At 64.1% G+C, this 56,462-nt stretch carries 52 protein-coding genes (2 of these 52 running past the window's edge); 41 read left to right on the top strand and 11 right to left on the bottom strand.

The window, feature by feature from the left end; genetic code table 11:
* From B7G53_RS10920 to hppD, 3 genes are all read right to left on the bottom strand, one after another.
* Positions 1–1,682, bottom strand: partial view of an adenylate/guanylate cyclase domain-containing protein gene (locus B7G53_RS10920; RefSeq protein ID WP_176491336.1) — the 5' portion only. Its footprint begins 94 nt before the window's first position; 1,682 of the gene's 1,776 nt are visible here — the first part of the coding sequence; the start codon lies at positions 1,680–1,682; its stop codon lies beyond the left edge, outside the window.
* A 117-nt stretch (positions 1,683–1,799) separates the two neighbouring features.
* Positions 1,800–2,654, bottom strand: a complete 855-nt coding sequence (phhA, locus tag B7G53_RS10915) for a phenylalanine 4-monooxygenase (RefSeq protein ID WP_096667483.1) — start codon at positions 2,652–2,654, stop codon at positions 1,800–1,802.
* A gap of 113 nt (positions 2,655–2,767) precedes the next feature.
* Positions 2,768–3,904: a 4-hydroxyphenylpyruvate dioxygenase gene (gene hppD, locus B7G53_RS10910; protein ID WP_096667481.1), complete on the bottom strand. Its 1,137-nt coding sequence runs from the start codon at positions 3,902–3,904 to the stop codon at positions 2,768–2,770.
* A gap of 126 nt (positions 3,905–4,030) precedes the next feature.
* Between hppD and B7G53_RS10905 the strand changes: the two genes are divergently transcribed.
* The 4 genes from B7G53_RS10905 to lnt all read left to right on the top strand — a co-directional run bounded on the left by B7G53_RS10905 (position 4,031) and on the right by lnt (position 8,067).
* Entirely contained in the window at positions 4,031–4,504 is a 474-nt protein-coding gene (locus tag B7G53_RS10905) for an Lrp/AsnC family transcriptional regulator (RefSeq protein ID WP_096667479.1), read from the top strand.
* Between the two features lie 244 nt (positions 4,505–4,748).
* Positions 4,749–5,474, top strand: coding sequence for a GNAT family N-acetyltransferase (locus B7G53_RS10900; RefSeq protein WP_096667476.1), 726 nt, complete (start codon positions 4,749–4,751; stop codon positions 5,472–5,474).
* Positions 5,475–5,559: 85 nt separating this feature from the next.
* The gene (locus B7G53_RS10895) at positions 5,560–6,414 is read left to right on the top strand and encodes an HlyC/CorC family transporter (RefSeq protein WP_096667474.1); all 855 of its coding nucleotides are present in this window, start codon (positions 5,560–5,562) and stop codon (positions 6,412–6,414) included.
* A gap of 24 nt (positions 6,415–6,438) precedes the next feature.
* Positions 6,439–8,067 (top strand): apolipoprotein N-acyltransferase, encoded by a 1,629-nt coding sequence (gene lnt / locus B7G53_RS10890; RefSeq protein WP_096667472.1) that lies wholly within the window; start codon positions 6,439–6,441, stop codon positions 8,065–8,067.
* Here lnt and B7G53_RS10885 read toward each other — a convergent pair.
* On the bottom strand, positions 8,047–9,807 hold the full coding sequence (locus B7G53_RS10885; protein ID WP_096667470.1) for an N-acyl-D-amino-acid deacylase family protein: 1,761 nt from the start codon (positions 9,805–9,807) through the stop codon (positions 8,047–8,049). The genes lnt and B7G53_RS10885 overlap by 21 nt on opposite strands.
* Complete coding sequence (locus B7G53_RS10880; RefSeq protein WP_096667468.1) at positions 9,788–10,663, bottom strand: bile acid:sodium symporter family protein; 876 nt, start codon at positions 10,661–10,663, stop codon at positions 9,788–9,790. The genes B7G53_RS10885 and B7G53_RS10880 overlap by 20 nt, the downstream gene beginning before the upstream one ends.
* 118 nt (positions 10,664–10,781) lie before the next feature.
* On the opposite strand from B7G53_RS10880, the gene glyQ reads away from it, so the two are divergent.
* From glyQ to B7G53_RS10835, 9 genes are all read left to right on the top strand, one after another.
* The gene (gene glyQ / locus B7G53_RS10875) at positions 10,782–11,687 is read left to right on the top strand and encodes a glycine--tRNA ligase subunit alpha (RefSeq protein ID WP_096667466.1); all 906 of its coding nucleotides are present in this window, start codon (positions 10,782–10,784) and stop codon (positions 11,685–11,687) included.
* Between the two features lie 2 nt (positions 11,688–11,689).
* Positions 11,690–13,819, top strand: coding sequence for a glycine--tRNA ligase subunit beta (gene glyS / locus B7G53_RS10870; protein ID WP_096667525.1), 2,130 nt, complete (start codon positions 11,690–11,692; stop codon positions 13,817–13,819).
* A 24-nt stretch (positions 13,820–13,843) separates the two neighbouring features.
* The gene (gmhB, locus tag B7G53_RS10865; protein WP_096667464.1) at positions 13,844–14,401 is read left to right on the top strand and encodes a D-glycero-beta-D-manno-heptose 1,7-bisphosphate 7-phosphatase; all 558 of its coding nucleotides are present in this window, start codon (positions 13,844–13,846) and stop codon (positions 14,399–14,401) included.
* Between the two features lie 83 nt (positions 14,402–14,484).
* Positions 14,485–15,240, top strand: a complete 756-nt coding sequence (locus B7G53_RS10860) for a lysophospholipid acyltransferase family protein (protein ID WP_096667462.1) — start codon at positions 14,485–14,487, stop codon at positions 15,238–15,240.
* A gap of 41 nt (positions 15,241–15,281) precedes the next feature.
* Positions 15,282–16,295 (top strand): M48 family metallopeptidase, encoded by a 1,014-nt coding sequence (locus B7G53_RS10855; RefSeq protein ID WP_096667460.1) that lies wholly within the window; start codon positions 15,282–15,284, stop codon positions 16,293–16,295.
* Positions 16,296–16,452: 157 nt separating this feature from the next.
* The gene (locus tag B7G53_RS10850) at positions 16,453–16,893 is read left to right on the top strand and encodes a response regulator (protein WP_096667458.1); all 441 of its coding nucleotides are present in this window, start codon (positions 16,453–16,455) and stop codon (positions 16,891–16,893) included.
* 218 nt (positions 16,894–17,111) lie between these two features.
* The gene (locus B7G53_RS10845) at positions 17,112–21,803 is read left to right on the top strand and encodes a PAS domain S-box protein (RefSeq protein WP_096667456.1); all 4,692 of its coding nucleotides are present in this window, start codon (positions 17,112–17,114) and stop codon (positions 21,801–21,803) included.
* A 117-nt stretch (positions 21,804–21,920) separates the two neighbouring features.
* Positions 21,921–22,562, top strand: a complete 642-nt coding sequence (locus tag B7G53_RS10840; protein ID WP_096667454.1) for a response regulator — start codon at positions 21,921–21,923, stop codon at positions 22,560–22,562.
* 201 nt (positions 22,563–22,763) lie between these two features.
* A complete protein-coding gene (locus B7G53_RS10835) occupies positions 22,764–24,347 on the top strand; it encodes a sensor histidine kinase (RefSeq protein ID WP_255249972.1) in 1,584 nt (527 codons plus the stop codon).
* A gap of 78 nt (positions 24,348–24,425) precedes the next feature.
* Here the strand turns inward: B7G53_RS10835 and B7G53_RS10830 are convergent, their stop codons facing one another.
* Positions 24,426–25,493, bottom strand: coding sequence for an MBL fold metallo-hydrolase (locus B7G53_RS10830; RefSeq protein ID WP_096667452.1), 1,068 nt, complete (start codon positions 25,491–25,493; stop codon positions 24,426–24,428).
* 112 nt (positions 25,494–25,605) lie between these two features.
* On the opposite strand from B7G53_RS10830, the gene B7G53_RS10825 reads away from it, so the two are divergent.
* The 14 genes from B7G53_RS10825 (at position 25,606) to B7G53_RS10760 (ending at position 37,982) form a co-directional block, all read left to right on the top strand.
* On the top strand, positions 25,606–26,010 hold the full coding sequence (locus B7G53_RS10825) for a MerR family transcriptional regulator (RefSeq protein ID WP_096667450.1): 405 nt from the start codon (positions 25,606–25,608) through the stop codon (positions 26,008–26,010).
* Positions 26,011–26,052: 42 nt separating this feature from the next.
* Complete coding sequence (locus B7G53_RS10820) at positions 26,053–26,514, top strand: PaaI family thioesterase (RefSeq protein ID WP_096667448.1); 462 nt, start codon at positions 26,053–26,055, stop codon at positions 26,512–26,514.
* Between the two features lie 20 nt (positions 26,515–26,534).
* Complete coding sequence (locus B7G53_RS10815) at positions 26,535–27,716, top strand: isovaleryl-CoA dehydrogenase (protein WP_096667446.1); 1,182 nt, start codon at positions 26,535–26,537, stop codon at positions 27,714–27,716.
* 46 nt (positions 27,717–27,762) lie between these two features.
* A complete protein-coding gene (gene can, locus B7G53_RS10810; protein ID WP_096667444.1) occupies positions 27,763–28,425 on the top strand; it encodes a carbonate dehydratase in 663 nt (220 codons plus the stop codon).
* 5 nt (positions 28,426–28,430) lie between these two features.
* Entirely contained in the window at positions 28,431–30,242 is a 1,812-nt protein-coding gene (gene aceK, locus B7G53_RS10805) for a bifunctional isocitrate dehydrogenase kinase/phosphatase (RefSeq protein ID WP_096667442.1), read from the top strand.
* 8 nt (positions 30,243–30,250) lie between these two features.
* On the top strand, positions 30,251–30,733 hold the full coding sequence (locus tag B7G53_RS10800) for a hypothetical protein (protein ID WP_096667440.1): 483 nt from the start codon (positions 30,251–30,253) through the stop codon (positions 30,731–30,733).
* A 32-nt stretch (positions 30,734–30,765) separates the two neighbouring features.
* Positions 30,766–31,959, top strand: a complete 1,194-nt coding sequence (locus tag B7G53_RS10795; protein WP_096667438.1) for an acetyl-CoA C-acyltransferase — start codon at positions 30,766–30,768, stop codon at positions 31,957–31,959.
* A gap of 65 nt (positions 31,960–32,024) precedes the next feature.
* Positions 32,025–32,711, top strand: a complete 687-nt coding sequence (locus B7G53_RS10790; protein ID WP_096667436.1) for an SDR family oxidoreductase — start codon at positions 32,025–32,027, stop codon at positions 32,709–32,711.
* Between the two features lie 6 nt (positions 32,712–32,717).
* The gene (locus tag B7G53_RS10785; RefSeq protein ID WP_096667434.1) at positions 32,718–33,848 is read left to right on the top strand and encodes an acyl-CoA dehydrogenase family protein; all 1,131 of its coding nucleotides are present in this window, start codon (positions 32,718–32,720) and stop codon (positions 33,846–33,848) included.
* A 16-nt stretch (positions 33,849–33,864) separates the two neighbouring features.
* Positions 33,865–34,302, top strand: coding sequence for a rhodanese-like domain-containing protein (locus tag B7G53_RS10780; RefSeq protein WP_096667432.1), 438 nt, complete (start codon positions 33,865–33,867; stop codon positions 34,300–34,302).
* Positions 34,299–34,697: a YchJ family metal-binding protein gene (locus tag B7G53_RS10775; RefSeq protein WP_096667521.1), complete on the top strand. Its 399-nt coding sequence runs from the start codon at positions 34,299–34,301 to the stop codon at positions 34,695–34,697. Before B7G53_RS10780 ends, B7G53_RS10775 begins: the two co-directional genes overlap by 4 nt.
* Before the next feature lie 96 nt (positions 34,698–34,793).
* The gene (locus tag B7G53_RS10770) at positions 34,794–35,462 is read left to right on the top strand and encodes an HAD family hydrolase (RefSeq protein ID WP_096667430.1); all 669 of its coding nucleotides are present in this window, start codon (positions 34,794–34,796) and stop codon (positions 35,460–35,462) included.
* Between the two features lie 81 nt (positions 35,463–35,543).
* Positions 35,544–36,704: an aminotransferase class V-fold PLP-dependent enzyme gene (locus B7G53_RS10765; protein WP_096667429.1), complete on the top strand. Its 1,161-nt coding sequence runs from the start codon at positions 35,544–35,546 to the stop codon at positions 36,702–36,704.
* Between the two features lie 78 nt (positions 36,705–36,782).
* Positions 36,783–37,982: a formyltransferase family protein gene (locus B7G53_RS10760; RefSeq protein ID WP_096667427.1), complete on the top strand. Its 1,200-nt coding sequence runs from the start codon at positions 36,783–36,785 to the stop codon at positions 37,980–37,982.
* A gap of 193 nt (positions 37,983–38,175) precedes the next feature.
* Here B7G53_RS10760 and B7G53_RS10755 read toward each other — a convergent pair whose 3' ends face one another.
* On the bottom strand, positions 38,176–39,069 hold the full coding sequence (locus B7G53_RS10755; protein ID WP_176491333.1) for a LysR family transcriptional regulator: 894 nt from the start codon (positions 39,067–39,069) through the stop codon (positions 38,176–38,178).
* Positions 39,070–39,176: 107 nt separating this feature from the next.
* On the opposite strand from B7G53_RS10755, the gene B7G53_RS10750 reads away from it, so the two are divergent.
* Positions 39,177–39,614, top strand: coding sequence for a cupin domain-containing protein (locus B7G53_RS10750; protein ID WP_096667423.1), 438 nt, complete (start codon positions 39,177–39,179; stop codon positions 39,612–39,614).
* A gap of 314 nt (positions 39,615–39,928) precedes the next feature.
* Complete coding sequence (locus tag B7G53_RS10745; protein WP_096667421.1) at positions 39,929–40,303, top strand: YciI family protein; 375 nt, start codon at positions 39,929–39,931, stop codon at positions 40,301–40,303.
* Positions 40,304–40,391: 88 nt separating this feature from the next.
* On the opposite strand, the gene B7G53_RS10740 is transcribed toward B7G53_RS10745, so the two are convergent.
* On the bottom strand, positions 40,392–40,709 hold the full coding sequence (locus tag B7G53_RS10740; protein WP_141396321.1) for a hypothetical protein: 318 nt from the start codon (positions 40,707–40,709) through the stop codon (positions 40,392–40,394).
* A gap of 32 nt (positions 40,710–40,741) precedes the next feature.
* Between B7G53_RS10740 and B7G53_RS10735 the strand changes: the two genes are divergently transcribed.
* Entirely contained in the window at positions 40,742–40,921 is a 180-nt protein-coding gene (locus B7G53_RS10735) for a YciI family protein (RefSeq protein ID WP_096667418.1), read from the top strand.
* 28 nt (positions 40,922–40,949) lie between these two features.
* On the top strand, positions 40,950–41,720 hold the full coding sequence (locus tag B7G53_RS10730; protein WP_096667416.1) for a DUF4344 domain-containing metallopeptidase: 771 nt from the start codon (positions 40,950–40,952) through the stop codon (positions 41,718–41,720).
* Between the two features lie 106 nt (positions 41,721–41,826).
* Here the strand turns inward: B7G53_RS10730 and B7G53_RS10725 are convergent, their stop codons facing one another.
* On the bottom strand, positions 41,827–42,645 hold the full coding sequence (locus tag B7G53_RS10725; RefSeq protein ID WP_096667414.1) for a hypothetical protein: 819 nt from the start codon (positions 42,643–42,645) through the stop codon (positions 41,827–41,829).
* Between the two features lie 145 nt (positions 42,646–42,790).
* Between B7G53_RS10725 and B7G53_RS10720 the strand changes: the two genes are divergently transcribed.
* Positions 42,791–44,356 (top strand): acyl-CoA synthetase, encoded by a 1,566-nt coding sequence (locus tag B7G53_RS10720; RefSeq protein WP_096667412.1) that lies wholly within the window; start codon positions 42,791–42,793, stop codon positions 44,354–44,356.
* A 61-nt stretch (positions 44,357–44,417) separates the two neighbouring features.
* The gene (locus B7G53_RS10715) at positions 44,418–45,599 is read left to right on the top strand and encodes a zinc-binding dehydrogenase (protein WP_096667410.1); all 1,182 of its coding nucleotides are present in this window, start codon (positions 44,418–44,420) and stop codon (positions 45,597–45,599) included.
* 209 nt (positions 45,600–45,808) lie between these two features.
* Here B7G53_RS10715 and B7G53_RS10710 read toward each other — a convergent pair whose 3' ends face one another.
* Positions 45,809–46,183: an RNA recognition motif domain-containing protein gene (locus tag B7G53_RS10710; protein WP_096667408.1), complete on the bottom strand. Its 375-nt coding sequence runs from the start codon at positions 46,181–46,183 to the stop codon at positions 45,809–45,811.
* 422 nt (positions 46,184–46,605) lie between these two features.
* Positions 46,606–47,655 carry an AraC family transcriptional regulator gene (locus B7G53_RS10705; RefSeq protein ID WP_096667406.1) on the bottom strand — a complete coding sequence of 350 codons (1,050 nt, stop codon included), beginning with the start codon at positions 47,653–47,655 and terminating at the stop codon, positions 46,606–46,608.
* A 133-nt stretch (positions 47,656–47,788) separates the two neighbouring features.
* On the opposite strand from B7G53_RS10705, the gene B7G53_RS10700 reads away from it, so the two are divergent.
* The 8 genes in view from B7G53_RS10700 to B7G53_RS10665 are tightly spaced (at most 58 nt apart) and all read left to right on the top strand, a layout consistent with a single transcriptional unit that may run on beyond the window.
* A complete protein-coding gene (locus B7G53_RS10700) occupies positions 47,789–49,423 on the top strand; it encodes a carboxyl transferase domain-containing protein (RefSeq protein WP_096667404.1) in 1,635 nt (544 codons plus the stop codon).
* Between the two features lie 18 nt (positions 49,424–49,441).
* Positions 49,442–50,581: an acyl-CoA dehydrogenase family protein gene (locus tag B7G53_RS10695; RefSeq protein WP_096667402.1), complete on the top strand. Its 1,140-nt coding sequence runs from the start codon at positions 49,442–49,444 to the stop codon at positions 50,579–50,581.
* A 34-nt stretch (positions 50,582–50,615) separates the two neighbouring features.
* The gene (locus B7G53_RS10690) at positions 50,616–51,401 is read left to right on the top strand and encodes an enoyl-CoA hydratase/isomerase family protein (RefSeq protein WP_096667400.1); all 786 of its coding nucleotides are present in this window, start codon (positions 50,616–50,618) and stop codon (positions 51,399–51,401) included.
* Positions 51,402–51,419: 18 nt separating this feature from the next.
* The gene (locus tag B7G53_RS10685; RefSeq protein ID WP_096667398.1) at positions 51,420–52,556 is read left to right on the top strand and encodes a dienelactone hydrolase family protein; all 1,137 of its coding nucleotides are present in this window, start codon (positions 51,420–51,422) and stop codon (positions 52,554–52,556) included.
* Between the two features lie 12 nt (positions 52,557–52,568).
* Entirely contained in the window at positions 52,569–53,240 is a 672-nt protein-coding gene (locus B7G53_RS10680) for a DUF4126 domain-containing protein (RefSeq protein WP_096667396.1), read from the top strand.
* A complete protein-coding gene (locus tag B7G53_RS10675; RefSeq protein ID WP_096667393.1) occupies positions 53,233–55,224 on the top strand; it encodes an acetyl/propionyl/methylcrotonyl-CoA carboxylase subunit alpha in 1,992 nt (663 codons plus the stop codon). The genes B7G53_RS10680 and B7G53_RS10675 overlap by 8 nt, the downstream gene beginning before the upstream one ends.
* 58 nt (positions 55,225–55,282) lie before the next feature.
* Positions 55,283–56,212 (top strand): 2-hydroxyacid dehydrogenase, encoded by a 930-nt coding sequence (locus B7G53_RS10670; protein WP_096667391.1) that lies wholly within the window; start codon positions 55,283–55,285, stop codon positions 56,210–56,212.
* 4 nt (positions 56,213–56,216) lie between these two features.
* Positions 56,217–56,462, top strand: the start of a protein-coding gene (locus B7G53_RS10665) for a hydroxymethylglutaryl-CoA lyase (protein ID WP_096667388.1). It continues 663 nt past the right edge of the window; 246 of the gene's 909 nt are visible here — the first part of the coding sequence; its start codon is at positions 56,217–56,219; its stop codon lies beyond the right edge, outside the window.

Here is a 56,462-nt window from a genome sequence, read left to right as displayed (position 1 = left end):
ATGGTGAATCCCGGATCCAGTGCCAATAACTTGGTTGTTTGCGTTTTGGCCTGTTCAATTTGCCCAGACATGGCCTGCGCAATAATCAGTGCTCTATGTGTGGACACATGTGTAGTGTTGCTTCGTAGCGAAGTCTGGGCTAGTTCAATTGCGCGAAGGTAGTTGCCTGCAGACAGATTGACAGATGCTGCCAGCGATTGGTAAAAATATTTAGCTGGATCCAACGGGGAAAGGGCAATTGCCTTCTCGATGGCTTCCAGCGCCAAATGGTCTTTGCCGGTAAACCCGTACAACATGCCCATGAATAACCATGCCAAGGACTCGCTCGGGTTTGCGTCAATAGCAGCACGATACTTTTGAAGCGCCCCGTCGAAATCCTTAAGAAGGTTGCAACGAACAAACCCGTCAATTGATAGTGCCATGGACGATGTAGAGTCCATATCAAGAGCCCGGCTCGACTGACTCAGCGCCAGTTTCGCCGTGTCTTCAGGATTGGCTGACCATCCTTGTTCCACTTGAAGAACATGCCATTTTGACATCCAGGCCCACAATACAGGATGCCGTTGGTGACGTTCTATAAGAAGCTCAAGCAATTTATGTGCTTTAAAAAAATCATCACGAGTGGTTCTATGCATGAGCGTCACCGCGCCCAGCATCGCTGAATGGCTCTCCAGAGTAGGCAGTGGTTTTGTCAATGCCTTTTTTACTTCGGTTTTCAAGATGGCCGAATACACCGCAGCGGCAATTGAGTGCGAAATTTCGCTTTCTACCCGCAAAAGGTCGCTCACATCGCCATTTATACGATCTGCCCAGATGACCTGTGCAGCCCGTGCATCTGCCAATTCGGCGGAGATAAGCAGCTTGTTACCCTGCGCGACATAACTCCCACTGAGAACAAATGTGGCACCAAGATGCGTCTCAATGTCAGACAGCGAGGCGTTGCGACCGCAGAACACGCTGGAGGATAAACGAGAAATTACCCGAAGATCCGCTGTACGGCAGAGTTGACCGATAACACTGTCAGCAAGCAGTGCACCCACCGAAAACTGGCTCAACTCGCTGTTGTGAGCCTCAAACGGAATAACAGCAACCGTGGGCTGGATTGGTGCTGTGTACTCTCTTATGGGTATTACAACTGACGCATGCCCTGCGGGGCCGGCCCGATATGCTCGTACTGTATTTTGTACATGCTTCAGATGACATTCGCCTAAGTCTTCAATATCGACGTCAACGTCGACAATGAGATGGTCTCGCAATTCTGCCGTTACCACAATCTCGCCCGGCCCGGCCAGAGTGCTGACGCGCGAAGTCAAGTTAACGTCAGTGCCATAGATGTCGTGCTGGTCAGTCACAAAGCTGGCGAGGTGCCCGCCCATGCGCAGGTGCATCTGGTGGTCGGGTGGCACGCCGGCATTGGCTTGCCGGGCGAACTGGTGCAGGGCAAAGGCGGCCTTGACGCAACTTTGGGCGTTGGCAAACTCCAGCATCAAGCCGTCACCCAGACTTTTTACGATGCGGCCGCCATGCAGCGGTAGCACGTTCTGCTCCGCTTCTTCCACGAGTTGTTGCCACCGCCGTACAAAGCCATCCTGGTCCTGCTCCATGATCCTGACCGACTCCACCACGTCCATGACCAGCAACACTTTCGTGCTTCTTGTCATGTTGGCAGGTAGTTCAATCAACGGGAGCCTCATCGTAGACGGTGTAACAAAATTTTACCTCCTCATTTTGTAGGAGGAAACCGTCCCGGACCACCATTCAATGGTTGCGGCGCCCCTGCTGCGCCGCGTGATGTTGTTTCAGTGTTGAACGACCTCTTCTTCAGGCGGCCTTGCACCGGCGGCGATGTCGGGCAGGCCCTGGAGGCGCTGGTAGATTGGTGTGAAGTCGGGGGCAGTCTTGTCGAACAGCTCCTGGAAGCTGTTGATGACGAAGTAGGTCTGCTGGTAGCTGTCGATCTTGTAGCGGGTGCGCATCACGCGTTCAATGTCCAGCGGCAGACGCTGGGGCTCGAGGCTTTGGACCGCATGCTGCAGCTCGCCCGATGAGCTCAGGATGCCGGCACCGTAGGCGCGCAGCCCGTCCTTTTGCTGGATCAGGCCGAACTCGACGGTGTACCAGTAGAGCCGGCTCAGTTGTTCGCAGGCGCCCAGGCCGTGCGCCTTGAGCCCGCCCTTGCCGTATTCCTGCATGTGGTCGGCAAAAATGGGGTTGAACAGCAGCGGCACATGGCCGAACAGGTCGTGAAAGACGTCGGGCTCGACGATGTAGTCGAACTCTTCCGGCTTGCGTATCCAGTCGGTTACCGGAAACTTGCGATTCGCCAGCAGCGTAAAGAAGGGCACCTCGGGAATCAGCCCGGGCACGGTGACAATCTCCCAACCCGTGGCCTGGCGCAGGCGCTGGTTGATGCCTTCAAAGCGCGGAATGTGGTCGCTGGCGCCCAGCGAGGGCAGGGCGGCAATGAATTCGTCGCAGGCCAGGCCGGGCAGCAGCGCGGCCTGGCGCGCGTACAGCCTCCGGTAAGTGTCGTGGTCGGCGGCGGTGTAGCTGTCGTAGTCCTGCGGGCAGGTGTAGTCGGCGCCGGCGCGCGTGTAGTCGCCGCGCGGTGGGCGCTCGCTGGCGCCGTAAACAACCGGTGGCGCAGCGCCCACGCTCCCTCCTGCGTGTGGTTCGCTGCCCCCCGAGGGGGCCGTCGCTTGCCCGGGGCGGCCCTTCGCGGCGCGGGCTGCGTCACCGCTGATCGCTGCGTGTGACAGGGTGGTTGTCATGCTGTTTGCAGCACGCCGCGGCGCATCTGGTCCAGCTCCATGGTTTCAAACAGCGCCTTGAAGTTGCCTTCGCCAAAACCCTGGTTGCCCTTGCGCTGGATGAACTCGAAGAAGATCGGGCCGAGCTGGTTCTCGCTGAAGATCTGCAGCAGCAATTCACCGGGCTTGCCATCCACCAGGATGTTGCGCGCCTTCAGCTCGGCTACGTTTTCGCCGTGGCCCGGAATGCGTTTGTCGAGCAGCTCGTAGTAGGTCTCGCTGGTGTTGAGCAGCTTGATGCCGCTCAGCTGCAGCGCGTCCACCGTGGCGTACAGGTCGTCCGAGCCCATCGCAATGTGCTGGATGCCTTCGCCCTGGTAGCGGTCGAGGTACTCCTGGATCTGACCGGCTTTTTCATTGCCTTCCTCGTTGATCGGGATGCGGATCTTGCCGCAGGGGCTGGTCATGGCCTTGCTCTTGACGCCGGTGGCCTGGCCTTCGATGTCGAAGTAACGCACCTCGCGGAAGTTGAACAGGCGCTCATAAAAGCCCGACCACTCGGCCATGCGGCCGCGGTGCACGTTGTGCGTGAGGTGATCGATGTAGGTCAGCCCATGGCCGACCGGGTTGAGTTCCGCACCCGGCAGGGGCTCGAAGTCCACATCAAAGAAACCGATGTTGCCGATGTCGCCTTCCTTGGCGCCGTTTTTGCCGCGCCAGCGGTCGATGAAATAAATGATGGAGTCGCCAATGCCCTTGATCGCCGGGATGTTCAGCTCGCCGGGGCCGGCGGTGTGGGCATAACCCCAGGCGCCCAGGGAAATGGCGCGTTCGTAGGCGGCCTTGGCGTCCTGCACGCGAAAGGCAATAGCGCAGACGCTGGGGCCGTGCTGGCGTGCAAAACGCTGGGCAAAGGAGTCGGGCTCGGCGTTGATGATGAAGTTGATGCCGCCCTGGCGGTACAGCGTCACGTTCTTGTGGCGGTGTTTGGCAATCGGCTTGAAACCCATGCGCTCGAACAGGGCGCCCATCGCGGCCGGGTCCGGCGCGGCGTATTCAATGAACTCGAAGCCGTCCGTGCCCATGGGGTTGTCCCAGGCAACTGCGGCGGGCGGCGCTGAAGCGGGGGCGGGTTTGGTAATGGCGGCGTTCATGCGTGTCTCCATGCGGTTCAGAAGTAAATAGCGGCACATCCACTCTAAACGTGCGGCGCAGCAATTTTTATGCAAAACACGGCGCCAAACTTGATAGGTGCGCATAAAACCTGCAAAATATGACAAATGGAAGCACTCGACAAGCTGGACAAGCTCATACTGCGCAGCCTTCAAGCCGACGGCCGGGCGACTTACGAACAGATCGCCGAGCAGGTCAGCCTGTCGCCCAGCGCCGTGCTGCGGCGGGTCAAGCGGCTGGAGGAAAGCGGGGTGATCGACCGCTATGTAGCCCTGGTCAGGCCCGAGTCGGTCGGGCTGGGGCTGACCGCCTACATCAACGTGCGGCTGGAAAAACACACGGAATCGCACAAGCGCAACCCCATGGACCTGTTTCGGGCGAGTGTGCAGACCTGGCCCGAGGTGGTGGAATGTGCGGCGTTGACCGGCGAGATGGACTACCTGCTGCGCGTGGTGGTGGCCGACATGGGCCACTACAGCCGCTTCATCATGGACACGCTGCTCAAACACCCCAGCGTGCAGGACTGCAAGACCAGTTTTGTGCTGGACCGCGTGAAGTCGACGACGGCGGTGCCGGTTTGATGCGGGGTCGCCAAAGCGGGCCAGGCCAGGGGTTGATTTAGGGGGCGGCCCCCTTTTAATGTCGATTAATGCCGGTTCGAGAGGCGCCTGGCGGGGGAAATTGCTATTGTATTCATAGCTACTGGCGCCCATTTTTAAAGGAAAAAAGGCCTTTTTGACGATAAACTTGAGCGCCTCCCCCGGTCTGTCGGATTAAATAGCCTGCAGGGCTGGACATTCTAGGGAAAACCCTTATATTGAACCCATGGTTACCCCCGGCACATTGATCAAGGCGTCCCTTTCTGCGGGCAAGGAGTTTTTCCGCCCGCCCGTGGACGATGCCACGCGCGCGCCGCACAGGCCGCCTGTGCTGGTGCCCATCCGCTCCATCGGTCCCACCCACGGCGAACGCATCGAAAAACACCTGCTGGCGCTGGATCCGCATGACCGTTACCTGCGCTTTGGTTACGCCGCCCGCGACGAGCAGATCCGCCGTTACGTGGCGGGCCTGAACTTCGAGCGCGACGAGATCTTCGGCATCTACAACCGCAAGCTCGAGCTGATCGCCATGGCGCACCTGGCGCTGTCGATCGACCCCGAGCTGAAAAGCTGCGCCGAATTTGGTGTGTCGGTGCTCAAGCACGCACGCGGGCGCGGTTACGGCGCGCGCCTGTTCGACCGCGCCGTCATGCATTCACGCAATGAGGGGGTGAGCATGATGTTCATCCACGCGCTCAGTGAAAACACCGCCATGCTCAACATCGCCCGCAAGGCCGGCGCCGTGATCGAGCGCGACGGCTCGGAAAGCGAGGCCTACCTCAAGCTGCCCCCGGCCGACCTGGACTCGCGCGTGACCGAGATGGTCGAGGAGCAGATTGCCCAGACCGACTACCGCCTGAAAGTCCAGGCCAAACAGTTCTGGAACATCCTGGCCATGGTTCAGGAAGTGCGGCAGGGCGTGCGTGACAGCCGCGACCGCATGCCGATGTAATGCTTTGGTAGGTGCCTCCCCGGGGAGGCCGGGCAAGCTGTGAATTACGTTATCCTTGGCAGCTTGCCAACTACCGAACACCTCCGTGTCCGACACCCCCCCCAGTAGACCGCCCAAGCCCGAAGACAAACGCGGCTTCCTCCAGAAGCTGGCTGAAATGCTTCACCCCGGGCCCGATTCCAAAGACGAGCTGATTGAAACCCTGGTCGAGGCGCAGGACAACGATGTCATCGGCGCGCAAAGCCGGGAAATGCTCGAAGGCGTGATCCGCATGGCCGACATGACGGCCGGCGACGTGATGGTGGCAACGCCCCGCATGGACGTCATCAACATCGACGCGCCGTTCGACGAGTTGCTGCACCTGGTGATCGACACCGCCCACTCGCGTTTTCCCGTTTACGAAAACGAAAAAGAAAACATCATTGGCATCCTGATGGCCAAGGATCTGCTCAAGCTGCAGCGTGCACCCGAGCTCAACATCCGCGCGCTGCTGCGGCCGGCGGTGTTTGTGCCCGAGAGCAAGGGCCTGAACGACCTGCTGCGCGAATTCCGCGGCAACCGCAACCACCTGGCCATCGTCATCGACGAGTTTGGCCGCGTCGCCGGCCTCATCACGATTGAAGACGTGCTCGAGCAGATCGTCGGCGAGATCGAGGACGAGTTCGACATCGCCGAGGACGAGGGCGACATCTTCGGCCTGACCGACCACACCTACCGCGTCAGCGGCGACACCTCGATCGAGCGTGTCAACGAGGCCTTCAGTGTGCTGCTGCCCGAAACCGACTTCGAAACCATAGGCGGTCTGGTGGCTCACGAGATGGGCCACGTGCCCAAACGCGGCGAACACTACGCACTGGCCGGCCTGCAGTTCACCGTGCTGCACACCAAAGGGGGCGCCGTGCGCTGGTTCAAGGTTTCGCCCGTCGCCACGAGCACCTGAGGCGCGGCGGACCCAAAGCAGCGGATGGCACGGAACTCGATCCACAGCATGATCTCGGTGCTGCCGACGCTGCCAGCCCTGCTGGAGCATGTCCGGCACCCGCAAGCGCGCCGGGGCCTTTCCTTTCTCGACATTGCTATTGTTTTAATAGCTGGTTGCACCCACGCCTTGAGCGTTGCATGGCCTTTTTCCTCTGGATTGGCACAGGGCCAGCCGGTCTGGTGGCTGCAGCTGCTGGCCCTGGCCGCGCTGGTCCGCTCTCTGGACCGCTGCGCCCGCTTCAAGCAGGGACTGCTGCTGGGCTGGCTGTTTGGCAGCGCCTGGCTGTGCGGCATTTTCTGGTGGCTGTTCATCTCGCTGCATGTATACGGCGGCCTGGCGGCGCCGCTGACGGTGCTGGCCGTGGGCGGTCTGGCGATTTTTCTGGCCACTTACTACGCGGTGGCCTGCGCGGCCTATGTCCAGCTGGCGCCCGCCGGCCGGACGCGCCGGGCGCTTGTTTTTGCGGCCCTCTGGCTGCTGGCCGAACTGGCCCGGGTCGAGTTTTTCACCGGCTTTCCCTGGGGCGCGGCCGGTTACGCGCACCTGGACGGCTGGCTGGACGGGTATGCGCGCTGGATCGGGGTGCACGGCATCACCTTCCTGGCCGCTTTACTGGCTGCCAGCTTGGCCGGCCTGGGCCGGTCACGGCGCCAACTGGTGGTGTTCCCGGTGCTGGCGGCGCTGATCGTCGCGGGGGCGCTGGCGGCAGGAAAGCAGACCTCCACCTCGGCCGGCAGCCTGCAGGTGACGCTGCTGCAGGGCAACATACCCCAGGACGAAAAATTCCAGCCCGGCACCGGTCTGCCCACGGCGCTGCGATGGTACGGCGAGCAGCTGCAGGGCGCCAAAACCGCGCTGGTGGTGGCGCCGGAGACCTCGCTTCCGCTGCTGCCGCAGCAACTGCCCGACGGTTACTGGCGCGCCGTGCAGGCACGTTTTGCCTCGGGCCAGCAGGCGGCGCTGATCGGCATGCCGCTGGGCAGCTACAGCGCGGGTTACGCCAATTCGGCCGTGGGGCTCAAGCCGGGGGCGGCCCAGGCCTTCCGTTTCGACAAGCACCACCTGGTGCCCTTTGGCGAGTTTGTCCCGCCGGGCTTTCGCTGGTTCATCAACCTCATGAACATCCCGCTTGGCGACTTCACGCGCGGCCCGCTGGGCCAGCCTTCGTTTGACTGGCAGGGCCAGCGGCTGGCGCCCAACATCTGCTACGAGGACCTGTTTGGCGAAGAACTGGGCGCCAGTTTCACCAATGCAGCCACGGCGCCCACGGTGCTCGTCAACCTCAGCAACATCGGCTGGTTCGGCAACACCATTGCCATCGACCAGCACCTGGCCATCTCGCGCATGCGGGCGCTGGAGTTCGAGCGGCCCATGCTGCGCGCCACCAACACCGGCGCCACGGTGATCATCGACCACCGCGGCAAGGTCACCCACGAACTGCCGCGCCACACGCGCGGCGTGCTGGTCGGCGAGGTGGAAGGCCGCAACGGCATCACGCCTTACGCCTGGTGGGTCTCGCGTTACGGCCTCTGGCCGTGGTGGGCCCTGGGCCTGGGTGTCGCGGGCCTGGCGCTGGCTTTTCGCTTGCGTTCAGGCCGCTTGCTGGCCTGAACGCACGAGCCGGCCCGGCCGCGCGGCCGTGACCTCGCCCTCGCGCGCCACACATTGGCCGGCGACCCAGGTGCCGATGTAACCCTGCGCCTTTTGCAGAAAACGCTTGCCGCCGGCAGGCAGGTCGCGCACGAGTTTCGGCACACCCACGCTCAGGCGGGTCGGGTCGATGACGTTGATGTCGGCCCGCAGGCCGGGCGCCAGCAACCCGCGGTCGCCCAGCCCCAGGTAACGCGCATTGCGCGAGGTCATCATTTCCACCGCCTGCTCCAGCGGCAGGCGGTCCTGCGCGCGGCCCTGCACCCAGTGCGTGAGCATGAAGGTGGAAAAACTTGCGTCGCAGACGGTGCCCACATGCGCGCCGGCATCACCCAGGCCGAACAGCGCGCGCGGGTGGCCCAGCATCTGGCGCACGGTGTCCAGCGAGCCCTGGTTGTAGTTGAAGATCGGGAAGTACACCAGCTGGCTGCCGTCGCCTTCGCTGAAGTAGTCGTACAGCGCCTCCAGCGCCGTGGTGCCGCGCTGTTTGGCGCGCACCAGGAAACTCTGCATCACGTTGGGTTCGTAGTTGAGCGTGGCGTCGAGCGGGAACATGCGTCCGGCAATCATTTCAATGCGTGCCAGCAGCATGTCCACCAGCGGCGGGATCGGTGTGCCGTCGCCCGCCAGGCGTTCGGATTGCTCGCCCAGTATGCGGGCTTTTCGGGCGGGTTCCCGCATGGCTGCTGCGCGGTCAGCTACTGAAAGCGTAGCAATTTCCTTGTAGCCCGGAAAACCCATGAAGGGGTGAAAACTTGCGTCCAGCCCATTGATGACGCCAATGCCGCGCGCCGCGGCCTGCAGGTACAGCGGCAGGCCGCGCGCTACGGCGGCTTCCACGCGGGCCTGCATGGCCAGGTACTGCTCACCGCCCGGGTCACGCTGCAGCCAGCTCATGGACAACGGTCGCCCACTGGCGGTTGCGAGCTGCTCGACCAGGTCGAACTCGGCATCGAAGTTCTGCGGCCCCTGCATCAGGTCGAAGTCGCTGACGACCTGCACCACGCCGTGGTTCAGGCCTTCGAAGGCCCCCGCAATGCCGGTCAGTTCGGCCGCGCTGGCAATCGAGGCCGGCGTGTCATGCCCCTCGGCCGTGCGGTGGTTGTCTGAGCGGCCGGTGGAAAAACCCACCGCCCCGGCCGCCAGCGCGATGCGCAGGTGCTCGCGCATGGCAGCAATGTCCTGCGCGCTGGCGGCTTCGCGTGCCTCGGCGCGTTCGCCCATCACCAGCATGCGCAGCGGGTCGTGCGGCACCATGGCCAGAAAGTCCAGGCTGTGCGGCATGGCGTCGAGCGCGTTCAGGTAGTCGCCAAAACTTGCCCATGAAAATTTCACGCCTTCGGTCAGCGCCACGCCGGGGATGTCTTCCACGCCCTCCATCAGCTTGATCAGGCGGTCCTCGCTGCCGGGCCGCAGCGGCGCGAAGCCGACGCCGCAGTTGCCCATGACCACGGTCGTCACGCCATGGTGGATGCTGGGGCTGAAGGTCTCGTCCCAGGTGGCCTGGCCGTCGTAATGGGTGTGGATGTCCACAAAACCCGGTGTGACCCAGGCGCCGCTGGCGTCCACGGTGTCGCGCGCGACCGTGCTGATGCGGCCGATCTCCACGATGCGGCCTCCCTGCACGCCGATGTCGGCCACAAACGGCGCGCCACCGCTGCCGTCAACCACGGTGCCGCCCTTAATGAGCAAGTCGAGCATCTTTTTTCCTCCAGAAGTAGGCCAGCGACAGGCCGCTGACGATGTGCCACATGCCCCACAGGCTGGCAATGATGACCATGCCGAGGTCCGAGTTGAATTGCACGGCAATGATGCCCAGCGCCAGGCCCGAGTTCTGCATGCCGCCTTCGATCATCACGGCGCGCCGGTCGCGTTCGCTCACGCCCATGGCCTTGCTGGTGGCCCAGCCGAAAAACAGGCCGCTGGCGTTGTGCGCGATCACGATGGCCAGCATGGGCAGCAGGCCCAGCGTCAGCAGCTGGCGCTCCTTGATCAGCCCCAGCACGATGAAGGCCAGCAGGGCCAGCAGCGAAAAGTTGCCCAGCGGCTTCTGGATACGCGCCGTCAGCGCAGGCAACTGGTGCGAGAACACCAGGCCCAAGGCCATGGGCAGGGCCAGCAGCAGAAACAGGCTGATCCAGATGCCCGAGGGGTCGATGTCCAGGGTCTTGAGCCAGCCGGCCGTGGCCGGGTTGGCCGCCACCATCCAGCTGAAGTTGAACGGTGTGGCAACCAGCGCAATGATGCTGGCCACGGCCGACACGCTGACCGACAGCGCTGTGTTGCCGCGGCCCAGGTGGGTGACCACGTTGCTCAGGCTGCCGCCGGGGCAGGCCGCCACCAGGATCATCGCGGCTTCCACGTTGGGCGGCAGGTCCAGCGCCAGGGTGGCCAGCCAGGTGCCCACGGGCAGCAGGATGAACTGCGGGATCAGCCCGCAAACCACCGCCCTGGGCGTTTGCGCGACGCGCCTGAAGTCGCTCACCCTGAGCTCCAGCGCGACCGAAAACACCATGGTGGCCAGCACCAGGCTCAAAATCAGTTGTTGGGTTGTCATGACACTTTCCTTGTGTCTCAGGGTAACCCGGTGAAAGCTCCGTAAAATCAAGGGTTTTCGCGGGTTCAGGCCCGCGCGGTCCCTTACCCGCGGCCCTGCGTCGCCGCACACCCTATTTATGTTGACCTTTCAGCAAATCATCTTGAAGCTCCAGTCCTACTGGGATGCCCAGGGCTGCGCACTGTTGCAGCCTTATGACATGGAAGTGGGCGCCGGGACGTCGCACACTGCTACGTTCTTAAGAGCGCTGGGTCCGGAGCCATGGAAGGCCGCTTACGTGCAGCCGAGCCGCCGGCCGAAAGACGGCCGTTACGGCGAGAACCCGAACCGCCTGCAGCACTACTACCAGTACCAGGTGGTGCTGAAACCCGCGCCCAGCAACATTCTGGAGCTGTACCTGGGCTCACTGGAGTCACTGGGTTTTGACCTGAAGAAAAACGACATCCGCTTTGTCGAAGACGACTGGGAAAATCCGACGCTGGGCGCCTGGGGCCTGGGCTGGGAGGTCTGGCTCAACGGCATGGAAGTCACCCAGTTCACCTACTTCCAGCAGGTCGGCGGCATTGACTGCCGGCCGATCACCGGCGAGATCACCTACGGCCTGGAGCGCCTGGCCATGTACCTGCAGGGCGTGGACAACGTCTACAACCTGCAGTGGACCGACAGCATGAGTTATGGCGACGTCTACCTGCAAAACGAAAAGGAACAGTCGGCCTACAACTTTGAACACAGCGACGCCGATTTCCTGTTCACCGCCTTCACCGCCTACGAGAAGCAGGCCAAACACCTGATTGACGTGCAGCTGGCGTTGCCGGCCTACGAGCAGGTGCTCAAGGCCGCACACAGCTTCAACCTGCTCGATGCGCGTGGCGCCATCAGCGTGACCGAACGCGCCGCCTATATCGGCCGCATCCGCAACCTGGCGCGCGCCGTCGCGCAGAGTTATTACGAATCCAGAGAGCGCCTGGGCTTTCCGATGGCGCCGCGCGCGTGGGTGGAACAGATGACGAAGAAGGCCGCATGACCATGACAACGCAAAACCTTCTGGTCGAACTGTTTGTGGAAGAGCTGCCGCCCAAGGCGCTCAAAAAACTGGGCGATGCCTTTGCCGGTGTCCTGTTCGAGCAGCTCAAGGCCCAGGGCCTGGCCAGCGCCGACGTTTCCGTGGTGACGGCGTATGCCTCGCCGCGCCGCCTGGCTGCGCATGTCACGCATGTCTGGCGCAAGGCCGCCGACAAGGCGGTGCAGCAAAAACTCATGCCGGTCTCGGTGGGGCTGGACGCTTCCGGCAACGCCACGCCGGCGTTGCTGAAAAAGCTACAGGCCCTCGGTGCCGACGTGTCCGACCCGGCTGCGGCCGTGGCCGCCCTCAAGCGCGCGCCCGACGGCAAGGCCGAGGCGCTGTTCTACGACAGCCTGGTGACGGGCGCTGCGCTGGATACCGGCCTGCAGAAAGCGCTCGAAGAAGCCATCGCGAAGCTGCCGATTCCCAAGGTCATGAGTTACCAGCTCGAGACCGACTGCGCGCTGCCCGGCTGGAGCAGCGTGAACTTCGTGCGTCCCGCGCACGGCCTGGTGGCGCTGCACGGCAGCACCGTCGTGCCCGTCACGGCGCTCGGCCTGAAGGCGGGCAACACCACGCAGGGCCACCGCTTTGAAGCCAAGGTGTCGCCCGTGGTGATCCTCGATGCCGACGCTTACGCCCAGACCTTGCTGGGCGACGGCGCGGTGATCGCCAGCTTCAACGACCGCCGCTTTGCCATCGTGCAGCAGCTCGCGCAGGCGGCCGAGCGTCTGGGCCCGGGCTACGAGGTGCTGATGGACGAGGACCTGCTGAGCGAGGTGACCGGCCTGGTCGAGCACCCCAATGTGCTGGTGTGCGAGTTCGAGTCGCAATTCCTCGACGTGCCGCAGGAGTGCCTGATCCTCACGATGAAGGCCAACCAGAAGTATTTCCCGCTGGTCGACGCGAAGGGCAAGCTCACCAACAAGTTTCTGGTGGTCAGCAACATCAGCCCGGATGATGCGAGCGCGGTGATCGGTGGCAACGAACGCGTGGTGCGGCCACGCCTGGCCGACGCCAAGTTCTTTTTTGACCAGGACCGCAAGAAGACGCTGGCTTCGCGTGTGGCGGGACTGGACAAGGTGGTGTATCACAACAAGCTTGGCTCCCAGGGTGAACGCGTCCAACGCGTGCGCGCGATTGCCGAAGCGATCGCCAAGCGCCTGGGCGCCGATGTGGCCGACGTGCAGCGCGCGGCCGAACTGGCCAAGACCGATCTGGTGACCGACATGGTCGGCGAGTTCCCGGAGCTGCAGGGCATCATGGGGCGTTATTACGCGCTCAACGATGGCTTGAGCGCCGAGGTGGCCGATGCGATCGAGGACCACTACAAGCCACGTTTTGCCGGCGACGAATTGCCGCGCAACACCATCGGCGTGATCGTGGCGCTGGCCGACAAACTTGAAACCCTGGTGGGCATGTTCGGCATCGGCAATGTGCCGACCGGCGACAAGGACCCGTTTGCCTTGCGGCGCCACGCACTGGGCGTGATCCGCATGCTGGTCGAGAAAGACCTGCCTCTGAAGCTGGCCGAACTGGTCGCGGACGCGATGCCGGTCTTTGGCGACAAGATCACCAACGCTTCCACCGCATTGGTCGATTTTGTGTACGACCGCCTGGCCGGTTCGCTGCGCGAACAGGGCTTCAGCGCGCAGGAGGTGGATGCCGTGCTGGCGCTTCAACCCCAGCGCCTCGGCGATGTCGCCAAACGCCTGTCGGCCGTACGCGCCTTCGCCGCGCTGCCCGAAGCCCCGGCCCTGGCCGCCGCCAACAAACGCATCGCCAACATCCTCAAGAAGGCGGGCGACGTCGATGCCCATGTCAGCGAGGTGCTGCTCCAGGAGCCCGCTGAAGTCGCCCTGTACGCCGCCATGAAAGAGGTGGCGCCCCAGGCCACCACCCAGTTCGAAGCCGGTGACTACACCGCCTCGCTGCAGACGCTGGCCGCCCTGCGCGCGCCGGTCGATGCCTTTTTCGACGGCGTGATGGTCAACGCCGAAGAGATGGATTTGCGCCTGAACCGGCAGGGCCTGCTCAAGAGTCTGCACGACGCCATGAACCGCGTCGCCGACCTGTCCAGACTCGCGGCATAAGCCAGTCACCACAGACGACATCCCATGAAACTTGTCATTCTTGACCGCGACGGCACCATCAACAGCGACAGCGAGGATTTCGTCAAGACGCCTGACGAGTGGGTGCCGCTGCCCGGTGCGCTGGAGGCCATCGCACGCCTGAACCACGCCGGCTGGCATGTGGTGATTGCGTCCAACCAGTCAGGGCTGGGGCGTGGCCTGTTTGATGTGGCGTCGCTCAACGCCATGCATGCCAAGATGCACAAGATGCTGGCCGCTGTGGGCGGGCGCATCGATGCGGTGTTTTATTGCCCGCACAGCCCGGAAGAAAGCTGCACCTGCCGCAAGCCCCTGCCCGGATTGTTCGAGCAGATAGGCGCGCGTTTTGGCGTGCCGCTCAAGGGCGTGCCGACCGCCGGTGATTCGGTGCGTGATCTGCTGGCGGGTGCTGCCGCGGGTTGCGAGCCGCACCTGGTGCTGACCGGAAAATCGGCAAGGTACCGGGACGGCGGCCAGCCGGAAGGCTTGCCGCCCGGCACGCAGCTGCATGCCGACCTGCCGGCCTTTGTGGCATTCCTCCTGGAGCGCAGTGCCTCCGCCTGATGCTATAAAAAAAGTAGCTCCCTGCGTCCTGTTTAAAAGGGATGTGGCCATGTGTTGCTTGAAAATCGACTGAAAAACACACCATGCCCCTGATTCGCTCCGTCCTGCATCTTCTGTGGATGATTGTTACCGTGATTCCCTGGGGGCTGGCTGTCCTGATTTTTTCGCTGTTTGGCAGCAGTACGCAGATTTACTGGATGTGTGCCGGCTGGCTGCGCCTGGCTGTCAGCGGTGGCACGGTGATCCTCGGCATCCGCAACCGCGTGACCGGTATGGAAAACCTGCCGACCGGCGAGACCAGTGCGGCCGTCCTGCTGCTCAAGCACCAGAGCACCTGGGAGACGTTTTCAATGCCGACATTGATGCCGCACCCGTTGGCCTATGTCTTCAAGAAGGAGCTTTTGTACGTGCCTTTTTTCGGCTGGGCCATGGCGCGCATGGACATGATCCACATCGACCGCAGCCAGCGCACGCAGGCCTTCAACAAGGTGGTCGAGCAGGGCCGCCGGCTGATGAGCCAGGGGGTCTGGGTCATCATGTTTCCCGAGGGCACGCGGATTGCGCGCGGCAAAAAAGGCGTCTACAAGTCCGGCGGCACGCGGCTGGCCATCGAGACGGGTGCGCCGGTGATTCCGGTGGCCGTGACATCGGCCAAGTGCTGGCCGCGCAAGGCCTTCATCAAGAAGCCGGGCATCGTCGACATCTCGATCGGCAAGCCCATCAGCAGCGTGGGCCGCAAGCCCGAGGAACTGATGCGTGAGGTCGAGGCCTGGATCGAAGCCGAAATGCGCCGACTCGACCCCGAGGCCTATCCGGAAACTGCCGGCGCCAGCGCGTAGGGACCGCCCCCGGCAAGCCGTCACAGCGCTAAACTGTTTGCATGCAACGGTTTCTCCAGTTCACGCTTGACCTTTTTGACCTGGAGCCTGCCAGGCCTGCGGCAACGCCTCCTGGAAAGCGTGCCGGGCCAAGGTCAAATCAGCCTCCAGCCCATGTCGGCCCTTCGGATGTCGCTATAAAAAAAGTAGCAGATGACGCGCCGGACGCGCTAGCGCCCCAAACCCTGGCGCAAGTGCTGGCGCCGGCCACCTACCGCCACCCTGCGGCCACACGCGAGGCCCTGCTGGAGGGCGCCGTGGTGGCTTACCAGTTCCGGCGTGGCAAGCGGCGCACCATCGGGTTTTCAGTCGGCGCCGAAGGGCTGGTCGTCAGCGCGCCCAAATGGGTGCCGCTGTATGACATCGACAAGGCCGTACAGGAAAAATCCGGCTGGATCGTGCGCAAGCTGCAGGAAACCCGCGCCCGTCACGACCGACTCGAGTCGGCGCGCATCGAATGGAAAGACGGGGCGACCCTGCCTTTCCTTGGCGAACCCGTGACAGTGGTGATTGACCCGCGGCATGCCTTTGGTGCGGTGGGCGGTGAACTCAAGAGCCTCGCTGGGTCCGGGTCTGTACTGAACACCGGCGCCAGCACGCCTGACAGCGGCCTGCCAGGCGAGGCGAACCTGAGCTTGCACATCGCCCTGGCGCACGATGCGACGCCGGAGCAGATCCGCGACTCCGTGCAGGCCTGGCTGATGCGCCAGGCCAAGCGTCTCTTCACCGAACGCCTCAACCACTTTGCGCCCCACCTCGGTGTGCAGTGGCGCAAGCTGAGCCTGAGCAGCGCCGGAACGCGCTGGGGCAGCGCCAGCGCCGATGGTGCGATCCGGCTGAACTGGCGGCTGATTCACTTCAAGCAGTCCGTGATCGACTATGTGGTGGTGCACGAGCTGAGTCATTTGCGGGTGATGGACCACAGCCCGCGTTTTTGGGACACTGTGCGTACGGTGGTTCCTGACTATGCCGAGCTGCGCAGCCAGTTGAAGGAAGAGGCGGTCCCGAGGTGGTAGCGGCGAGGGCGGACCAAAGAGTCCCTCAGGGGCCCTTGGGGCGCGACGGAAAAGCGGTCATAAGTTGCTGGACAATTGTGTAAACTTCTGTAATATGTCAAATATGATAAATATGACAAAAGCACTAGAGAAGTCGCGATGAACATAAAGGTTTTTTATGCATGACAAACCCATTCTCGTGGTGGAGGACAATCCCGACCACTTGGAGCTCACTGTCCTGACTTTGCAGGAGCAGGGCGCGGACACGGCCATCGTGACCGCGCGCGATGGCGCCGAGGCGCTGGATTACCTGTTTGGCCAGGGCGCCCACGCAGGGCGAGATACACAGAAACAGCCGGCCTTTGTCTTGCTTGACATGAAGCTGCCCAAGCTGTCTGGCCTGGATGTTTTGCGCAGCCTGCGCAGCAACCCGTTGACGGCGCTGGTTCCGGTGGTCATGCTGACCTCGTCGAGCGAGCAGTCCGACATCATTGCCTGCTACCAGAGCGGCGCCAACGGCTTTGTGCGCAAGCCGGTCGATTTCGGCGACTTCACGGAAAAGCTCAGTCGTCTGCAGGACTACTGGCTGCGGGTCAACGAGTCCATCGCCGCCGCTTGACCGCCGCTTGGCCGGCCCTTGCGACCAGGTGGGAGGGCTGTCGCAGATGACTTACAGTCGGGTGAGTCCATCTGAAAGCGGCCGCTGGCGGCCTGCTTCGGCAACACCGTCCGAATGAACACCGACCTGATTCCTTTTCAAGCCCTTCAGCCCCGTCCCATGTGCGCCTGTCCGGGCGCGTCCCGCCCCCGTTGGCCCATGCCGCAGCGGGTTAGCGCATGAAAGTGAATGTCAGCCTGCGCACGCGCATTGTCGTCCTGGTACTGGTGGCGATTGTTCCGCTGTTCGGCCTGTCGATGTTCAAGGCGCTGCATAACGCTGACGCTGAGGTGGAACGCGCCAAGGCCAACCTGCAGTTCGCCGCTTCGCTCGCCGCAGCGAGCCAGGAGCGGGTGGCCGACTCCGCCCGGCAGGTGCTGACCCTGCTTGCTTCGCTGCCGGAGGTGCAGGACAGCGACGCCGCCGGGTGCGACCGCCATTTTTCCAGCCTGACCCGCCATCTTCCCGAATACGCCAATCTCGGCGTCCTGGGGCTGGACGGACAAACCCGTTGCCACGCGCTGGGGAGCGCCAAGAAAGCCTTTCTGGGTGATCGCACCTATTTTCGCAATGCCATCGCCCAGCGCCGCTTTGTGGTGGGCACCTATGCGGTCGGACGGCTTGCCGGCACGCCAGTTCTGACCTTTGCGTTGCCTGTCATGGGCGCGGATGACAAGGTGACCGGGGTGGTGTACGCCTCCTTCGATCTGGCCCGGATGGCCGACACGATTGCGGGCATACAGCTGCCGTCGGGGGCTGCGCTGGGCGTTCAGGACCGCGAGGGTGCCCTGCTGGCGGGCAGACCGGCCCTGCCTATCCGCGTGGGCGACAAGGTTCGCAGCCCTGTCTTGCAGGAAGCAGTCAAGGCCATGAGCACCGGGGTGCGCGAAGGACCGGATGGCGGGGGCCATGAACGTTTGTGGGCGTTCATGCCGAGCAGCCCGAACACGGAAGCGGCGGTTTTCGTGTCGGTCAGCATGGACCGCGACCTGATCGTCGCGCCTGTCCGGCGCCAGCTGTGGCTGGAGCTGGCGGTACTGGCGCTGGTGGCGCTTCTTGGCGGGGGGCTTGCCTGGTTGATTGCCAGCCGTTCGATTGTGGCGCCGGCCCGCCAGCTTCTTCACGCCACGCGAGAGCTGGAAAAGGGCTTTCTGGACGTGCGCGTGCCCATGAGGCCGGGTGAGGTCCAGAGTGAATTCTCCAGAATTGCATCGGGCTTCAACCTGATGGCTGACTCGCTGCAGCATCGCGAAAGGGCTCTGGAAAATGAACTGACGCGAAACCGGCAGGCGTATGCCGCGCTGGAGCTGACCATCAACAGCATGCAGGAAGGCCTGCTGGCGGTGGACGCCGCCGGACGGGTGATCCTGGTCAATCAGACCGCCTCCCAGTTGTTCGGCATTGATGACACCTCCATGGTGCTGGCGCCGCTGTGGCCCCAGCGCCAGGGGCTGTTTGTCCCGGACACGCAGCGTCTGTATGGTTTCGAGGACCTGCCCCTGCACAAGGCCCTGCGCGGCGAGAGCGGCGGCCCCCTGCCCATGCTGGTGCGCAACGAGCGCGAGCCGGTGGGCCGCCTGATCAGCTGCACCTACCGTCCGATGCAGGGCGCGGACGGCATTGTGGGCGCCTTGATGGTGTTTTCAGACATCACCCACATGCAGCAGCTGCAGCTGGAGCAGATGCGCAGTTACGAGCAACTCAGCGAGGTCCAGCGCAAGCTGCTCAATGCCCAGCGGCTGGGGCGGATCGGCAACTGGGAGCTGAACCTGATCACCGGCCAGCTCTGGTGGTCCGACGAGGTGTACGAACTCTTCGGGTTGACCCAGGCGGGCTTTGACGGGCGACCGGACACCGTGATTGCGATGATCCATCCGGAAGACCGTGACGGCTACCTCCGTGTGCGGGAGGCTGCCATACAGGCGGGCCAGCGCATGGACGTGGAGTACCGCATCCGCACCGTGGACGGGCAGATCCGCTGGATACACCAGCTCGGGGAGTCCCAGGCTGACGGCAGCGGCCAGGTTGTGTGGCGCGCCGGCGTGGTCCAGGACATCACGGCCCGCAAGCAGGCGGAACTGGCCAGTGCCCGCCACACGGAGTTGCTGCAGCAGACCGGTGAGATGGCCCGGATCGGGGGCTGGGAGTTCACCGTCGAGACCATGACGCCGTACTGGTCCGCAGAGGTGTACCGGATTCTTGACCTCGATCCGTCCGTGGTACTGGGGACGAAACAGGCGCTCGGCTTCCATCCGCCGGAGATGCAGCCCCTGGCGCGCGCGACGCTGGCCGCGGCGCTGGCCGACGGCACGCCCTGGGACATGGAGGCGCCGCTGGTCACGGCGCAGGGACGCCGCATCTGGGTGCGCACGCGGGGCCATGCCCTGTTGAGGGACGGCAAGGTCGTGCGCCTCATGGGGGTGCTTCAGGACATCACCGACCAGCATGAGTCCCAGGCGCAACTCCGGTTGCTGGAGGCCGCCATTTCCCGGCTGAACGACATCGTGCTGATCACCGATGCCGATTCGCTGGATGAGCCGGGGCCGCGCATCGTGTTTGTCAACAACGCGTTTGAGCGGCGCACCGGCTACAGCCGCGAGGAAGCGCTGGGCCGGTCACCACGTTTTCTGCAGGGCCCGCAAACCCAGCGTGCCGAGCTCGATCGCATCGGTTCGGCGCTGCGCAAGGGGGAATCCGTACGCGCGGAGCTGATCAACTATAAAAAAAGCGGTGAGGAGATCTGGCTGGATCTGGACATGGTGCCCATTGCAGACACGCAGGGGCGGGTGACCCACATCGTCGCCGTCGAGCGCGACATCACCCGGCGCAAACTCGCCGAGCAGGCCATGATCGACAGCGAGCAGCGTTATGCAGCCCTGTTCAAGGCTGCGCCTGTACCGATGTGGATCGTCGACGCCGAGACCTCCCGGTTTCTCGCGGTCAACGAGGCTGCGGTCTCGAACTATGGCCACTCCCGCGAAGAGTTTTTACAGCTGACGCTGTTCGATATCCGGTCCGAGGGGGAGCAGGCCCGGTTGAGGCAGCATCTTGCCCTGGGCATCAACGGCCAGCCGGGCCGGTGGCTGCATCTGCGCAAGGACGGCATGGAATTTCCCGTGGAGACCGTGGCCCGGGCCATCACCTACATGGGCCAGGAGGCGCGTTTCGCGGTCGCTCTGGATATCACCGCACAGGTCAGGGCCGAAAAGGACGTACAGGACTACCTGTTCACGCTGCAGCGTGCCGCCGACGCGACCCACGCGATCACGCGCCACCGCACCGTCGAAGCAACCATGCAGGAAACCGTGGACCAGGTGCGGGCCGTGGTGGGTGCCCACCAGGCCGTGGTGAGCCTGACGGTTTCCGGAGAGCAGGCGCGGACTGTCAACGCTGTGTCGCATTCGGACAAATATGCCCACTGTCGCGATCTGGTGCGACTGACGCATGGCTGTGGCCTGGATGCCGTCGTCTGCGAAACCAACCGGCCGATGCGCTTGACCCAGTCCGGGCTGGAGGCGGATCCGCGCTGGGTCGGTGCAGGCGATGGCGCCGGGGCAGGCGCCTTCATGCGGGGCTGGCTGGCGGTTCCTCTCACCGGCCAGAGTGGCGAGAACATCGGGCTGCTGCAGTTGAGCGATAAATACGATGGCGAGTTCACCCTGCAGGACGAGTATGTGGGTACCGAGCTCGCACAACTGGCGTCCATCGCCATTGAAAACAGCCAGCTTTTTGAGCAGGTCCAGCGGCTCAACCAGGGGCTGGAAGAAAAAGTCGTGGAAAGGACTGCCGCTTTGGCGCGGCAGGAGGCCCTGTTCCGGGCGCTGGCCGAGCAGGCCCCGCAGATCATCTGGAATGTTGACGTCGACGGCAAGGTGACCTACCTGAACCGCAAGTGGTATGAGTTGATGGGTGGGACACCGGCTGACTGGATGGGGCACAAGTGGACCGCCGTGGTGCACCCGGACGACATCGCTGACATGTCTGCCAAATGGGAGATGTCCCGCCGGACCCTGACGGCTTACGTGGGGATGCGGCGACTGCGTGCGGCGGACGGCACTTACCACACCATGTCTTACCGGGCTTCCCCGGTGCTGGACGATCAGGCCAACGTGATGTTCTGGGTCGGCATCGACGCCGACGTGACTGACATCAAGGACATTGAGTCAGCCCTGCGCTTGTCCAACCAGGAACTCGAAGCCTTTTCCTACTCGGTTTCGCATGATCTGCGCTCACCATTGAACACGGTGGACGGTTTCAGCCGCCTGCTGGCCAAGCAGCTCAACGCCGGCAGCCCGAACGAAAAAATCCAGCACTACCTGTCGCGTATCCATGCGGGTGTGGCCCAGATGGGGCGGCTGATCGAGGACTTGCTGTCGCTGGCGCAGGTTTCGCGCATGCAATTGCGCCATGAAGCGGTGGATTTGAGCGTGATGGCGCGGGAAGTTGTCGATGAATGCCAGGGACGCAACCCGGAGCGCGTGGCCAGCATCACCATCGAAGAGGGCTTGCAGGCCCAGGGCGACGGGCGACTGATCCACGTGGTGATGGAAAACCTGCTCGGCAACGCCTGGAAATTTTCTTCCGGGCGGTCCCATACCGATATCCGGGTCGGACGAACGACCGACGCTGCCGGGCTGTCTGTGTTTTTCGTGCAGGACAACGGCGCGGGCTTTGACATGGCCTATGCCGACAAGCTATTCCATACCTTTCAGCGGCTGCATGCGGTGACCGAGTTTCCAGGCACCGGTGTGGGTCTGGCCACCGTCAGCCGGGTGATTGGCCGCCATGGCGGCAAGGTCTGGGCTCAGGCTGAACCCGGCAAGGGGGCCACCTTCTTTTTTACCCTGCCAGGCGGCGGGGCCGTCGCTTGAAGGCGGCACAGGGGGGGCAGTTGTAAAAAATGGCTATGAATTGATGGTTATTAAATCCAATTGCTTAAATTCACTAAATTGTTTAAATTGCAGATGTAGTATTCAATAGGTTTTTTTATGTCCCGCGAATCCCAAACTTTCGAAAAAGCCATCACTGCGAGCGATTTCTCCAGCGATGACTATTGCGGAACCACCTATGCCGCCAAACTGCTGGGCTTGTCGGTAGCTACCGTGCAGTCACTGGTCGAGAAGGGCGAGATTGAGGCCTGGAAAACCCTGGGAGGCCACCGCCGGCTTTCCCTGCGTGCCATCAATGCCTACCTGCAGAAAAACAGTCCACAACGCGCCCAGGTGGACGCAGATCCGCGCAATCGCCTGAGCGTCCTGGTGGTGGAAGACGACGAGGCCACCTGCGAGCTTTACAAGGCCCATTTCGACGAATGGGACATGGCGGTGGACTGCAGTTTCATGCCGTCTGCGCTGGAGGCATTGATGGACATTGCCAGCATGCGCCCGGACCTCTTGATCACCGACCTGAACATGCCCGGCGTGGACGGCATGGAAATGCTGCGGGCCCTCAAGCGCAACCAGCAGTTGCTGGCCATGCAGATCCTCGTCATCAGCGGCTTGCCCCGCGAATCCATCACGGAAAGAGGCGGCCTGCCACCCAACTCCTACTACCTTGAGAAGCCGATCAATTTCGACTGGCTGCATGGGTACGTCACGGCGCTGCTGGTGGCCAACCGCAAGTGGCGCTAGGACTCGGCCCGGACCTGTCGACACATGACGGCGTACCCTCGCTCTTCCGTCCCTGGTAAATCCTGGCCCAGGCTGCGTCTGCGTCTGCGTCTGTGGTTGGTGCCTGATCCCGGGCGCGAATCAATCGGTTTCATCGGGTGCAGGTATTTCTGGAACGACGCACCAGGGCAGCATCCCCTCCGCGTTTGAAGAAGCCTGGTCTTGGCCCCGCTGACCCATTTCAACGCATGGCTGAAGTCGCTGAGGGGAAGCCGGCGGGCACTGCTTCCAGGAGCCCAATCCGGGCAGGCGCGCGCCAACGCGGAGGCCCTGCAGGCCGGTCTTGATCTGTCGTCCGACGGCATTGTCTTGCTGGACAACACCGGCCGGGTGGTGGCCTTCAACAGTTGTGCCCAGGCGCTCATGCACTCCGCGCTCGGCGATCTCCGGGGGAATGATTTCTGGGATGCGGTACCGGAAGAAATTGCAGATGAGTACCGCGGCGCCGCCGAGCAGGCGTTGCTGGAAACCGGCAGCCACGCCTTTGTGGTCTGGCATGCGTTTGAGGAGCAGTGGGTCGAGTACTGCCTGCGCCAGCATGACGACGGCTTGCTGGTAACGCTCAGGGATATCAGCGCCATCCATCAGGCCTCGCGTGCGCTGCGATACAGCGAGTCCTGCAACCAGACCCTGTTCGACGCTCATCCGCAGGCGATGTGGTTGTTCGATGCCGGCTCACGGCACATTTTGGCGGCCAACAACGCTGCGGCCGCGCTGTATGGCATGGCGCCGGCAGCGCTGAAGGCGCTTTTCGTTGAAGCGCTTTTCCCCGAGGGCGAAGGGGCATCCCTGCTGGACTCGCTGCCGCCAGGTGACTTTCAGCAGGAAATGCGGCTGTGCACCCAGAAGAGGGCAGATGGCGAGCGCATGCTTGTTGAGCTGGCCTGCTCCAGCGTGCAATGGACGTTGCGGCCGGCCGTGCTGGTCAGTGTGACTGACGTTGGCGCGCGTCACCTCGCCGATGCCCATCTGTCCAGGCTCAATGAAGAGCTCGAGATGCGCATCGCGCAATGCACCGGCGAACTGCAGCGTAGCCGTGGTGAATTCGACGCTTTCACGAGGGCCGTGCTGCACGACCTGAAGGGGCCGTTGCATGTGATCGACGGTTTTGCCACCACGCTGGCGGAGCGCCATGGCGCAGCGCTTGATGCGCAAGGTCAGCATTACCTCGCGCGCATTCAGGCGAGCAGCCTCCAGCTGGCCAGGCTGATCGATGATTTGCGCACCCTGACCTATTTGCCGAGCATGCCCATGGCGCTGCAACGGGTGGACCTGGCCCCCGTGTGCCAGCGCATTGTGGCCGAGTTGCACAAGCGCGAGCCGGCCCGGCGTCTGGTGCTTGAGATGGAGCCTGCGCTGCTGCTTGTCTGTGACAAAGACCAGCTTTGCATTGCGTTGGCCTGTCTGCTCGACAACGCCTGGAAGTTCACCGCCAGGAAAGAGCAGAGCTGGATCAGGGTGGACCTCATGCCGGGGAAAAACCCGACAGAGCTCGTCCTGTCGGTCTCTGACAATGGTGCCGGTTTCGATACGGCCTACACCGACAAACTGTTCACGGCTTTCGAGCGCCTGCATTCGGCGGTGGACTTTCCCGGCACCGGCTTGGGCCTGGCGATTGTCAAGCGTGTGGCCCAACTGCATGGCGGTGAGGTCTGGGCTGTGGCTGCTGACAAGGGCGGCGCCAGCTTCTTCATGTCCCTGCCGCAGGGCTCGGACTCTGCCAGCGGCTTCCCGCCGGCCGTCTGACCCAGCCTGGCAGCAACGCGCGCCAACTGAAAGCTGGCGCCCGCTGAACCCCGCGCTCCCCCGGGGGAGATCAGCGCTTCAGGCCGGTTCAAACCGGTAGATGCCGTCATCGCCCAGCCGGCGCTGCAACCGGCCTTCAAACCACAAGGTGTGCAGATGCGCCACCGCCTCGCCCATGGCGAAGGTGGTCTGGTGCAGGTCCAGGACACGCTTGAACATCACGGGCAGGATGTCGGCGCCGCTGCAGGGGCTGGCCTGGCAGGCTTGCATGACCTCGGCCAGGCGGTCGCGGTGATGCGCGTGCAGCTGCGCAATCCGTGTGTGCAGGCCCCGGAAGGGTTTGCCGTGCGAGGGCAGGGTCAGCGTATCGGCATGCAGGGGCGCGAACTTGTCGATGGACTGCAAAAACAGGGTCAGCGGGTTGGATTCGGGCTCGGTGTCGTACACGCTGACATTGGTCGAGATGCGCGGCAACACCATGTCACCGCTGATCAGCGTGCGGGTTTCGGCACAGTGCAGCGCAATGTGTTCGGGCGCATGGCCGTAGCCGCTGATGCAGGTCCAGCGGCGCCCGCCGATGCTGATGGCCTGGCCGTCCATCATGCGGTGAAAGCGCGCGGGCACGTCGGGCACCAGGCCGGGGTAGTAGTTGGCGCGCGCCCGGATTTGTGCCAGGGACTCGGTGTCGGTCAGCCCATGCGAGGCAAAAAACCCGGCGGCGCTTTCGCCGCCGAAGCCGGTGCTGTTGCCGGTGGCGATGCGGGCCGTGTGGTAGTCGGTGGCACTGATCCACAGCGGCGCGTTCCAGCGCTGGCACAGCCAGTGCGCCAGGCCGATGTGGTCCGGGTGCATGTGCGTCACGATGACCCGCAGAATCGGCAGGCCTTCCAGTTCACCCGCAAAAATCTGTTCCCACTGCGCTTTCGACTCGTCCCTGCTAACGCAGCAATCCACCACCGTCCAGCCGGACACGCTGCCCGCGGGGCCGGGCAGCTCGTCGCGCAGCAGCCAGAGGTTGATGTGGTCCAGCGCAAAGGGCAGGCGCATGCGCAGCCACTTGACGCCCGGGGCGACCTCCAGGGCGCCGCCGGACGGCGGCAGGGCATCGCCGAAAGGGTAGTGCAGCTGGGCTTCCTGTGGATTCATCTTGTAAGATCGCCGGTTGGATTGACGTTTACGTTAACGTAAGCTTGATGTCTGCATTACACCCGAATTAGCTAGCGGCTTCACGAGGGCCCTGTCACCAGGGTTTCACCACATGGCAACCACGACCACGCACTCCATCAGCGATCTGGCCAAAGAGTTCGACCTGACCACACGCGCCATCCGTTTCTACGAAGATATGGGCCTGTTGCAGCCGCAGCGCGAGGGACCCGGCGGGCGTAACCGCGTGTACAGCGCGCGCGACCGCACCCGGCTCAAGCTCACCTTGCGCGCCAAGCGCCTGGGGCTGAGCCTGTCCGAGGCCAAGGAAATCATTGACACCTACGACAGCCCGCGTGACACCGGCCCGCAGCTGAAGAAATTCCTGGCCGTGCTGGCCCAGCACCGCAAGCAGCTCGAGGAGCAGATGGCCGACCTGCAGGCCAATCTGGAAGAGGTCAGGCTCCATGAAAAGGAAGCCCGCGCCCTGCTGGCCAAGACGGCCAAAACCGCAAAATAGGCCATAATTGACGTTTACGTAAACGTCAACCAGGAACCGGCCATGGAACTACCCCATTTCGAGCCCAAGGACCCGGGCTATGCGGCCCGCGTGCAGGACAGTTTTGCGCGCCAGGGCGCCATGGCCACGCTGGGCGCCGCGCTGGCCGGCATAGAGCCCGGCCGGGTCGTCATCGAGCTCGACTGGGCGGCTGGCCTGAGCCAGCAGCATGGGTTTCTGCATGCCGGCATGGTGGCCACGGCGCTCGACTCGGCCTGCGGCTACGCCGGCTTCACGCTGATGCCGCTGGACGCCGGCGTGCTGACCATCGAATACAAGATCAACCTGCTGGCCCCCGCCAAAGGCCAGCGTTTCCGCATGGTCGGGCAGGTCATCAAGCCCGGGCGCACCGTCACCGTGACCGAGGGGCGCGCCTATGCCATCGACAACGGCCGCGAAAAACTCATTGCCACCATGGGCGCGACGCTGATGACCATCACCGGCCGCGACGACGTGAAAAACTGAACCCAATCAAGGAGACCCTCATGAACAACCTGCCCGGACTCAACTTCCAGCTCGGCGAAGACATTGACGCGCTGCGCGACGCCGTGCGCGAATTTGCCCAGGCCGAAATTGCGCCGCGCGCCGCCGCCATCGACGCCAACGACCAGTTCCCCATGGACCTCTGGCAGAAAATGGGCAGCCTGGGCGTACTCGGCATCACTGTCAGCGAGGAGTACGGCGGCGCCAACATGGGCTACCTGGCCCACATGATCGCGATGGAAGAAATCAGCCGCGCCAGCGCCTCCGTCGGCCTGTCCTACGGCGCGCACAGCAACCTGTGCGTCAACCAGATCAAGCGCAACGGCACCGAAGCGCAGCGCGCCAAATACCTGCCCAAACTGATCAGCGGTGAACATGTCGGTGCGCTGGCCATGAGCGAGCCCGGCGCCGGCAGCGATGTCCTCAGCATGAAGCTGAAAGCCGAAGACAAGGGCGGCTACTACCTGCTTAACGGCAGCAAGATGTGGATCACCAACGGCCCCGACGCCGACACGCTGGTGGTGTATGCCAAGACCGAGCCCGAACTCGGCGCGCGCGGCGTCACCGCCTTCCTGATTGAAAAAGGCATGAAGGGCTTTTCGGTCGCGCAAAAGCTCGACAAGCTGGGCATGCGCGGCTCGCACACCGGCGAGCTGGTGTTCAGCAATGTCGAGGTGCCGGCGCAGAACATCCTGGGCGGCCTCAACAGCGGCGCCAAGGTGCTCATGAGCGGGCTCGACTACGAACGCGCGGTACTGACCGGCGGGCCGCTGGGCATCATGCAGTCGGTCATGGACAGCGTGATTCCCTACATTCACGACCGCAAGCAGTTCGGCACCAGCATCGGCGAATTCCAGCTGATCCAGGGCAAGGTGGCCGACATGTACACCGTGCTGCAGGCCGGCCGCTCCTTTGCCTACACGGTCGCCAAAAACCTCGACCTGCTCGGCACCGAACATGTGCGCCAGGTGCGCAAGGACTGCGCGTCCGTCATTCTCTGGTGCGCCGAAAAAGCCACCTGGATGGCCGGCGAAGGCGTGCAGATTTTCGGTGGCAATGGCTACATCAACGACTACCCGCTGGGCCGGCTCTGGCGCGACGCCAAGCTGTATGAAATTGGTGCCGGCACCAGCGAGATCCGCCGCATGCTGATCGGGCGCGAGCTGTTTGCCGAGACCATGTAAGCCGTCCATGTGAGCCGTGTTATTCCCCGCAGGTGAAAATAGCAGCATGACTTCCTCCATCCAAGACCTTTTTTCCCACAACCGCGCCTGGGCCGAGCAGATGGAGCGGGACCGTCCCGGTTTTTTCACCAAGCTGGTCAAGCAGCAAAAGCCCAAGTACATGTGGATTGGCTGCTCCGACAGCCGCGTGCCGGCCAACCAGATCACCGGCCTGGAGCCGGGCGAGGTGTTTGTGCACCGCAACGTGGCCAACATCGTGGTGCACTCCGACCTCAACGCGCTGTCGGCGATCCAGTTCGCGGTGGATATGCTCAAGGTCGAACACATCATGGTGGTGGGCCACTACGGTTGCGGCGGCGTGCTGGCGGCGCTGGACGGCGCGCGCATCGGCCTGGCCGACAACTGGATACGCCACATCCAGGACGTGCGCCATCGCCACCGCCAGCTGCTCGACAGCCTGCCCGAGGCCTTGCGCGCCGACGCGCTATGTGACCTCAATGTGATCGAGCAGGTGGTCAACGTCTGCGTCAGCACCGTCATGGTCGATGCCTGGGCCAAGGGCCAGAAGGTCAGCATCCACGGCTGGGCCTTTGGCGTGCACGACGGCCTGCTGCAGGACCTGAAGATGACCATCTCCGACCCCGCCGATCTTGATGCGCTGTACCGCCTGGCGGTCGAACGTGTCTGGGACTCCCGGCGCCCCGCCTGACGGCCATGTTTCCGCAGCGCCTCGACTCGCCGCTTGCCTACGACATCGCCAAGGCGATGATGGACGGCTTCAACCGGCATTACCAGCTGTTCCGTACCGAGTCGGCGCGCGCCAAACACCGTTTTGAAACCGCCGACTGGCACGGCCAGCAGCGGGCCCAGCGCGAGCGCATCGAGTTCTACGACCTGCGCGTGCGCGAGGCCTCGACCCGGCTGGAGCGCGAGTTCAAGGCAGGTGAGCAGTCCATGGACGTCTGGCACCAGGTCAAGCTGCATTACATCGGGCTGCTGGTCGACCATCACCAGCCCGAGCTGGCCGAGACCTTTTTCAACTCGGTCACCACCAAGATCCTGCACCGCAGCTATTTCCAGAACGACTTCATTTTTGTCCGGCCGGCCATCAGCACCGAGTACATCGAAAACGACGAGCCCGCCGCGCGGCCCACCTACCGGGCCTACTACCCCCAGCGCGACACCCTGCACAGCCACCTGGTCCGGCTGGTCAACGATTTCGAGTTGCACATCGAGTTTGAAGACCTGGCGCGCGATGCCGGCTACGTGGTCGAGGAACTCGGCGGCCGGCTCGGCGACGTCAAACTGCGCGCCAACTTCCAGATCCAGGTGCTCTCGGGCCTGTTCTTTCGCAACAAGGGCGCCTACATCGTCGGCAAGCTGATCAACGGCTTCAACGAGCTGCCGTTTGCCCTGCCGCTGCTGCACGCCAAATCGGGCAAGCTGGCGATTGATGCGGTGCTGATTGGCGAGGACGACCTGCTGATCCTGTTCAGTTTTGCCCGGGCCTACTTCATGGTGGACATGGGCATCCCCTCGGCCTACGTGCAGTTCCTGCGCAGCATGATGCCGCGCATGCCGCGCGCCGAAATCTACAACGCCTTGGGCCTGGCCAAGCAGGGCAAGACGCTGTTTTACCGCGACTTCCTCTACCACCTGCGCCACTCGACCGACAGCTTCCGCATTGCCCCCGGCATCAAGGGCATGGTCATGCTGGTGTTCGACCTGCCATCCTTCCCCTACGTGTTCAAGGTCATCAAGGACTATTACCCGCCGCAGAAGGAAACCACGCGCGAGCAGATCAAGGCCAAGTACCTGCTGGTCAAGCAGCACGACCGCGTCGGCCGCATGGCCGACACGCAGGAGTACAGCGAGGTGGCCTTCCCGCGCGAGCGTTTCGACGACGCGCTGATTGCCGAAATCGAGAAATTTGCGCCCAGCCAGCTCGAGATCAGCGACCGCGACAGCGACGGCAACATCGAGGTCATCATCAAGCATGTGTACATCGAGCGGCGCATGATCCCGCTCAACATCTACCTGCAGGAAGCCTTCGACACCGGCGTGGACGAGCCGGCGGCGAAGGCGCAGATCGAGCGCGCCGTGGTCGAATACGGCAACGCCATCAAGGACATGGTGGCGGCCAACATCTTCCCGGGCGACATGCTGTTCAAGAATTTCGGCATCACGCGCCACGGCAAGGTGGTGTTCTACGACTACGACGAGATCGAATACCTCACCGACTGCAACTTCCGCAAGGTGCCCACACCGCGCAACGAGGAAGAAGAGATGAGCGGCGAGGTCTGGTACTCGGTCGGGCCCCGGGACGTGTTCCCGGAAACCTTCGAGCCTTTCCTGCTGGGCAACCCCGCCGTGCGCGAGGTCTTCATGAAGCACCACGCCGACCTGCTCGACGCCGCCTTCTGGCAGGGCCACAAGGAGCGCATTGCCGCCGGCCATGTGCACGACGTGTTTCCCTATGAGCGCGAGCGGCGTTTTGTGCACCGGCACGCGCCGCAGAAAGCCTGAGGACGACCATGCGAGACGCCTGGGAATACGCCAGCTTCGTGGTCACCGCGCTGGCCCTGCCGTTTGCGATATTTTTCTTTGCCCTCGAGCAGCGCAAGGAGCGCAACAACGAGGAGGAAGAAGCCTACCAGCTGCTGTCCGACGCCTACAACGACTTCCTCAAGGTCGTGCTGGCCAACCCCGACCTGCACCTGCGCACCAACGAGCCGCTGGAGAGCCCCACGCGCGAGCAAAATGAACGCACCATGATCATCTACGACATGCTGATTTCGCTGTTCGAGCGCGCCTACATCGTCGCCTGGAGCGAGCGCATGAGCGAGGTCGAGGCGCGCCGCTGGAACAGCTGGGACGACTACATGCGCGAGTGGTGCCAGCGCGAGAATTTTTTCAATGCCCTGCCGCTGTTGCTGCGTGGTGAAGACCCCGGCTTTCAGCAATACATCCTGCGTGTCGCTCAGGAAGAGCGCGGCGCAGTCATTCAACTTGCCTAACTTGTTTAACTTGTTCAACTCAGGAGAAAACCATGTCCACATCCACCACTGATTCCGTTGTCATCCTCGGCGCCGCCCGCACCCCCATGGGCGGCTTCCAGGGCGACTTTTCCAGCCTCGCCGCGCACGACCTCGGCGGCGCCGCCATCAAGGCTGCCATCGAGCGCTCGGGCGTCGCGCCCGAAAAAGTCGACGAAGTGCTGTTCGGCAACTGCCTGATGGCCGGCCAGGGCCAGGCGCCGGCGCGCCAGGCCGGTTTCAAGGGCGGCCTGCCCGCCAGCGCGGGCGCGGTCACGCTGTCCAAGATGTGCGGCTCCGGCATGGAGGCCACCATGCTCGCGCACGACCAGCTGCTGGTCGGCAGCCGCGACGTGATGGTGGCCGGCGGCATGGAAAGCATGACCAACGCACCGCACCTGCTGCTCAAGGGCCGCAGCGGCATCCGCATCGGCCATGACCGCATTTACGACCACATGATGCTCGACGGCCTGGAAGACGCCTACGAACCCGGCCGCGCCATGGGCACCTTCGGCGAGCAGTGCGCCGAGAAGTACCAGTTCACGCGCGAGGCGCAGGACGCGTTTGCCACCACCAGCGTGAACCGCGCCAAGGCCGCCACCGAGTCCGGCGCCTTCAAGGCCGAAATCACCCCTGTCACCGTCAAGGGCCGCAGCGGCGACACCGTGATTTCCATCGACGAAGGTCCGGGCAAGGTCAAGCTCGACAAGATCTCCACGCTGCGACCGGCCTTCAAGAAAGACGGCACCATCACCGCCGCCTCCAGCTCGTCGATCAATGACGGTGCCGCCGCCCTGGTGCTCACGCGCGCATCGACGGCCAAGGAACTGGGCGCCAAGCCGCTGGCCCGCATCGTCGGCCACGCCACCTTTGCCCAGGCGCCCGAGTGGTTCACCACCGCGCCGGTCGGCGCCGTGCAGAAGCTGCTCAAGAAAATCGGCTGGAGCGTGAAAGACGTGGACCTGTGGGAAATCAACGAGGCGTTTGCCGTCGTGCCCATGGCCGCCATGAAGGAACTCGGCATCGGCCACGACATCGTCAACGTCAACGGCGGCGCCTGCGCGCTCGGCCACCCGATTGGTTGCAGCGGCGCCCGCATCATCGTCACGCTGATGTATGCGCTCCAGGCCCGCGGCCTGAAAAAAGGCGTTGCCACGCTGTGTATCGGCGGCGGCGAAGGCACGGCGCTGGCCATCGAGTTGCTATAAATTGCATAGCTTCTGGCGCTTGCAAAATAAGGGCTGGAGGCCGATTTGATGCATGAAGACCTGACATGAGCACGGTGCTCGTCATCGGCGCCTCGCGCGGCATCGGGCTGGAGTTTGTGCGCCAGTACGTGGCCGACGGCGCGAAAGTCATTGCCACGGCACGCGACGACGCGGGGCTGCAGCGCCTGAAAGCGCTGGGCGCCAAAGCCCTGCGCGTCGACGTGGCCCAGCCGGCCAGCATCAGCGGCCTGGCCTGGATGCTGGACGGCGAGGAGATCGACCTGGCGCTCTACGTCGCCGGTGTCTTTCCCCCCGGTGATGCGCTGGCGCCGCCCACGCGCGAGGTCTTCGACCAGGCCATGCACACCAATGTGCTGGGCGCGATGCAGGCCATTCCGCAGGTGGCGCCCCTGGTCGAAGCGGCCAGGTCGGGGGGCGGCGGCAAGGGCCGCTTTGTTTTCATCAGCAGCGCGATGGCGAAAATTGACGGCGTTGAAAACAGCCGCGGCTGGGTTTACCGCGCCAGCAAGGCCGCCCTGAACATGGCGGTCGCCTCGGCGCAGCACGACTACCCCGGCGCCATCCTGGTTGCCCTGTCGCCGGGCTGGGTGCAGACCGACATGGGCGGCGCGGGCGCCCCGTTGACGGTGGCGCAAAGCGTCGCCAGCATGCGGCAGACGATCTCGGGCCTGGGCCCCCAACACAAAGGCGCGTTCCTCGACCACGACGGTTCGCGTTTTGCCACCTGGTAAACAGACATGATCTTGACGCAGGACCAGCAGATGATCCGCGACGCAGTGCGCGATTTTGCGCAACGGGAGCTCTGGCCCCACGCCGCGAAGTGGGACAAGGCGCACCACTTCCCGAAAGAAGCGCACCAAGGCCTGGCGGCGCTGGGTGCTTACGGTATCTGCGTGCCCGAAGCGTTGGGCGGCGCCAACCTCGACTACCTGACGCTCGCGCTGGTGATCGAGGAAATCGCCGCCGGCGACGGCGGCACCAGCACGGCCATCAGTGTGACCAACTGCCCGGTCAACGCCATCCTTTTGCGTTACGGCAATGCCGCGCAGAAAAAGCAGTGGCTGACACCGCTGGCGCAGGGCCAGATGCTGGGCGTGTTCTGCCTGACCGAGCCGCATGTGGGCAGCGACGCCTCGTCGCTGCGCACCACCGCGGTGAAAGAGGGTGACGAGTACGTGATCAACGGCGTCAAGCAGTTCATCACCAGCGGCAAGAACGGCCACGCGGCCGTGGTCATTGCGGTCACCGACAAGGGCTCCGGCAAAAAAGGCATGAGCGCCTTCATGGTGCCCACCGACGCGCCCGGTTACATCGTGGCGCGCCTTGAAGACAAGCTGGGCCAGAACTCCAGCGACACGGCGCAGATCAACTTCGACAACTGCCGCATCCCGGCCGACAACCTGATTGGCGCCGAGGGCGAGGGCTACAAGATCGCGCTGGGTGCGCTCGAAGGCGGGCGCATCGGCATTGCCGCGCAGAGCGTGGGCATGGCGCGCAGCGCGTTTGAATTCGCCGTTCAATATGCCAAGGAGCGCCAGAGCTTCGGAACCGCCATCTTCAACCACCAGGCGGTCGGTTTCCGGCTGGCCGACTGCGCCACGAAACTCGAAGCCGCACGCCAGCTGATCTGGCACGCCGCCAGCCTGCGCGACGCCGGCCTGCCCTGCCTGAAGGAAGCGGCGATGGCCAAACTCTTCGCCAGCGAAATGGCCGAGCAGGTTTGCAGCGCCGCCATCCAGACCCTGGGCGGCTACGGCTATGTCAGCGACTTCCCGGTGGAGCGCATCTACCGCGACGTGCGCGTCTGCCAGATCTACGAAGGCACGTCCGACGTGCAGAAAATCATCATCCAGCGCGCGCTGGCCTGAACAGGAGACAAAACCCATGCCCATCACCAAAGGATTCCGCGCCCTCGTCGATGAGGCCATGGCGCAGGTCACCACCTATTCGGTGGCCGAGGCCCAGGCCAAACTCGCCGACCCGCGGGTGCAGATCGTCGACATCCGCGACGTGCGCGAGCTGGAGCGCGAAGGCACGGTGCCGGGCGCCCTGCTGGCGCCGCGCGGCATGCTGGAGTTCTGGGTGGACCCGGCCTCGCCCTATTTCAAGCCGGTGTTTGGCGACGAGGGCAAGCAGTTCATCCTGTTCTGCGGCGCCGGCTGGCGCAGCGCACTGGCCACCAAGACGCTGCAGGACATGGGCATGACCAATGTGGCCCACATCGACGGCGGCTTTGCCGAGTGGAAAAAGCAGGGCGCCCCGCTGGAAACCCTGGAAGCGCACAAGCAGGCCCACGCGGCGCGCCAGCCTGCCAAGGGCTGACGTTGGCTGCCTGCCCCTGCGGCCGGGCCGATGCGCGCGGCCGGCCGCTGGCCTATGCCGCCTGCTGCGGTCGTTACCTGGCGCACGACACGCCGGCGCCCGATGCCGAGGCGCTGATGCGCTCGCGCTACACCGCCTTTGTGCGCGAACGCGCCGACTACCTGCTCGCCACCTGGCACGCCAGCCGCCGCCCGTCCGGCATCGAGTTCGACCCCGGCGTGAAGTGGCTGGGGCTGGACGTGCGCCAGCACCGGCTGCTGGACGACAGCCACGCCGAAGTTGAATTTGTCGCCCGCCAGAAAAGCCCGGGCAGCCCGGCCGTGCGCCTGCACGAGCGCAGCCGCTTCGTGCGCGAAGCCGGCCGTTGGTACTATGTGGACGGCGACCAGCTGTAGCGCCTGAAGTTTTTGCATGAAAAAGGCCTTAGACCCTTGTTCTGTCTGCGCTGGTAGCTACTAAATTCATAGCATTTTGAAGAGAGATCACCCGTGTTGAAATTCGAAGCCGTGTTGTTTGACTGTGACGGCGTGCTGGTCGACAGCGAGCCCATCACCAACGGCGTGTTGCGCGACATGCTGGAAGAAGCCGGCTGGAAGCTCAGCGCCGCCGAGTGCATGCGCCTGTTCATCGGCAAGGCCGTCAAGGACGAGATCGCCGTCATCGAGGCCAACACCGGCCAGCCGCTGACCGAGCAGTGGCTGCACGAGTTTCGCGGCCGGCGCAACGAGGCGCTGGTCGAAGGCCTGCTGCCGATTCGCGGCGCCGTCGAAGCCGTGGCGCAGATCCACACCCTGTACGAAGGTCGCATTGCCTGCGCCTCCGGCGCCGACCGCTTCAAGGTCGAGCTGCAGCTGGAAAAGTGCGGCCTCATGCCCAGCTTCCAGGGCCGCATCTTCAGCGGGCACGAGATGCCGCGCTCCAAACCCGCGCCCGATGTCTACCTGGCCGCCGCCGCGGCGCTGGGCATCGCCCCGCACCGCTGCGCGGTGGTGGAAGACACCGTGGCCGGCGTCACCTCCGGCGTGGCCGCCGGCGCCACCGTGTTTGGCTACAGCCCGCCCGAAGCCGGGCACGACGCCCCCGAGGCCTTGCGGCAGGCCGGCGCCATGGCCATCTTTACCGACATGGCGGTGCTGTCCAACCTGCTCGCGGCCAGATAACAACCGGCCGGCGGCAGGGGAAGGGCGGGCAGTGCTAAGCTGCTGGGCCCAAACTGTTTCAACCACCCCCGAGAAAACCCTATGCCCGGATTGCTGCCCCAAGTTGACCCTGATGGCCTGCTCGAATTTTCGGTGGTCTACACCGACCGCGCGCTCAACCACATGTCCAAAAGCTTCCAGGGCGTGATGACCGACATCTCCAGCATCCTGAAGGAGGTGTACAACGCGCCTTCCGCGGCGCTGGTGCCCGGCAGCGGCACTTACGGCATGGAAGCCGTGGCACGCCAGTTTGCCGCCGGCAAACACGTCATGGTCATCCGCAACGGCTGGTTCAGCTACCGCTGGACGCAGATCTTCGACATGGGAAGCCTCCCCGCCTCGTCCACCGTGCTCAAGGCGCGCCAGACCAGCCAGGGCGCGCAAGCCCCCTGGGCGCCCGCGCCCATTGCCGAGGTGCAGGCCGCCATCGCCAGGGAAAAACCGGCCGTGGTGTTTGCCCCGCATGTTGAAACCGCCTCCGGCATGATCCTGCCCGACAGTTACCTGTTGGCCGTGGCCGAAGCCGTGCACGCCGTGGGCGGCCTCTTCGTGCTCGACTGCATCGCCTCCGGCGCCATGTGGGTGGACATGAAAGCCACCGGTGTGGACGTGCTGATCTCGGCCCCGCAAAAAGGCTGGAGCAGCTCACCCTGCTGCGCCATGGTCATGCTCAGCGAGCGTGCTCGCACCGCCATCGAAGGCACCACCAGCTCCAGCTTTGCCTGCGACCTGAAGAAGTGGCTGCAGATCATGGAAACCTACGAAAAAGGCGGCCACGCCTACCACGCCACCTTGCCCACCGACGCCCTCACGCGCCTGCGCGCCGCCATGAAGGAAACCCAGGCCTACGGGTTTGCGAAAGTCAAGGCCGAGCAGGAAGCCTTGGGGCAAAAGGTGCGCCAGCTGTTCGAAAGCCGCGGCCTGCCCAGCGTGGCGGCCGAAGGTTTCAAGGCGCCCGGCGTGCTCGTCAGCTACACGACGGATCCGGACATCCAGTCCGGCAAGAAGTTTCTGGAGCAGGGTTTGCAAACCGCAGCCGGCGTGCCGCTGCAGTGCGACGAAGGCGCCGACTTCAAGACCTTCCGCATCGGCCTGTTCGGGCTGGAGAAGTGGCACCAGGCCGACCGCACGGTCGGCCAGCTCGCTGCCGCGTTGGACCGCATTGGCCTCAAGGCGCCGGTGGCCGAAACGGTGGCCGGCTGAAGCCGCCTCGCTCCGGCTTTTTCCTTTTTCTCCCTTTCCCTCCCTTTTCCATTTTTAATCTGAAGAAGAGATGTGCCCATGAAATGCGCATTGGTAGGTTCCCGTTTTTTCGCTGCTTCGGTTTTTGAGGCGCTGCGCAAGGAAGAAGGCATAGAGTTCACCAGCATCGTCGCTCCGGCGGCCGATGACCGGCTCGCGCTGGCGGCGCAGGCGGCAGGCATTGCGGTGCATGTGCTCGCTAATCCCAAGATCGTGCCGGGCGAAGCCATTGCCGAAGGCACCGAGCTCATCATCGCCGCGCACACGCACGCACGGGTGAGCGACGAGGCGCTGGCGCGTTCGCGCCTGGGCGGCATCGGCTACCACCCCTCGTTGCTGCCGCGGCACCGCGGCATTGCCGCCGTCGAATGGACCATCCTCGAAGGCGACGCCATCGCCGGCGGATCGATCTACCACCTGGCCGACGGCTGGGACGCCGGCGCCATCGCCGCGCAGGACTGGTGTTTTGTCAAAAAGGGCGAAACCGCGCGCGAGCTGTGGGAGCGCGCCCTTGCGCCCATGGGCCTGGCCCTGCTGAGCAAGGTCGTCCATCATGCGCGGCTGCAGGGCTCGGTGCCGGCCTATCCGCAGGACCCGCACTTCGCCACCCGCGCACCGATGATCCGCCGGGCTGTCGTGCTGACCGAGGAGGCTTCGCCGACCACCACCTCGCTGGTGGTCTCCATCGTCGGCGGCGACCGCCAGGGCATCGTCAGTTCGTTGGCGGAGCGCGCGCAGCGTTTCGGCGCCAACTGGGCAGCCAGCCGCATGACCCGCCTGGCCGGCGAATTTGCCGGCATGATTCATTTCGAGGTGCCGCGCGAGAATGCCGATGCGCTCGCCGCCGCGCTGCGCGGGCTGGAGTCCAGCGGCCTGCAGGTGGTCGTTGCCCGCAGCAACGGCGCCAACGTACCCCCCTCGCTGCGCGTGGTGGAGCTGGAGCTGGTCGGCGAAGACCGGGTGGGCATCGTCAGCAACCTGACGAAGATGCTGGCCGGGCGCGGCATCAGCATCGAGAACATCCACACCGACATCGTCCGCAGCGGCGTGTCGGGCAAGCAGACCTTCAAGGTCGAAGCGCACCTGCTGGTGCCGGCCGCCCTGTCCATCGAGGCTTTGCGGCATGAAGTCGGCACCCTGGCCAGCGAAATGATGGTCGATATCGCTTTGGGTGAGCGCCAGGTCGAAAGCCAGACGCCCGGCCACGCTGCAACCGCCGGGGTGCCTGCGCAGTCCTGATCGCTCCGCCGGCTCCGGCGTCCTTCCCCCTCTCCCCTGGGAGCGCGCAGGGGTGAGGGCACCCTCGCCGCCAAAAACAGAGTCAAATCGGCCCGCAGCCATTGTGTAACGGGCGTAAGTTGCTATCAGTTTTGTAGTATCTGCGCTTCCCGCCTTCACCGTCAGGGCAAAGCCGCACGCGCCGGGGCAGTACTCAGCCCGTCAGGATGGGGCGCAGCGTGTCCATCTCGCTGGCCATGAAGTCAAAGAAGGCCGACACCCGCGGCGTGCGCCGCAGCTGGCGCGTGGTCAGCAGGCGCCAGATGCGCGTCAGCTCGGGCACCGGGCCCAGCACCCGCACCAGGTCGGGTTCGGCATCACCCAGCGCCGTCGGCAGCGCGGCCAGGCCCATATTCGCCTTTGCCAGCTGAACCAGGCCCAGCACGCTGCCGCTGGTGGCCGCGAGGCGTGTACCCGGCGCCACCTGGCGCAGCCACTGCGTCGCGCGGTGTTTGCCCATGCTTTCGTCAAAACCTGTCCAGGCGTGCTGCGCCAGCTCTTCCGTGCGCGCCGGGCTGCCGTGGCGCGCCAGGTAGCCGCGGCCCCCGTACACCGCCCACAGCGAATCGGCCACCTTGCGGCCGATGAGCTGGTTGTCCACGGTGTCGCCCGAGCGCAGCGCCACGTCGGCTTCGCCCTGGCCCAGGTCCACGTAATGGTCGCTCACGACAAACTCCACGTGCAGGCCGGGGTGCCGTGCCTGCAGGCGCTCCAGCAAGGGGGAGCGGGTGATGCGTGCCACCAGCGGTTCCGGGCAGGTCAGGCGGATGACGCCGTTCAGCTCACGCGCGGAAGACTGCACGACGTTCTGTAGGGCCAGCATCTGCTGCTCCACCCGCTGCGCATGGGGCAACAGCTGCTGGCCGTAAGCGGTCAGCCGGTAGCCACTGGGGTGGCGCTCTACCAGGGGCTGGCCAATGCGCTGTTCAAGCCGGGTGATGCGCCGCTGCACGGTGGACTGGTCGGTGTTCAGCGCGCGGCCTGCGGCGGTGGTGCTGCCATGACGCGCCACTGCCAGGAAATGCTTGAGGTCGTCCCAATCGAACATGTGCGCTCCGCGTCGGTGCGGCCCCATTATGCAGTTCTGCGGCTGGCGCAGGGCCGGGCCGTTGCCTAAACTGGCCGCATGTCTCCCCCTTGTTGAAAGGACTTGCCATGAACCCACGCCATGAACCCACACGCCCCGCCCGCCGCGCCGGCCTGGCCTTGCTGCTGGGCGCCGCCTTCTGCGTGCCCACGGCCCATGCCCAGGGCCCCGGCCTGGCCGCGCCCCAGCTGGTGCTGAAAGAAAACGTGCTGCAGATGCCCAAGGGCGACACGCAGGAAGTCAGGGTGATGACCGCCGCCTTCAAGCCGGGCGACAGGACGGTGTTCCACACCCACCGCTCCCCGGTGACGGTGTACGTGCTCGAAGGCCAGTTCACGCTGGACCTGGAGGGCCGGGCGCCGGTGGTCCTCAGCGCCGGCCAGGCGTTTGTCGAACCACCCAACGTGAAAATGACCGGCTACAACAAGAGCGCCACCGACCCGCTGCGGGTGGTTATCTTTTACGTGAGCGACCCCAACACGCCGTTTCTGGACCCGGCCCACTGAGCGGCCGCAGCCGCGGGGCCTGGTGGCGGTGACCGGCTTCAGCGAGGCGTGAAAGGGCTGGCGGGCGAAACTTGTGCATCAAATCGACCGCCAGCCCTTGTGTAACGGACGCAAGAAGCTATGAAAACAGTAGCAACAGCGACGGCCTGATCCAGTCGCCGGGGCAGCGGCTGGCGGCAGCGCAGCTTGGCCTTCCGCAGAAAAGGCGCCCTGAGGAGAGTTTTGTTTGACTGCCTGGGGGCGATGTGTCGAAATGGGGATTCTCCGTTCGTCGTGCAGGTGTGACCATCAACCATCGACCCAAGGACCTCCCCATGAAATACCTCTGCCTCGCTTACTACAACCCCGAGAAATTCGCCGCCATGGCGCCCGCCGACGTGCAGGCCCTGGTGAGCCAATGCCCGGCCAAAGACGCCGAACTCAAGAAAACCGGCCGCCTGGTGGTCAGCGCCTCCCTCGACGGCCCGCAGGCCGCGTTTGCGCTGCGCCCGCGCGGTGGCAAGACGCAGCTGACCGACGGGCCTTATGCCGAAGCCAAGGAGATGGTCGGTGGCTTCTTCATCATTGAAGCGGCGGATAAAGACGAGGCGGTGCGGGTGGCTTCGCTGCATCCGGCGGCGACGCTGGGGGAGAGTGTGGGGTGGGCGGTTGAGGTGCACCCGATTGGGTTTTTTGAGCAGACCCGCTGAACAGGACGAGAAGACGCTGCAGCGCGATGGAGCAGCAAGAAGTTGCGCGCGTACCGATCGGGGCGTTTAAAGCCGGAAGCTACCAATATCACCAAAATTGCACGACCAGCAATACCAGAAACGCGACAAACAATAGCAGTGGAAGCAAAGTAGCCGCGCGCAGCAAGGTGCTGCTTGCTTCAATGCTTCTAAGGTCTAGCGCGCCCGCCTTCTCTCGTAGAAGCGTGGACGCATACATGCCAGCAAGCGAAACAGCAATGGATCCGCCAAATACGTTCCAGTTAGTAGCGTCAGAATTTACCAAGGCGAAGAAAGCCAACATGAAGATACACATCACAAGGGATAGTTTGCTAGACCTGTGTAACGGCTGGTTGGCCAAAACTTGCGTGGGGTTTTGTAGGTTCATTGCCAAACTCCTGCCTCAAGGTTGACTAACTAATGGCAGCGATTATGAATCCAGCGCGCCGCCCAAATGCCCCGCGCAATGGCAAGCCGCAGGTGACCGACGGGCCTTATGCCGAGGCCGAGGAGCTGGTGGGCGGGTTCTTCATCATTGAGGCCGCTGATCGGGAAGGTGCGGTGCAGATAGCATCTGGCGGGTGCCGATATTGTTATTAATTGTAGTAATCCTGTGATACTGCTCACAATGACTAACCTCCTCCGTCTCATCTTTTTGCTGGCTTGGGCTGGGTCGGCTACAGCGCAAAGCGTTTCAGCGACGTACCAACCGATTCCGCAAATTCGCAGCCCCGAACTACGGCAACTGCAGATTGATTGGAGAAGTAATCGGCTTCTTGAGGGGATGGCCGAACAGCTTTCTCGCCAGTTCACTTTGAGCCAGCCGCTGAAGATTGGTCTTGGCGAGTGCGGCATGTCTAATGCCTTCTACAAGTCAGACGCGAAAATCATTGTTCTTTGTCTTGAACTGATCCCAGACCTTGTGAGCCGCATATTGCGAGAGCAAGGTACGCGCTTAGATCGCGAGACTATCAACAACATCGTTGTGGGGGCACTTGTGTTCATCGTCTTCCACGAACTCGGGCACGCAATTATCGATATCGAGAGCCTACCGGTTCTCGGGCGTAACGAAGATGCTGCCGACATGATCTCCACCTACTTGATTCTTCAAGAGCCCGCCTTAGCCGAGAGGGGCGTAGCCGGGGGGCTTTTCTTTTTTAGCAAGCCAACTTCGTTGATTCCTGGATTTTTCAACCAGCAGCACATGTCGGACGAGCACGGACTGAATCCGCAACGAGCAGTCAATCTCGCCTGCGCCGCTTATGGAAAAGAACCTAGCCGCTTTGTATGGGCGATGCAGGCTGCCCGTGTTACGAACCAGCGTGCAAGTCGCTGTGCAGGGGAATATGCACAGTTAGACCGCTCCGTTCGCGGGCTACTGCGCAACGTAATCCGGTAAATCGTCCTGGAGGTGACCGCGGGCAATGCTCAAGGAGGGCAGTCAACCCACCGGACGGTTCTCACCGGGCAGCAATGGCAGCAGCGCGCGATGATCGCGCCAATGTTCAAGGCTTGAAATACTCCTGCACCGTCTCCCAAGCCACCGTCTGCAGATGTTTCGCAATCGCCGGGTCCAGGCCTGCCGTGTACTTCAGGTCCACCGGTGAAGCCCTGAACAGGGTCGCATAGGTGGTGCAGGCGGCCAGGTAGCTGCCGGCCACGCTGGGGTGGCGCAGGTCGGCGACGTACAAATTCAGATCGGGCATTTTGGCGATCGACTTGCCGAAGGCCAGGCCCGCGGGAATGACCAGCGCGTTGTTGTCGTTGCCGGCCTGGGTGTAGGCCTCGGCGAGTTCAGCCGTCATGGCCGGCACATCCTTGTACGCCCACGACATGAAGAACACCGGCTTGGCGCCATGTTTGCGCACGGTGTCGGCGTGTTTCTTGGCGTATTCATGGAACAGGGGCTTGAGCTGCGGGTGCAGCGGGCACTGGCTGCAGTCCATCATGATCGCCAGGTCGAACAAACGGTCCAGCTTGTTGAAGCTGACGATGTTGTTGGCGCCAAACGAATACGAGCCGACGGCGCTGGGGCGGAAATAGCTTTCCACGTCGTGCCAGTTCATGCCCGAGCCGCTGATGGTGGCCGAGCTGGCGCGGTGCCTAAAGCCGGGCTGGCCTTCACGGATCAGTTGCCCCACATGGTTGTGCAGGCTGTTGTTGTAATAAAAGAAGCTGTTGCCGATGTAGATGGCCGAGGCGGGCTTGTCGCCGGCGTCCGTCACCCTGGGTTTGGTCTGGGCCAGCGCGCCGGTGGCAGCGACCAAGAGAACGGCGAGGCCGAGGGCGGCGGACAACAGGGGTTTGATCACGAGGTGGCGCATGGTTGTCTCCTGGGGCTTTTTGTGTCTGGCGAGTCTAGTGGACTTGCGGCGCGGCGTCATGCCCTTTTCTGCGCAAGCCCGGGCCACTGCAGAAGAGGCCTTTCTGGATGGATACTTGGGCCTGAGTCAAAAAAATGGAGACACCATGAACCCCGCCATCCGCCGGCAAACGATTGCCGACCTGCTGCACCGCACCGCCAAGCGTTACCCCCACAAAACCGGCCTGATTTGCGGCGACACGCGCTGGACCTTTGCCGAGTTTGACGCGGTGGTGGACCGCGTGGCGGCCGGGCTCGCTGGCCTGGGCGTGGGCCATGCGAGCCGGGTGGCCGTGCTGGCGCGCAACTCGCACGGGTTTGCGGCCATGCGGTTTGCGCTGGCGCGGCTGGGCGCGGTGCTGGTGCCGATCAACTTCATGCTCAAGGCCGAAGAGGTGGCCTTCATCCTGCGCCATGCCGAGGCGCAGATGCTGGCCACCGACTCGGGCCTGGCCGAGCTGGCCCGCAGCGCCGCGGCGCTGGACACGGCCGTCACGCAGTTTGTCTGGCTGCCTTCGGAAGACGCCACGCCGCCGGTGGCGGGCATGGTTTCGTTCGACGACCTGGCCGCCACCCGGGGCACGCCGCCCGAGGCGGCGCTGGGCAGCACCGACCTGGCGCAGATTGTTTACACCAGCGGCACCGAGTCCATGCCCAAGGGCGCGATGCTGACGCACGACGCGGTGATCTCGCAGTACGCCAGCTGCGCGGTGGACGCCAGCATTGCCCATGGTGACGTGATGCTGCATGCGCTGCCGCTGTACCACTGCGCGCAGCTTGACGTGTTTTTCGGCCCGGCCATTTATGTGGGCGCCACCAGCATCATCACCGCCAAGCCGACACCGGACAACCTGCTGCCGCTGATGGCGCAGCACCACATCACCTCCTTCTTTGCGCCGCCCACGGTGTGGATCGCGCTGCTGCGCTCGCCGCTGTTCGACGGCACCGACCTGTCCACCCTGCGCAAGGGTTATTACGGCGCGTCCATCATGCCGGTGGAGGTGTTGCGCGAGCTGGCGCGGCGCCTGCCCGACGTGGGCTTCTGGAACCTGTACGGTCAGACCGAAATTGCCCCGCTGGCCACCATGCTGGGCCCCGACGACCAGCTGCGCAAGCCCGGCTCCTGCGGGCGTGCCGTGCTCAATGTGGAAACGCGCGTGGTGGACGACGCCATGCACGACGTGGCAGTGGGCGAGGTCGGTGAGATCGTGCACCGCTCGCCGCACCTGATGCTGGGCTACTTTCGTGACGAGGAGAAAACCAGGGCCGCCTTCCAGGGCGGCTGGTTCCATTCGGGCGACCTGGCCACCATCGACGACGAAGGCTTCATCACCGTGGTGGACCGCAAGAAAGACATGATCAAGACCGGCGGCGAAAACGTGGCCAGCCGCGAGGTGGAAGAAATGATTTACCGCCTGGGCGCCGTGTCCGAAGTGGCGGTGGTCGGCGTGCCGCACCCCAAGTGGGTGGAGGCCGTGGTGGCGGTGATTGTGGTCAAGGCCGGCCAGACGCTGACCGAGCAGCAGGTGCTGGCGCATTGCCAGGAACATATCGCCGGCTTCAAGGCGCCCAAGGCGGTTGTGTTCACTGACGCGCTGCCGAAAAACCCCAGCGGCAAGCTGCTGAAGCGCGATTTGCGCGCGCTTTACCAGGACGTGTTTGCCAGCAACTGATAGAGATAGAGACAGCGACAGAGGCAGAGATAGACATAGATTTTGATCAACGGAGATAACCATGACGACGACAACCACACCCCCCAACCCCACCGGCCTGCAGCTGCAATCCCTCGTCAAACCCGAGGGCGTGCTGGAGATCTCGCTGGTCAGCGTGCCCACGCCCACCCCCGCCGACGATGAAGTGGTGGTGCGCATCGAGGCCACCCCCATCAACCCGTCCGACATCGGCCTGCTGTTCGGCGCGGCCGACATCCGCACCGCCAAGCTGTCGGGAACGGCCAGCCACCCCGTGGTCACCCTGCAGATTCCGCCGGCGGCCATGAAAGCCATGGCCGGCCGCCTGGGCCAGGCGCTGCCCGTGGGCAACGAAGGCGCGGGCGTGGTCGTGGCGGCCGGCAGCGCTCCTGCCGCGCAGGCGCTGCTCGGCAAGACGGTGGCCACGCTGGGCGGCGCCATGTATGCGCAATACCGCTGCGTCAAGGCCAAGCAATGCCTGCTGCTGCCCGAGGGCACCACGCCGGCCGAGGGTGCCTCTTGTTTTGTCAACCCGCTGACGGCGCTGGGTATGGTGGAGACCATGCGCCGCGAGGGCCACACGGCCCTGGTGCACACGGCGGCGGCGTCCAACCTGGGGCAGATGCTCAACCGGATCTGCCTGAAGGACGGCATCGGCCTGGTGAACATCGTGCGCAAGCCGGAACAGGCGGCGCTGCTGAAGTCGCAGGGTGCCCAACATGTGTGCGACGCCTCGGCGCCGACCTTCCTCGAAGACCTGACGCAGGCGCTGGTGGCCACCGGCGCAACCTTGGCCTTTGACGCCACCGGCGGCGGCAAGCTGGCGGGGCAGATTCTCGGCTGCATGGAGGCCGCGCTGAACCGCACGGCCAAGGAATACAGCCGCTACGGCTCCACCACGCACAAGCAGGTTTATATCTACGGCGGCCTGGACACCGGCCCGACCGAGTTCGTCCGCAACTTCGGCATGGCCTGGGGCATGGGCGGCTGGTTGTTGTTCCCCTTCCTGGAGCGCATCGGTCCGGTGGCCGCACAAGCCCTGCGCCAGCGTGTGGCCGACGAACTGAAAACCACCTTTGCCAGCAGCTATTCGAAAGAGATCTCGCTGACCGAGGCGCTGCAACCCGCCGAGATTGCGGTGTACGGCCAGCGCGCCACCGGCACCAAGTACCTGCTCAACCCGAACAAGGGTCTAGTACTGCAACCCGAAAATATCGAAACATGAAAGCGCGTCTTCGCACCCATGGCGGCGTTGCAACCCTTGCGAAGGCGCACAGCCTTCACAGCGGCTTGCGCCTTGCCCTAGGCACGAATCCATCACTTTCATCTTGTTCCGATACTTCCAGGTTGCAGCACTAGCGGGCTGATCCGGCGCCAGGTACAGGCGAAAAAAAACCGGCCCTGAAGCCGGTTTTTTCAATGGAGAAGCAGGGCTTAGTAGCCGCCGCGACCGCCGCCACCACCGTAGCCGCCGCCGCCACCACCACCGTAGCCGCCACCACCGCCGCCGCCGCCTTCGCGACGACCACCACCACCGCCGCCGAAGCCGCCGGTACGTGGCTCCATCGGACGGGCCTCATTGACCACCATGTCACGGCCATCAACGGACTTGCCGTTCATGCCGCTGATGGCTGCCTGGGCTTCTGCGTCGCTGGACATTTCCACAAAGCCGAAGCCCTTGGAACGGCCGCTGTCGCGGTCCATCATGACTTTGGCGGAGGTGATCGCGCCAAATTCAGAGAAGTGTTGTTGCAGGGAATCGTCGTTCACCGAGTAGGAGAGGTTGCCGACGTAAAGTTTCTTGCCCATTTTGGGACCTTTCAAAAATGCCTGCACGTTTGGGATCAAACGCGCGAAGCGGGTGTGACGGTTCTGGTTAGAAAACCGTTCAACGAAATGCACGCTGGCCGAGGGCCGCGTTGTAAGTGGGCAGTGCATCGGGGTGCCACATGGCAATCCGGTACCTGGCCCAGGTCGTGAATTCGGTCGAAATAAGGAAAAATAGGGACCGGGGTGAAGCTCGCCGCTGGGGGAGTTTGACGACCGGGAGGGCCGGAACTATCGGCCAAAGGGTGCGGAGGGGCAGGTATGAAGTGCCGCAGACCGTGTCAGACTGGAGTTGCTGCAAAGGAAAGCTAAATTGCAGCAATGTGGGGATTTTACTCCTGTTTGGGGAAATGGCGTTGGCAGGCCCAAAACCGCTGGGCCGCCGGCGCTGGCCGGCCGGCTCCTCAGCCCGGAAGGCCCTTGCGAAACTCCCCCGGACTCGCGCCCGTCCATGCCCGGAATGCCCGGGTAAAACTCTTTTCGTTCAGGAATCCCACCGCCGCCGCCACCTGCTTGACCGGCTTGTCGCTGCGGTACAGCAGGTCTTTCGCGCGTTCGCAGCGCACCTCGTCTTTCAATTGCTGCAGGGTGGCGTCTTCCTCCTTCAGCTGCCGGTGCAGCGTGCGCGCGGAAATGTTCAGCAGCGCCGCCACGCCATCGGCGTTGTGCGCCTGGTCGGGGTGGGCGGCCAGGGCCTGCCGCACCTGTTGCACCAGCAGCCGGTCGCGGCGGTATTGCAGCACCGTCAGCGGCAGGGCGCGCTGCAGCATGTGCTGCAGGGCTTTCTCGTCGCGCCGCAGGGGCAGGGCGAGGTAGCGCGCGTCGAAACGGAGCTCGGCCTGCGCGGCATCAAAGCGTAGCGGGCCGGGAAACATCAGCGCATAGGCCTCCGTGTGTGGCGGCGCGGGGAAGGGAAAGCGCGCGCCCTGCAGCGGAATGCGGGAGTCGATGTACCAGCAGGCCAGGCCGTGGATGTTGCGCAGCACGTGCACCAGGCAGAACTCGCGCGCGCCCTGGCCATGCCGGGCCAGGTCGGTGCGCTCCTCGATCGTGATGGCGGCGCTGTCGCCGGTGATCACCAGCTTGAGGGCAATGTCGCCCGCCAGCAGGGCGTGGTGGCGGCACCAGCGTTTGAGGGCCACGCCCAGGTCAGGGGCGCTCAGCGAAGCCCGCGCCAGCATGCCGTAGCTGCCCCAGGGCAGTTTTCTGGAGAAGGCCCCCAGGGCTTCGTCGTCGAGCTCCTGCATCGCCGTGCCGGACAGCACCTCCATCTGGCGCGCCGTGATGCGGGCCTCCGGCTGCTGCAGCCGGGATGGCGTGATCTGTGCCAGCTTCAAGGCGTTTGCCGGGCTGCGGCCGTAAAGTTCGTAGGCCGCCACCATCACCCTTGCAAAGGCCATGGGGGTGGCGGCAGCCGGCTGAGCCGGGGCGGCGGGCGGTGAACGAACAGGCATGGGCCAAGTTTGGGGCAAGCTGGCACGATTTGCAACCTGTGTGGCGGCCGCATGGCGGCTTTTGCGCCTAAGCTGCGGTATTGGCGTTAAGGTGTGGCCCATGCGCGGCCGCCCGCGCCGCTGTGAGGAATCTATGCCTGTTCTGGAGACAAAACTCAACGCCCGCTCGGCCGACTTTCAGGCCAATGCCGCCGCCATGCGCGCGCTGGTGGACGACCTGAAGCTGCAGGTGGCCAAGGCCGCTGCCGGCGGCGGTGAAGCCGCCCGGGCCAAACACGTGGCGCGCGGCAAGCTGCCGCCGCGCGAACGGGTGCAGATGCTGCTGGACCCGGGCACGCCCTTCCTGGAGCTGGCACCGCTGGCGGCGCTGGCGATGTACCCCGACCGTGACGGCAGCGACAGCGCGCCCTGCGCCGGCGTGATCACCGGCATTGGCCGGGTCAACGGCGTGGACTGCATGATCGTCTGCAACGACGCGACCGTGAAGGGCGGCACCTACTACCCGATGACGGTCAAAAAGCATTTGCGCGCGCAGGAAGTGGCGCAGCAAAACCGCCTGCCCTGCATTTACCTGGTGGATTCGGGCGGCGCCAACCTGCCGAACCAGGACGAGGTGTTTCCCGACCGCGACCATTTCGGCCGCATCTTCTACAACCAGGCCAACATGAGCGCGCAGGGCATTGCGCAGATCGCCGTGGTCATGGGCAGTTGCACGGCCGGCGGCGCCTATGTGCCGGCCATGAGCGACGAAACCATCATCGTCAAGAACCAGGGCACCATCTTTTTGGGCGGCCCGCCGCTGGTGAAAGCCGCCACCGGCGAGATCGTCACCGCCGAAGACCTGGGCGGCGGCGATGTGCACACCCGCCTGTCGGGCGTGGCCGACTACCTGGCGCAGAACGACGCGCACGCGCTGGCGCTGGCGCGCTCGGCGGTGGGCAACCTGAACGCCAATTTCAATAGAAAAGTGCCTGAAGTCCTTGCCAACCGCGCGCCGCGTGCTCCTGAATATGCAGCAGACGAGGTCTACGGCGTGGTGCCCACCGACACCCGCAAGCCCTACGACGTGCGCGAGATCATTGCCCGCATCGTCGACGGCAGCGAGTTCGACGAGTTCAAGGCGCGCTTCGGCAGCACGCTGGTGACCGGCTTTGCGCACATCGAGGGCATGTCGGTCGGCATCATCGCCAACAACGGCATCCTGTTCAGCGAGTCGGCGCAAAAGGGCGCGCACTTCATCGAGCTGTGCTGCCAGCGCAAGATCCCGCTGGTGTTCCTGCAGAACATCACCGGCTTCATGGTCGGGCGCAAGTACGAGGCCGAAGGCATTGCGCGCCACGGCGCCAAGATGGTGATGGCCGTGGCCACGGCCCAAGTGCCCAAGTTCACCATCATCATCGGCGGCAGCTTCGGCGCCGGCAACTACGGCATGTGCGGCCGCGCCTACAGCCCGCGCTTTTTGTGGATGTGGCCGAACGCGCGCATCTGTGTCATGGGCGGCGAGCAGGCCTCTTCCGTGCTGGCCAGCGTGCGGCGCGACGCGATCGAGGCCAAGGGCGGCAGCTGGAGCGCCGACGAAGAAAAGGCCTTCAAGCAACCGATGCTGGACCAGTTCGAACACCAGTCGCACCCGTATTACTCGAGCGCCCGGCTCTGGGACGACGGCGTGATCGACCCGGCCGACACGCGCCGCGTGCTGGCGCTGGGCCTGCGCGCCAGCCTGAACGCCCCGATTCCTGAGCCGAAGTTCGGCGTCTTCCGCATGTAACCGGCCCAGGAAACGAAAATGTCCAACGCTTCCATTTACGACACACCCGAATACGAATCCCTGCGCGACCAGATCGGCCGCTTCATCGCCAAGGAAGTCGAGCCGCACGCCGCCGCCTGGGAGGAGCAGGGCTTTGTGCCGCGCGAAGTCCTCAAGCGCATGGGCGCCGCCGGCCTGTTCGGCCTGATGTACGAAGAAAAATACGGCGGTGCCGACAGTGACGCCATGACCAACCTGGTGTTTGCCGAGGCGCTGTCGCAGTCCACCTTTGCCGGCTTCATCATCACCGTGCTGGTCCACACCGACATGGCCAGCCCGCACCTGCACCACGCGGGCAATGCGGAACAAAAAGACAAGTACCTGAAGAGGGTGATTGCCGGCGAGCTGATCACCGCGGTCGGCATCACCGAGCCGGGCGCCGGCTCCGACGTGGCCGGCATCCGCAGCACGGCCAAACGTGACGGCGGCGACTGGGTCCTCAACGGCACCAAGATGTTCATCACCAACGGTGTGCATGCCGACCTGTACTTCGTTGCGGCCAAGACCGGGCCGGGCAAGCGCGACATCTCGATGTTCATCGTCGAGAAAGGCACGCCGGGTTTCACCGTCGGCCGCGCGCTGAAGAAAACCGGCTGGCTGTCGTCCGACACGGCGGAACTGATTTTTGACAACGTGCGCATTCCCGCCTGGAACCTGCTGGGCGAGGAAGGCAAGGGCTTTTATTCGGTCATGAAAAACTTCCAGACCGAACGCATTGCGCTCGGCGCCATGGCGGTGGGCCATTGCCAGCAGGCGCTCAAGCTGACACTCGACTATGTGCGCCAGCGCCAGGCCTTTGGTGGGCCGCTGTGGGACCAGCAGGTGATCCGCCAGCGCCTGGCCATGCTGGACGCGAAGACGCGTGCCGCACGCGCTTTCATGTACCACTGCGCCTGGCGCGTGACCCAGGGCCACGACATCGTGCAGGACGTGTCCATGCTCAAGGCGCTGACCGGTGAGCTGGTCAACGAGGTGGTGCAGACCTGCCAGCAGTTCCACGGCGGCATGGGCTTCATCCGCGAAACCGCCATCGAGCGCCTGTGGCGCGATGCACGCGTGCTGGCCATCGGCGGTGGCGCCACCGAAGTGATGCTGGAAGAAGTGGCCAAGCGTTACTGAGCCATTGAGCTACTGAGCTACCGAGGAAGAAACCATGAATCACCTGCAACTGGCCTGCGACGGCGGCGTCGCCACCGTCACCCTCAATCGCCCCGAGGTTCGCAACGCCTTTAACGACGAGGTCATCGCCGAGCTGACCGCGTGTTTCCGCGACCTCGGCGCGCGTGACGACGTGCGCTGCATCGTGCTGGCGGCCAACGGCACGGCCTTCTGTGCCGGGGCCGACCTGAACTGGATGAAACGCATGGCCACCTATTCGCGCGAGGAAAACCTTGCCGATGCGGGTGCGCTGGCGGAAATGCTGCGCGTGATTTATGCCTGCCCCAAACCGACCATCGCGCGGGTGCAGGGCGACGTGTATGCCGGCGGCACCGGCCTGGTGGCGGCCTGTGACATGGCGGTGTCGGTGGACACGGCCGGGTATTGCCTCAGCGAAGTGAAGCTGGGCCTGATTCCCGCGACCATCAGCCCGTATGTGATTCGCGCCATGGGCGCGCGCGCGTCGCACCGCTACTTCCTGACCGCCGAACGGTTCAGTGCCGCAGAGGCCCTGCGTATCGGCTTTGTGCATGAGGTGGTGAGTGCCGCCGAGCTCGACGCCAAGGTGGCCGAGCTGGTGAAAACGCTGGTCAATGCCGGCCCGCAGGCGGTGCGCCTGTGCAAGCAACTGGTGCAGGACGTGGCGGAGCAGGCCATCACCCCGGCGCTGGTGCAGATGACGGTGGAAGGCATTGCCGACATCCGCGTCAGCCCGGAAGGCCGCGAAGGCGTGCAGTCCTTTCTGCAAAAACGCAAGCCGAACTGGCTGCCGTCGGCCTGAAACCGCGGCGCACCGACCATGAAGCTGAAGACGCTGTTTCTTGTTGCTGCGCTGCTGGGGGCCTGGCTGGCCCCGGCCGCGGCGCAGTCCGGCGACCTGGATGCCTCGCTCAACGAGACGGTGATCCTGATTCCCAAGGCCGGGTCGCCGGCGCTTGCGCTGGAAACCACCGTTTACAAGCCCGAGGGCGCGGGGCCTTTTCCCCTGGCCATCATCAACCACGGCAAGGCCTTTGGCAAGGCGCGTGAGCAGGCGCGTTATCGCCCGGCGATTGCGGCCCGCTATTTTCTGCAGCGCGGCTACGCGGTCATTGTCCCGATGCGGCAGGGGTTCTCGAACTCAGGCGGCAACTATGCCGGGGCCGGCTGCGATCTCGAGGGCAACGGCCTGGCGCATGCCGGTGACGTGAAGGCCACGCTCGATTACGTGACCGCGCAGCCGTGGGCAGACCGGAACAACATCGTCGTGCTGGGCCAGTCGCACGGCGGCTGGACCACGCTGGCCTTTGGCGCGCAAGCCTATCCCGGCGTCAAAGCCCTGGTCAACTTTGCCGGCGGCCTGCGGCAGGAAAAGTGCCCGGGCTGGGAGCAGGCCCTGGCGCTTGGCGCCGGCCGTTATGCCCGGAACACCCGCCTGCCGTCGCTCTGGTTTTACGGCGACAACGACAGCTACTTCAGCACTAGCACTTTTCGCGCCATGCACGCGCAGTACACGGCCGCGGGCGGCAAGGCCAGGCTGGTGGCTTTTGGCGAGTTCGGAAGCGATGCGCACCACCTGTTTGGGTCGCGTGCCGGCCAACCGGTCTGGCAGCCCGAAGTCACGCGCCTGCTGGCCGCCGTGGGGCTGCCGAGCGAGCGACAGGCGAAGTTTGCCAAATACGGCACGGCTGGACTGACGCCCCTTCCGCCGGAAACGGATTTTGCCGCGCTGGAAAATATCATCAAGCTGCCGCATGTCAAAAGCGCAGGGCGTGCGGGCTACCAGGCGTATCTGACAAAACTGATTCCGCGCGCGTTTGCCATCGGCCCCGACGGCGCCTGGGGCTGGGCCGACGGGGGTGAAGACCCGCTGAAACGGGCGCTGGAGAACTGCCAGCGCCAGAGCAAGGCCCAGTGCCGGCTGTATTCGGTCGACGACTTTGTCGTCTGGCAATAGGCGCGGATTGCGATGCAGGCCATGGACACCGCACAACTGATTGCCCTCGCCGGCGCGCTCGGCTGGGCCAGCGGCGTGCGGCTGTACCTGGTGGTGCTGCTGACCGGCCTGGCCGGCTTCATGGGCTGGATCACGCTGCCGCCCGGCCTGCATTTGCTGGCCCATCCGGTGGTGCTGGGTGCCAGCGGCTTCATGGTGTTTGTCGAATTTTTTGCCGACAAGATTCCGGGGCTGGATTCGTTGTGGGACGTGGTGCACACCATGATCCGTATTCCCGCCGGTGCGGCCCTGGCGGCCGGCGTGTTCGGCGCCGACAGCGGCCTGATGGCGCTGCTTGCGGCGCTGGCGGGCGGCACGCTGGCGGCCACCAGCCATGCGACCAAGGCGACGACCCGCGCGGCCATCAACACCTCGCCTGAACCCTTTAGCAACGTCGGGGCGTCCCTGCTCGAAGATGGCCTGGTGCCGCTGGGTCTGTGGCTGGCGATTGCCCACCCGCTGGTGTTTGTGGTCGTGCTGCTGCTTGTGCTGGTGGTCAGCGTGTGGCTGATCCGCCTCTGTTGGCGTTTCCTGACGCAGCTGTTTGCCCGTGTGGCACGCATTTTCAGCGGCAAGCCCGATACCGGGCCTCCTCCTGCCTTTACCTTGAAATCCCCTTTCTCAAAGAACGACCGACATGTTTAAAAAAATTCTGATTGCGAATCGCGGTGAAATCGCCTGCAGGGTCGCCGCCACCGCGCGCCGCATGGCCGTCCAGACCGTCGCCGTGTATTCCGACGCGGATGCCGGCGCCAAACATGTCAGTGTGTGCGACGAGGCCATCCACATCGGCGGCAGTGCGCCCAAGGACAGCTACTTGCGCTGGGAAAAAATCATTGCCGCGGCGAAAGCCACCGGTGCGGAGGCGATCCACCCGGGTTACGGTTTCCTCAGCGAAAACGAGGAGTTTGCACAGGCCTGCGGCGACGCCGGCCTGGTCTTCATCGGCCCGCCGGCGTCGGCCATCAAGGCCATGGGCCTGAAGGCCGAGTCCAAGCAGCTGATGGAAAAAGCCGGCGTGCCGCTGGTGCCCGGTTACCACGGCAGCGACCAGGACCCGGCGCTGCTCCAGCGTGAAGCCGACAGCATCGGGTACCCGGTGTTGATCAAGGCGAGTGCCGGCGGCGGCGGCAAGGGCATGCGTGCGGTCGAGAGGTCGGAAGACTTCGCGGCCGCGCTGGCGTCCTGCAAGCGCGAAGCCATCAGCAGTTTTGGCGACGACGCGGTGCTGGTGGAGAAGTACGCGCAGCGCCCGCGGCACATCGAGATCCAGGTGTTTGGTGACACCCACGGCAACTATGTGTACCTGTTCGAACGCGATTGCTCGGTGCAGCGCCGGCACCAGAAAGTGCTGGAAGAAGCGCCGGCGCCCGGCATGACCGAAGCGATGCGCCGCGAGATGGGCGAGGCCGCGGTGGCGGCGGCGCGGGCGGTCAACTACGTCGGCGCCGGCACGGTGGAGTTCATTGTCGAGCAGCGCCCCGACGGCACGATGAACTTCTTCTTCATGGAAATGAACACCCGCCTGCAGGTGGAGCACCCGGTGACCGAAGCCATCACCGGGCTGGACCTGGTGGAGTGGCAGTTGCGCGTGGCCTCGGGGGAAAAGCTGCCGCTGGCGCAGGACCAGTTGCGTATCCACGGCCATGCGATCGAAGCGCGCATCTGCGCCGAAAGTCCCGACAACAACTTCCTGCCCGCCACCGGCACCTTGCATGTCTACGGCCTGCCGCCCTCGGTCGCGTTCGAGCGCGGCCTGGTGCGTGTGGATGCCGGCGTGCGCGAAGGGGATGCGATCTCGCCGTATTACGACTCGATGATCGCCAAGCTGATCGTGCATGGTGACAACCGCGAGCAGGCGCTGGCGCGCATGGACGAAGCGCTGGCGCAATTGCACATCGTGGGCCTGAGCACCAATGTGCAGTTCTTGCGCCATGTGGTGCAAAGCCGCTCGTTTACCCAGGCCGATCTGGACACCGCGCTGATTCCGCGCGAGGAGGCGGTGCTGTTCAACCAGGAAAAACTCGGCCTGCCGCTGGCGGCCGCCGCCGCCGTGGCCTTGAGCCTGCTGGCAGAAAAAGCGCAGGAAACAGACGACCCGTTCAGCAAACGGGATGGCTGGCGTTCGCATGGCCTGAATCTGCGGCGTTTCGAATTCGAGTTCCATGGCGAGCCGGCGAAAGCCGAGCTGACCTATCTGCACGACGGTGCGCTGCGCCTGGCCGTCGGTGACGTGGACCAGGTGCTGGTGTTTGCCGGCAGCGGCGGCGCCGTGGACATCCGTTTTGGCGAGCAACGGCTCAGCGCGCACATCTACCGCCGCGGCGAAACCGTGCATGTGTTCGCCCGGCAGGGCGCCACGCAGATCACCGTGATCGACCAGCTGGCGCATGCCGGCGAAGCCCATGGCGAAGCCGGCCGCCTGACCGCCCCCATGCCGGGCAAGGTCGTGTCGTTTGCGGTGAAGGCCGGTGACAAGGTGAGCAAGGGCCAGGCGCTGGCCGTGATGGAAGCCATGAAGATGGAGCACACGATTGCCGCACCGGCCGACGGTGTGGTGCAGGAGGTGTTGTACGCCCCCGGCGACCAGGTCACCGAGGGCGCGGAGCTGCTCAAGATGGTGGCCTGAGGACGAATGCCCCGGCGCCTGTTGCCGACACAGCGCGCGCCCGCGGCACAATCTAGGCATGAAAATTTCCTTTTGTTGTACCGATACCAAGGCCGAGCCCTGGCTGGCCGGGTTGCGCGCCGCCTTTCCGGCCGATCACGTTGAACAGTGGGCGCCGGGCGCCGCGCCGGCAGACTATGCGGTGGTCTGGGCGCCGCCCCAGCAGTTTCTGGACGAGCAGCCCCAGCTCAAGGCCTTGTTCAACATCGGGGCGGGCGTGGATGCCCTGATGAAGCTGCGCCTGCCGCCCCAGGCGGCCGTGGTACGGCTGGACGACGCCGGCATGTCGGTGCAGATGGCCGAGTACGTGTGCCATGCGGTGATCCGGCATTTTCGCGAATTCGACGGCTACGAGGCCGATGTCAAACAGGGCACATGGTCCTACCGCAAGCCACGGCTGCGCCAGGATTTTCCGGTCGGCGTCATGGGCCTGGGCGTGCTCGGCGAACGCGTGGCCCGGGCGCTGGCGCAGTTTGACTACCCGGTTCTGGGCTGGAGCCGGTCCGCCAAAACGATAGCGGGCGTGCAGTGTTTTTCAGGGCAGGCCGGGCTGGATGATTTCCTCTCGAGCACACGCGTGCTGGTGTGCCTGTTGCCGCTGACCCCCGACACGCAGGACATCATGAACCGGCAAACGCTCTCCAGGCTGCGGCCCGGCGGCTATGTTGTCAACGTGGCGCGCGGCACGCACCTGGTGGACGAGGACCTGATCGCGCTGCTCGACAGCGGCCATCTGGCCGGCGCCACGCTGGATGTCTTTCGCACCGAACCGCTGCCGGCCGCCCATCCTTTCTGGAAACACCCCCTCATCACCGTCACGCCGCACACCTCGGCCCGGACCCTGCGCGAGGAAAGCATTGCGCAGATTGCCGGCAAGATCGCGGCGCTCCACGCGGGCCAACCGATTGCCAGCCTTGCCGGTGTGGTTGACCCGAAAAAAGGATACTAGCCCCATGCAATTACCTTCCAAAGTCAAAATCGTTGATGTGGGTCCGCGCGACGGCCTGCAGAACGAAAAGGCGCAGGTGCCTGCCGCCGTCAAGATCGAGCTGGTGCACCGCTTGCAGGACGCCGGCCTCACTGAAATTGAAGTCACCAGTTTTGTGTCGCCCAAGTGGGTGCCGCAAATGGCGGACGCTGCCGAGGTCATGGCCGGCATCACGCGCAAGCCCGGTGTGCGTTATTCGGTGCTGACGCCT

Origin of the sequence: Polaromonas sp. AET17H-212 (assembly GCF_002379085.1) — a bacterium.
Taxonomy (GTDB): domain Bacteria; phylum Pseudomonadota; class Gammaproteobacteria; order Burkholderiales; family Burkholderiaceae_C; genus Polaromonas.
This window is presented reverse-complemented; position numbering and strand designations above follow the sequence as displayed.

What these genes read in the sequence shown, in the direction of transcription:
- B7G53_RS10745 (WP_096667421.1), top strand. Translation starts at nt 39,929, where the DNA reads ATGAAATACCTCTGCCTCGCTTACTACAACCCCGAGAAATTCGCCGCC.
- B7G53_RS10720 (WP_096667412.1), top strand. Translation starts at nt 42,791, where the DNA reads ATGAACCCCGCCATCCGCCGGCAAACGATTGCCGACCTGCTGCACCGC.
- B7G53_RS10800 (WP_096667440.1), top strand. Translation starts at nt 30,251, where the DNA reads ATGCGAGACGCCTGGGAATACGCCAGCTTCGTGGTCACCGCGCTGGCC.
- B7G53_RS10700 (WP_096667404.1), top strand. Translation starts at nt 47,789, where the DNA reads ATGCCTGTTCTGGAGACAAAACTCAACGCCCGCTCGGCCGACTTTCAG.
- B7G53_RS10685 (WP_096667398.1), top strand. Translation starts at nt 51,420, where the DNA reads ATGAAGCTGAAGACGCTGTTTCTTGTTGCTGCGCTGCTGGGGGCCTGG.
- B7G53_RS10765 (WP_096667429.1), top strand. Translation starts at nt 35,544, where the DNA reads ATGCCCGGATTGCTGCCCCAAGTTGACCCTGATGGCCTGCTCGAATTT.
- B7G53_RS10830 (WP_096667452.1), bottom strand. Translation starts at nt 25,493, where the DNA reads ATGAATCCACAGGAAGCCCAGCTGCACTACCCTTTCGGCGATGCCCTG.
- B7G53_RS10825 (WP_096667450.1), top strand. Translation starts at nt 25,606, where the DNA reads ATGGCAACCACGACCACGCACTCCATCAGCGATCTGGCCAAAGAGTTC.
- B7G53_RS10850 (WP_096667458.1), top strand. Translation starts at nt 16,453, where the DNA reads ATGCATGACAAACCCATTCTCGTGGTGGAGGACAATCCCGACCACTTG.
- B7G53_RS10855 (WP_096667460.1), top strand. Translation starts at nt 15,282, where the DNA reads ATGCAACGGTTTCTCCAGTTCACGCTTGACCTTTTTGACCTGGAGCCT.
- glyQ (WP_096667466.1), top strand. Translation starts at nt 10,782, where the DNA reads ATGTTGACCTTTCAGCAAATCATCTTGAAGCTCCAGTCCTACTGGGAT.
- B7G53_RS10790 (WP_096667436.1), top strand. Translation starts at nt 32,025, where the DNA reads ATGAGCACGGTGCTCGTCATCGGCGCCTCGCGCGGCATCGGGCTGGAG.
- B7G53_RS10695 (WP_096667402.1), top strand. Translation starts at nt 49,442, where the DNA reads ATGTCCAACGCTTCCATTTACGACACACCCGAATACGAATCCCTGCGC.
- B7G53_RS10900 (WP_096667476.1), top strand. Translation starts at nt 4,749, where the DNA reads ATGGTTACCCCCGGCACATTGATCAAGGCGTCCCTTTCTGCGGGCAAG.
- gmhB (WP_096667464.1), top strand. Translation starts at nt 13,844, where the DNA reads ATGAAACTTGTCATTCTTGACCGCGACGGCACCATCAACAGCGACAGC.
- B7G53_RS10705 (WP_096667406.1), bottom strand. Translation starts at nt 47,655, where the DNA reads ATGCCTGTTCGTTCACCGCCCGCCGCCCCGGCTCAGCCGGCTGCCGCC.
- B7G53_RS10750 (WP_096667423.1), top strand. Translation starts at nt 39,177, where the DNA reads ATGAACCCACGCCATGAACCCACACGCCCCGCCCGCCGCGCCGGCCTG.
- B7G53_RS10880 (WP_096667468.1), bottom strand. Translation starts at nt 10,663, where the DNA reads ATGACAACCCAACAACTGATTTTGAGCCTGGTGCTGGCCACCATGGTG.
- B7G53_RS10885 (WP_096667470.1), bottom strand. Translation starts at nt 9,807, where the DNA reads ATGCTCGACTTGCTCATTAAGGGCGGCACCGTGGTTGACGGCAGCGGT.
- B7G53_RS10905 (WP_096667479.1), top strand. Translation starts at nt 4,031, where the DNA reads ATGGAAGCACTCGACAAGCTGGACAAGCTCATACTGCGCAGCCTTCAA.
- B7G53_RS10675 (WP_096667393.1), top strand. Translation starts at nt 53,233, where the DNA reads ATGTTTAAAAAAATTCTGATTGCGAATCGCGGTGAAATCGCCTGCAGG.
- aceK (WP_096667442.1), top strand. Translation starts at nt 28,431, where the DNA reads ATGTTTCCGCAGCGCCTCGACTCGCCGCTTGCCTACGACATCGCCAAG.
- B7G53_RS10755 (WP_176491333.1), bottom strand. Translation starts at nt 39,069, where the DNA reads ATGTTCGATTGGGACGACCTCAAGCATTTCCTGGCAGTGGCGCGTCAT.
- B7G53_RS10735 (WP_096667418.1), top strand. Translation starts at nt 40,742, where the DNA reads ATGGCAGCGATTATGAATCCAGCGCGCCGCCCAAATGCCCCGCGCAAT.
- B7G53_RS10730 (WP_096667416.1), top strand. Translation starts at nt 40,950, where the DNA reads ATGACTAACCTCCTCCGTCTCATCTTTTTGCTGGCTTGGGCTGGGTCG.
- hppD (WP_096667481.1), bottom strand. Translation starts at nt 3,904, where the DNA reads ATGAACGCCGCCATTACCAAACCCGCCCCCGCTTCAGCGCCGCCCGCC.
- glyS (WP_096667525.1), top strand. Translation starts at nt 11,690, where the DNA reads ATGACAACGCAAAACCTTCTGGTCGAACTGTTTGTGGAAGAGCTGCCG.
- B7G53_RS10690 (WP_096667400.1), top strand. Translation starts at nt 50,616, where the DNA reads ATGAATCACCTGCAACTGGCCTGCGACGGCGGCGTCGCCACCGTCACC.
- B7G53_RS10710 (WP_096667408.1), bottom strand. Translation starts at nt 46,183, where the DNA reads ATGGGCAAGAAACTTTACGTCGGCAACCTCTCCTACTCGGTGAACGAC.
- B7G53_RS10785 (WP_096667434.1), top strand. Translation starts at nt 32,718, where the DNA reads ATGATCTTGACGCAGGACCAGCAGATGATCCGCGACGCAGTGCGCGAT.
- B7G53_RS10725 (WP_096667414.1), bottom strand. Translation starts at nt 42,645, where the DNA reads ATGCGCCACCTCGTGATCAAACCCCTGTTGTCCGCCGCCCTCGGCCTC.
- B7G53_RS10670 (WP_096667391.1), top strand. Translation starts at nt 55,283, where the DNA reads ATGAAAATTTCCTTTTGTTGTACCGATACCAAGGCCGAGCCCTGGCTG.
- B7G53_RS10740 (WP_141396321.1), bottom strand. Translation starts at nt 40,709, where the DNA reads ATGAACCTACAAAACCCCACGCAAGTTTTGGCCAACCAGCCGTTACAC.
- lnt (WP_096667472.1), top strand. Translation starts at nt 6,439, where the DNA reads ATGGCACGGAACTCGATCCACAGCATGATCTCGGTGCTGCCGACGCTG.
- B7G53_RS10760 (WP_096667427.1), top strand. Translation starts at nt 36,783, where the DNA reads ATGAAATGCGCATTGGTAGGTTCCCGTTTTTTCGCTGCTTCGGTTTTT.
- B7G53_RS10860 (WP_096667462.1), top strand. Translation starts at nt 14,485, where the DNA reads ATGCCCCTGATTCGCTCCGTCCTGCATCTTCTGTGGATGATTGTTACC.
- B7G53_RS10795 (WP_096667438.1), top strand. Translation starts at nt 30,766, where the DNA reads ATGTCCACATCCACCACTGATTCCGTTGTCATCCTCGGCGCCGCCCGC.
- B7G53_RS10815 (WP_096667446.1), top strand. Translation starts at nt 26,535, where the DNA reads ATGAACAACCTGCCCGGACTCAACTTCCAGCTCGGCGAAGACATTGAC.
- B7G53_RS10715 (WP_096667410.1), top strand. Translation starts at nt 44,418, where the DNA reads ATGACGACGACAACCACACCCCCCAACCCCACCGGCCTGCAGCTGCAA.
- B7G53_RS10820 (WP_096667448.1), top strand. Translation starts at nt 26,053, where the DNA reads ATGGAACTACCCCATTTCGAGCCCAAGGACCCGGGCTATGCGGCCCGC.
- can (WP_096667444.1), top strand. Translation starts at nt 27,763, where the DNA reads ATGACTTCCTCCATCCAAGACCTTTTTTCCCACAACCGCGCCTGGGCC.
- B7G53_RS10780 (WP_096667432.1), top strand. Translation starts at nt 33,865, where the DNA reads ATGCCCATCACCAAAGGATTCCGCGCCCTCGTCGATGAGGCCATGGCG.
- B7G53_RS10680 (WP_096667396.1), top strand. Translation starts at nt 52,569, where the DNA reads ATGCAGGCCATGGACACCGCACAACTGATTGCCCTCGCCGGCGCGCTC.
- B7G53_RS10840 (WP_096667454.1), top strand. Translation starts at nt 21,921, where the DNA reads ATGTCCCGCGAATCCCAAACTTTCGAAAAAGCCATCACTGCGAGCGAT.
- B7G53_RS10845 (WP_096667456.1), top strand. Translation starts at nt 17,112, where the DNA reads ATGAAAGTGAATGTCAGCCTGCGCACGCGCATTGTCGTCCTGGTACTG.